This window comes from Streptomyces sp. NBC_01515 (assembly GCF_045040345.1).
Lineage (GTDB): Bacteria > Actinomycetota > Actinomycetes > Streptomycetales > Streptomycetaceae > Streptomyces.
On sequence record NZ_CP109416.1, the window covers coordinates 2507392 to 2564166 of the forward strand.

Consider the following 56775-nt stretch of genomic DNA (forward strand, 5'->3'; position numbering starts at 1 on the left):
GCCGTACATTCTCGGCGTACCAGGCACTGCGCCGCGCGGGCTCCGCCTGCGCTCAGGCCCACTCCCACGGGCGATTCGGCCGCGACGGCACGCTCGTCACGGACGCCGGGCGGGGCTCGGGACCCTCCCCGCCTTCGGCTGAAGTCGCCAAGGGAACCGCACCCTGCACGGAGGACCGGGGCCGACCGTCCCGGGCGAGGGCCTAGGAGCCGCCATGAGCAATGGAGACATATTCCTCGGTGAGGTCATCGGCACCGCGATACTGATCCTCTTCGGCGCCGGCGTGGTCGCCGCCGTCGTACTCAACTACTCGAAGGCCAAGGACGGCGGCTGGATCGTCATCGCGTTCGGCTGGGGCTTCGGCGTCATGGCCGGGGCGTACACCGCAGCGCCGCTGTCCGGCGGGCAGCTCAATCCGGCCGTCACGATCGGCATCGCCATCGACACCGGGAAGTGGGACAAGGTCCCGCTCTACATCGCGGGGCAGATGGTCGGCGCCATGCTCGGCGCGGTGCTGTGCTGGCTGGTCTACTACGCGCAGTTCCAGGCCAACGCCGAGGAGGAGATGGCGCAGCCCACGCTCGGGATCTTCTCCACCACGCCCACGATCCGCAATGTCGTGGCGAACCTGATGACGGAGATCATCGCGACGATCGCGCTGGTCCTGCCGATCCTGGCCTTCGGCCTCACCAAGGGACTCGGTACGTCCGGCACGGCGGTGCTGGTCGTCTCCTTCCTGGTGGTCGGCATCGGTCTGTCGCTCGGCGGTCCCACCGGGTACGCCATCAACCCGGCCCGCGACCTGGGCCCGCGCATCGTCCACGCGCTGCTCCCGATCCCGAACAAGGGCACCTCGGACTGGAGTTACGCGTGGATCCCGGTGGTGGGACCGCTGATCGGCGGGGCGCTCGCCGGAGTCATCTTCAACGCAGCCTTCTGACAGCAGTGTTCGATCAGTCTTCCGAAAGCAGCCCTCCGAAGGACGGGAGCAGTCCTTCGGAGGATCCGAGGGACACGACAAAGGGGTCGTCATGACGGACAGGTTCGTCGCCGCAATCGACCAGGGCACCACCTCCAGCCGCTGCATCGTCTTCAACCAGGACGGCGCGATCGTCGCCGTCGACCAGCGTGAGCACCGCCAGATCTTCCCCAAGCCGGGCTGGGTGGAGCACGACGCCACCGAGATCTGGTCCAAGGTGCAGGCGGTGGTCGCCGGGGCGCTCGCCAAGGCGGGACTGCGCGCCGACCAGCTCAGCGCGCTCGGCATCACCAACCAGCGGGAGACGACGGTCCTTTGGGACCGCGCCACCGGCAAACCCGTACACAACGCGATCGTGTGGCAGGACACCCGCACCGCGGCCCTGTGCAAGCAACTGGGCGGCTCGGACGGGCCGGACCGCTTCCGTGGGCAGACCGGGCTGCCGCTCGCCAGCTACTTCTCCGGCCCCAAGGCGGCCTGGCTGCTCGACAACGTGCCCGGCCTCAGGGACCGCGCCGAACGCGGCGAGATCGCCTTCGGCACGATCGACTCCTGGCTGATCTGGAACCTCACCGGCGGCACCGACGGCGGCAAGCACGTCACCGACGTGACCAACGCCGGGCGCACCATGCTGATGAACCTGGAGACCCTCCAGTGGGACCCGTCCATCCTCTCCGCGATGAACGTCCCCGAGGCGATCCTCCCCGAGATCAAGTCCTCCGCCGAGGTCTACGGCACGGCGGTCGGCCAACTCGCGGGCGTGCCCGTCGCGTCGGCCCTGGGCGACCAGCAGGCCGCCGTGTTCGGGCAGGCCTGCTACGACGTGGGCACCGCGAAGAACACCTACGGCACGGGCAGCTTCCTGCTGCTCAACACCGGCAACCGGCCGGTGCCTTCGAAGAACGGGCTCCTCACGACGATGGGCTACAAGATCGGCAGTGAGGCGCCGGTCTACTGCCTGGAGGGATCAATAGCCATAACGGGCGCGCTCGTTCAGTGGTTCCGCGACCAACTCGGCATCATCCGCAACGCCGACGAGATCGAGACCCTCGCCGCGAGCGTGGACGACAACGGCGGCGCGTACATCGTGCCCGCGTTCTCCGGCCTGTTCGCCCCCTACTGGCGGTCCGACGCGCGCGGGGTCGTCACCGGGCTCACCGGGTACGTCACGAAGGCGCACCTCGCGCGCGCGGTGCTGGAGGCGACGAGCTGGCAGACGCGCGAGGTCGTGGACGCCATGTTCCAGGACTCCGGGGTGCAGATCACCACCCTGAAGGTGGACGGCGGCATGACCAAGAACAACCTCCTGATGCAGCACCAGGCGGACGTCCTCGGGGTGCCGGTCATCCGGCCCAAGGTCTCCGAGACGACCTGCCTGGGCGCCGCCTACGCGGCCGGACTCGCCACCGGTGTCTGGAACGACCTGGATGAACTCAAGTCGCACTGGCAGAAGGACGTCGAGTGGACGCCCTCCATGGAGTCGTCGGTGCGGGACCGCGAGTACCACAACTGGCGCAAGGCGGTGGAGAAGAGCTTCGGCTGGGAGGAGGACGGCGACAACTAGGCACACGCGCGTGGCCGTTGTTCCATCAGGCACGCACGCGCGTGCCGTCGCATCGCACTAGCTGTGGCCCGTACCCCGGTCGGCGGGGGTACGGGCCGCGCCGGTGCCTCAGCTGGTGACGCTCTGGCGGCGCTTCGCGCCGTAGGCCATCGCGTGCTGGACGACCTCGATGAGGACCTCCTTGACCGACGCGCGGTCGCGCGCGTCGCAGAGCATGAGCGGTACGTCCTCGTCGAGGTCGAGGGCCTGGCGTACGGCGTCCACGGGGTAACGGTCGGCGCCTTCAAAGCAGTTGACGCCGACGACGAAGGGTATGGAGCGCCGCTCGAAGTAGTCGAGGCCGGCGAAGCAGTCCTCCAGGCGGCGGGTGTCGGCGAGCACGACGGCGCCCAGGGAGCCCTCGGAGAGCTCGTCCCACATGAACCAGAACCGCTCCTGGCCCGGCGTACCGAACAGGTACAGCACCAGGTCCTCGCGCAGGGTGATGCGCCCGAAGTCCATGGCCACGGTGGTGGTGTGCTTGCCCTCCACCCCGCTGGTGTCGTCGACCGGACGCCCTGCCTCGGTGAGCAGTTCCTCCGTGCGCAGCGGCCTGATCTCGCTGACCGCGCCGACGAGGGTGGTCTTGCCCACGCCGAAGCCGCCGGCCACCAGGATCTTGAGCGTGACGGGCTCGACCGGAGGCTTGCCTCGCTCAGTACGCCCGAAGATCATCGGTCTTTTCTCCTGCTTGATGGGGTAGGGGGCGGTGGCTCGCGCCGCTCACAGGGCCCGGAGGCCGGAGATGACGTCACGCAGAATACTCTCGTCCACCAGTTCGGCAGGGGGTACGGGACGTGACACATGGACGAGTTCGCCGTCCACGAGGTCGCCGATGAGGACCCGTATCACCCCGATGGGCAGGTCGAGTTCGGCGGCGAGTTCGGCGACCGACTGCGGGGCGTCGCGGCAGAGACCGACGATGTCCACGTGCTCCGGGGACAGCGTGTGGTCCGCTTCCGAGTCGTCCTCGTGGGACTCCGCGATCACCACCGCGATGAGGTCGAGGCGGTGCTGGGCCGCACTGGTGGTGCGGCCGCGCGTCATCGCGTACGGCCTGACGACCGGTCCGGCCTCGTCGTCGAACCAGTGGCTTCTTCCCTGACCGTCTCCGCTCATGTCACTTCACTACCCGCCGGAGGACACGTCGGTGCGCGGAGCGGCCCCCAGATGCACACCGACCCGCTTCACGAGCAGTGTCATCTCGTAGGCGACCTGCCCGACGTCCGAGTCGGCGTCCGCGAGGACGGCGAGGCAGCTGCCGTCGCCCGCGGCCGTCACGAACAGGAAGGCCTCGTCGAGTTCGACGACCGTCTGCCGCACGCTGCCCGCCTCGAAGTGACGGCCGACGCCCTTGGCGAGGCTGTGGAAGCCGGAGGCCACGGCGGCCAGGTGTTCGCTGTCCTCGCGGGTCAGGTCCTGGGACACGCCGGTGGCCAGGCCGTCGCCGGAGAGCACGATGGCCTTGCGGATGCTGGCGACGCGCTCGACGAGGTCGTCGAGGAGCCAGTTCAGCCCGCGCTGGTCGGTGCTGTGGCCGGTCGCCTTCGGTGCGGTCATCGACCGTCCCCCTTAGTTCCTTGTGCTGTGCCGCCTCGGGCGTCGTCGCCCTCGGCGTTCTCCTCGCGGCCGCGCTGCCAGCCGCGCTGGAGCGAGGCCATACGGCTGCGCACCTCGTCGGCGTCGCGTTCGGCGACCTCCGCCGGGCTCGCGGCGCGCCGATCGGGGTCCTGTTTCAGCTGCGGGGCCAGATTGGCCTGACGTACGCGTCTGGGCAACGCTCCGGTGCTCGGCGGGGTGTCGGAGTCCGGAGCCCCGGCCGCGAGCTCGGCACGCCGGCTGCGCCTGGGGAGGGCGGGCGTCTCGGGCGTCTCGGGCGGCTCGACGGGGCCGCGTCCCGGGGAAGCGGGAGGCTGTCCGGAGTCGGCGCGACCGCCGGGCACGTCGGTACGGCGCCGTAGCGGCGTCTCACCGCGACGCCGGGCCGGGAGCGGTGCGGGGCCGTCCGTTTCCGGTCCGCCCAGGCTCTGGGCCGTCGAGAGGCCGTCGAAATCGGCCTCTCCGGAGTCCCCCGTTTCGCGTCGGGAGCGCTGCTCGACGACCGGGCGTCCATGGGAGCTGACCAGCTTGGGCGTACGGCGCCGGGGCAGCGGAAGCGGCTCACCGCGGTGGCCGTCCGTGTCGGCCTCGGAGACCTGCTGATGCGCGTCCACGGGGCGGACGGGGGCGAGGTCGTCCCGGTGGGTGGAGGCGCGGCGGGGGCGGAAGATTCCGCCGCGCTCGCCGTCCTCGTCGTCGAGCGTGTTCGGGAAGCCTTCGAGGGCGTCCAGGTCCACCGGGGCTTCCAGTTCGACCGGTCCGTCCAGGAGGGCGGGCGGCAGGCCGGGCAGCTTCACGGGCTGGGAGAGCGCGGAGCGGCGGCTCTCCTCCAGCTCGGCCTCCTTCGTCGGCCGGGGCCGGTCGAGGCGGAAGCCGATGCCGTTGGTGTCGGGGACCTCGTCGCTCAGCAGGGCGTCGGGGATGAACACGACTGCGGTCGTACCCCCGTAAGGGGAAGGCTGGAGCGAGACGCGGACGTTCTGTCGCTGGGCGAGCCGACTGACCACGAACAGGCCGAGGCGGTCGGTGTCGGAGAGTTCGAACTCCGGTGTCTCGGCGAGCCGGAGGTTGGCGTCCAGGAGTGCCTCGGCCGCCATACCGAGGCCGCGGTCGTTGATCTCCAGGGTGAAGCCGTTGGCGACCCGCTCCCCCAGGACCTGGACGGCGGTGTGCGGCGGGGAGAACACCGTGGCGTTCTCCAGGAGTTCGGCCACGAGGTGGGTGAGGTCCGCGACGGCGGGGCCGGTGACGGCTATGCGCGGCAGTCGGCGGACCTCGATGCGCTCGTAGTCCTCGACCTCGGCGACGGCCGCGCGGACGATGTCCATGAGCTGGACCGGCTTGCGCCACTGCCGGGACGGGGCGGCCCCGGAGAGGATCACCAGGCCCTCGGCGTGCCGGCGCATACGGGTCGTCAGGTGGTCGAGGCGGAACAGGTCGGCGAGTTCGTCGGTGTCCTCGGTCCTGCGCTCCATGGTGTCGAGCAGGGTGAGCTGCTTGTGCAGCAGGACCTGGCTGCGCCGGGCGAGGTTGACGAACACGTCGGAGACACCGGACCGCAGTTCGGCCTGCTTGACGGCGGCTTCGACCGCCGCGCGCTGGAGGGTGTTCAGGGCCTGGCCGACGTCGCCGATCTCGTTCCTGTCGTACTCCAGGCGCGGGACCTCGGTCTCCACGTCGACCACTTCGCCGACGGACAGGCGGCGCATCACGCTGGGCAGCCGGACGCCGGAGGCCTCGTGGGCGTCCAGGCGCAGTTGGCGCAGGTCGCGGATGAGACCGCGGCCGATGCGCACCGACAGGAACAGCGAGAACAGGAGGGCGATCAGCCCCAGGACACCGGCGACGGCCGCCTTGAGGATGACCCGCATCGCGACCGGGCGGACGCGGTCCTGGTAGCGGTCGTTGGCCTGGTCGTCGAGGGTGCCGAGCTTGGCCAGCGCCGCGCCGGCCGCGGTGTTCCAGGTCTGCGCGGTGACGTTGCGGGGCGTGCCGGACGTGGTCGAGGCGGCGGCCTGTTCGGCCACGCGCACCGGGGCGCTGGCCGCGTTCTTCCAGAAGCGTTCGAAGTGGCCGCGCTCCGAGGAGGGCAGCAGCGGCAGGTTGACGTCGTACAGCAGGGTGCGCTGGGCGACCAGGTCGGAGACGTCGCGGGTCTCGTCCCGGGTGAGCTCGCCGACGACCAGGGAGGAGCCGAGCAGGGCGTCCTCACGGGAGAGGAACTCCCGCGCGCGGGCGAGGTTCACGAGGGCGCGGTACTGCTTGTCCATCTCGACGTTGTCGACGACGTGGAGGTTGGACAGGAGCACGTAGCAGGGGTCGACCAGGTGGTTGTAGAGCCCGAGGGCCTGCGCACGGTTGACGGTGCCGTCCTCGACGCTGCGCCGCAGGGACTGGAGCCCGTCGAACGCGTCGAGGACCGCGGCGACACGGCTGTCGGTGGCCTGCCCCATCGCGTCGCGCACGTCCGGGTTCTCGGAGTTCTTGCGGATCTTGGCGACGGCCTCGTCGGTCGCGGCGCGGCTGCGTCTGAGATCGGTGAGCCCGTCGGCTGCGCGCGGGTCGGCGAGATAGACGAGCGACTGCCGGCGTTCCTGCTGGATGACGCGGACGGTGTCCTCGGTGGGATAGCCGATCTTCTCGACGACCGACGACACGTTGAACAGGTCCCCGGCGGCCCGGCCGGTGAGGACCGTGGCGAACGCCCAGATCGCGGTCAGGGACACCAGCGGCACGAGAAGGAGCGCCACGATCTTCCGGCGGATGGACTTCCCGCGAAAGCGCATGGCCTCCCCCAGCTGGACCCCCGCCGGCCGGGGGTACACATGTACGTCAACAAACGGCGCGAGCCTACTACTGACACAGAGGTAACTCGAAGAGCTGTCCGGAGGGTGAACCTCCGCAACAGCGACCGGACATGGGGAGTTGTCGGGTCATTGCGGGAGATTGCCGCCCCGATATCCCTGGGATCGTCACACCCATCCGATCGGTCCACTTGGTCAGTTGGCCGGAATTTTTCGTCCGTTGGGAATCTTCGTGGCATGTTGCGCGTCTTTCTCTACGGGACATGGGGGCGGAACCGGCCACACGAGCCGCATCCGCAACCGTGCGGCGTAAAACAGCGCAAGCCGGGCACCCACTGGGGAGTCGGAGTCTTCGGACTCCGGGGCGAGTGGTGTACCGGCGGTGGGGAGGACACGTTGATGGGCACGGCGGAGCGGCAAGAGGCGCTTGAGGACGGCGTGGCGGCGCGGTCGACGGCGCAGCGGCGCCGCGAGGCACCGGATCGCGATATTCCGGCAGACGGTGGTACGACGAGGGGCGGCGGCGAGGCCCGGAGGGACTCGGGCGAGCCCACGGCGGACGAGCCACGTTCGGCTCGCCCGGCAGCGCAACAGCAGGAGTACTACCGGCCGTTGTGGATCGAGGAGCCCGCGCGTCGGCGTCGGCTGCCCGATCCGGTGCGTACGGCGGCCGTGCGGGCGGTGATCATCATCGCCGTGACGCTGATGCAGGCGACGGTGGCCTTCCTGTGCACGCTGGCCGGGTCCTGGCTGGCGTTCCCGATGGTGATCAGCAGTGTGGTCAGCACGGTGGTGGCCACCTGGGGCGCCCTCGACGTCTGGGTGACCCGCCAGACGTGGAACCAGCGCAACGGCGTGGTCTCCGAGCCCAGCAGCACGGCGAGGGCCCTCCGCCGCGAGCGGCGTCGGGCCCAGCGTCAGGCACGGTCCAGCGAGCGTGCCCAGGAGCGGATAGCCCGCAAGAGCGGCGCCGGGCAGCTGTCACACTCCTGAGGCTCACCAACGGACGGGTTGTCTACGGACGGTTCGTCCACGGGCAGTTCTCCTACGGAGCGGTCGGCGCCGGACGCTTGAACATCCGGGTCGCGGTGATCTCGCTGTGCACCGACTCGCCTTCTCCGGCGGGCGCCTGCTGCGGCAGGCCCGGCCGGAGGTGCTCCTCCACGCTGATGTACTTGAGGCCCGCCCTCAGGTCGGCGTCGTTGCGCAGCCGGATCACCAGCGGGAACTCGGCCAGCGCCGTCGTGTCGAACAGGCCGGTGGTGTAAAGGAGTTGGACACCGAGCGCGTCGGACACGGCGCGCTGCAGCTCCAGCAGGTAGGTCGCGTTGGCCCGCCCGATGGGGTTGTCGAGGAAGAGCGTGCCGGCGTGCCGGTGCTTGTCGCGGCCCCGGTCGTTCGAGCGCAGCGCGGCCATCGTGCAGTACAGGGCGATGGCCGCGGTGAGCAGCTGACCACCGGAGAAGACGTCGCCCATCTGCCCGACCGGCACGCGCTCGGCGCGCAGGACGGCGTCCGGCTTGAGGATCTCGACGGCGACGCCCTTGGGTTCAAGGGCGGCGCCGACTCCCCGCAGCAGCAGGGACATTCCGTCGCGTCGCATGTCGGAGTTCTTCTTCACGGCGGCCCGGGTCGCCTCGTCGACGACCACACCGAGCCGCTCGGCGAGTGTGGCCTGGTCGGGCTCCTCGAAGCGGATCCGCAGGAACTCCTGCCCGGACCACTCGCCGAGTCCCTCGGGCAGCCGGGACAGCCGCTGCGCGGACCGCAGGGTCGCCAGCGCCGACTCGACGAGCCCGCGGAGCCGGTCCACGATCGAGTCGCGGTTGCGCTCCAGCTGAGCCAACTCGTCGGTGAGGACCCGGAGTCGGGGAGCGAAGGCGTCGGCCCACTTCTGCGCGTGCTCCGGCAGCGCGGACGCGGGCAGCTCACGGATCTGCTGCCGCGCGGGGGTCCGTACCTGCTCGTAGCGCGTGGAGTTGGCGTGCCGCACGAGCACATCGCTCGCCTCGCGTACGGCGCCCTCGGCGGCGGACAGGTCGGCGGCGCAGCCGCGCAGCGAGCGGCGGGCCTCGGAGGCGGAGTGCCGGGCCTCCTCCACGCTGCCGGGGTACGGCTCGGGCTCCTCCCGCTCCTCGTCCGAGGAGTGCTCGCGCATCAGGTCCCGGAGCATCGCGGCGGTCTCGTCGAAACCGCCGGCCCCGTCCTCGGCCGCGCGGTGGGCGTCGAGGAGTTCGGCGTGCGCCTCGCGGGCCTGGCCCAACGCGTCGGTGCGGGAGCCGAGTTCGGCCGTCGCCGTGCGCAGCAGGGCCTGGGCGTGCTCGGCGTCGCGCGGGACGAGTTCCTCGGCCAGCTCGGTGTGTGCCTCGCCGTCCTCGGGCGCGTGCCGCTCGGCCTCGCCGCGCAGCCGCCCGAGTTGCTCGCTCGCGGTCGACACCCGGGTCTCCAGCAACTGCACCAGCTCCTCGGCACGCGCCGCGGCGGCCTGCCGGGACGGCCCGTCGGAGCCGTCGGGTGACTCCAAAAGCTGCGCCGCGCGCGTGCGGACCTTGTTGCTGAGCCGGTCCAACTCGGCGATCGCCGCGCTCTCGTCGCTCTCCGCCCGCGCCTGCTCGGCCCGCAGATCGGCGCCGACGCCGACCTTCTCGTAGAGCTGCGAAGCGGCCCGGTAGGCCTCGCGGAGGGCGGCCAGCGCAGGCCTGGGGACGTCCGGGTCGTCTTCCGGTACGTCGTCGGGGGCGCCCGCGATCTCGGAGCGCTCGGCGCGCAGCGCACGGGCCGTGCGGCGGGCGTCGTCCGCGGCGCGCTGGGCGGCGCGGCGGTCCTCGTCGGCGGCGCGGGCGCGCTCCAGGCAGGACTGGGCGCGGCCCTCCGACTCGGCCGCCTCGTCGGCGAGTTCACGCAGTTTGACCTGCCAGCCGGCGCGTTCCCGCAGCCGGAAGGCGAGTCCGGCGAGGGCGTCGGCGGCGCGCCGGGCCTTCTGCGCGGCCTCCTGCCGCTCGTCGCGCACCTGCGCGGCCTCGGCTGCGGTCTCGTCGGCCTCGGCCCGTACGGTCCTCGCCTCGGCGAGTTCGGCCTCGGCCTCCTCGGCGAACGCGCGCGTGTCCCTCGCGGCCTGCGCCAGCTCGACCAGCCGCCCGCTCGGACAGCCGGTGCGCCAGGACACGAGCCGCGCCGCCAGCTCCCGGTCCTTGCCGAGCCGCGCGGCGAGCGTACGGATCTCCTCGTCCCGCTGCCCCGCCCGCGCGCGCAGCGCCTGCCGCTCCTCGTCGGCGGCGTGCTCGTCGTGCATGGCCGGGTTCGGCGGTACGAGGAAGACGTCGCTGGTCTGCGCGTCGGGCGCCGGAGTCGGGGCGAGCAAGGCGGCGGCCGTACCGACCGCTACGGCGGACCGGGGCAGCAGGGCCGCGTCGTTGAGGGCCTCGCGGGCACGCGCGTGCGTGTCCGGGTCGGTGATGATCACGCCGTCGACCAGCTCGGGCCGGGCGGCGAGCACGCGCGCGTGGTCGGTGGGGTCGACGGCCTGGGCGAGGTAACGCCAGCCGGGCAGCGCGGGGATGCCGTGCTCACCGAGGTACTCCACGGTGGCCAGCACGTCCGGGCCGGGCGGCAGCAGGCCGCCGTCACCGAGCGCCCCGAGGATCCGGGAGTCGTCGGCGGCGGCGGTGCGCAGGTCGAAGAGGTGCCGCTCGGCGGAGGAGACCCCGTCGTCGAGCAGCTCGCGCAACTCGTCGGCGAAGCGGTCGAGTTCCTCGGGGGTGAGGGGGCCTTCGGCGAGGGGGCGGGCGGGCTTGGCGGTTCCGAGGCGGGCGACCGAGGAGGCGTTGGCGGCGGAACGGCCGCTTCCGGCAAGGCCGTTGGCCGAGACGGTGTCGGCCGAGACACCGGTCCGCGCGCCCGACTCGGCACCGTCACCGGCAGCACCCGAGCGCGCGCCCGCGACGCCTACGTCCCCGGCGTCGCCCTGTCCCGTCGCCGCCCCGTCACCAGTGCGCTCACCGCCCGCACCACGCGGCACCGGCACACCACCACCGCCTGCGGCACCACCGGCACCGGGCAGGCTGAGCAGCTCCGCGAGCCGCTCCTCCCCCGCCAGTCCCTCGGCGAGGCGCCGCTCCGCGTCGTAGGTCCGCTCGGCGGCGGTGGCCGCGTCGGACGCGCGGGCCGCCGTCAACTCCGCGCGGGACTCGGCGGAAGCCGCTTCGCGAGCGTGCTCGGAGGCGCGGCGCGATGCCTCGCGTGCGGTGTCCCAGGAGGCCACGGCGGTCTTCTCGGCGTCGCTCGCGGCGAGGGCCGCGCGGGCCGGGTCGGCGTCGGGGGCGCTGTTGTCGAGCCAGCCCGCGCGCACCGCCTCGGCGGTCTCCTGCTCGACCTCGGACAGGCGCTGGCGCAGATGCCCGACCTCGCTGCGGGCGCGCTGCGCCTCGGTGGCGGCGGAGGTCGCGTCCCGGTGCGAGGTCTCGCCGACCTCCTGGAGCGCGGCGGAGCGTTCCTCGCCCTCGTTGGCGAGGTTCTCGGCGCTCTCGGCGGCCGAGTGCAGGGCCCGTACGAGATCGACGGCGGCCTTGGCGCGGGCGGCGAGCGCCGGTGCGGCGTCCCGTTCGGCCTCGCGGATCGCGACGGCCACGCGCGCGGAGCGGTCGGCGGCGGCGCGGTGCCGTAGGACCGCCTCGGCAGCTTGCCAGGCGGCGTGCAGGGTGCGGGCGTCGGCCAGTTCGCGCTTCTGCGCGGCGGCGGACTTCTCCATGGTGGCGAGCGCCAACGAGGCGTGCCGGTAGGCGAGTTCGGCGGCGATCAGCGCGCTGCGCTCCCGCGCCCCCTCGGCGTGCGTGACGGCGTACGCGGCGGCGGTGACCCGCTGGGCGAGGTCGGCGGCCCGCACCCGCTCCTGGGCGCCCCGCGCGGACAGCCGTCGGGCCAGGGTGCGGGTACGGCGCTCGGCGCCGGCGTGGATGTCACGCGCGCGTGCCCGTGCCTCGGCCGCCTCGACGATCCGGCCGAGCAGATCCACGGAACCCGCCGTGAAGTCCCGTTCGGCGATCAACTCCGCCCGCCGCCCCAGCTTGTTGCCGAAGCCGCCGACCAGGTCGGCGAGGCCGTCGGTGTCCCGGGTGTCGGTGACCGCGCGGAGCAGCAGGTCGGTGAAGTCGGAGTCCTTCTTGACCGCGAAGAGACCGGCGGCCTCGCCCTCGTCGGCGTTCATCTCCCGCTGGTAGCGGAAGAGTTCGGGGTCTAGGCCGAGGTCGCCGAGGTGCTCGATCCAGCGGTCGTGGATCTCCTCCCAGTGCACTTCGAGGTGCGGATACGCCTTGCCCGCCTCGGTGATGGCGTCCCGGAAGCCCTTCATGGTGCGGCGTCGGCCCTGCGCGCCGGACGCGCCCTCGACGGGCGGCCGTACGGAAGTGGCCTCGGCGACGGGGAGGTTGTCCAGGCTGAGCCCCGGCCCGGGCCGGAACGAGTACCAGGCCTCGGCGAACTTCCGCGGGTCGTTGGAGACTTGACGCCCCCGCCACTCGCTGACCTTGCCGACCACCACGCACTCGCCGGTCAGCGTGTGCTGCCACTCCAGGGCGACATGGCCGCAGTCGTCGGCGAGGAGGAACTTGCGCAGCACACCGGAGCTGGCGCCGCCAAGGGTGTTGCGATGTCCCGGCAGCATCACGGAGAAGATCAGCTTGAGCAGGACGGACTTGCCGCCGCCGTTCTCCAGGAAGAGCACGCCGGCGGGCGCGGGGCGCAGAGGCGGGCCGACGGGCTCGTCCGCGAAGAACTCCGCCTGGGTGGGCGCGGGGTCGGGCACGGGCTTGCCCACGCCTCGCAGGTCAAGCACGGTGTCGGCGTAGCGCGCACCGGCGGGCCCGATGGAGTAGAGGCGGACCCGGGACAGCTCGTACATGGCGGACTCTCGTCGTAAGTCTTCGGCAGGTGGGGGGAGTTGAGGAACCTCAGCAGCAGAGGAATCTCAGGAGTGGAACGGCAGCCCGGCGTCGGCCACCAGCTCCAGATCCTCGGTGTCCTCGGCAGGCATCAGGCTCGCGGTGCCGTCGGTGACCGGGACGACGCCCAGCTCCAACAGCTCGGCCATGGCGGCGCTTCCGGCCATGTCACGCACCTGGAGCTGATAACGCGCGGTCGTGCGATAGGTCCCGCCGCTGTCGTCGCCGGTGCGCTGCAGGAACCCGGAGTCGGTGAGAAAGGCAGCGGCCTTACCAACGATCCCGGTGGTCGAACCGGCCAGTCTCCGGGCGTCCTTGGTGGCTCCGGTCGCGCTGCGTCTGACCCAGATCCGCCAGGCGGCCTCCAGCCCGGGCGCGTCGGTGGCCGGGTCGGTGTTCATGCCCTGCTCGTCGGCCCGCTCCTCCAGCCGCCGGCAGGCCTGCCGTACGAAGGCGTCGACCCCGTTGACCGTGACACGCCCGATGTACCCGTCGTCGGCAAGATCCTCGGGCCGCGGAAACGCCATGGCGGCAACGGCAAGATGTGCGAGCCCGTGCAGGAACCGGTCCCCGGAGTCGGCGGCCGTACGACGCGCGTAGTCCCCCATCCGCACGGCGAACACCGAGTCCTCGGCGGCGGTTACGGCCATCCCCGCGCGCGGGGACACCTCCAGCACAACCAGCCCGAGCCCGGCAGCCACAGCATCGGCGAGCCGGGCGAACGGCGGATCCTCGCGGTATCGGCGGAGCAGCTCCGCGTACTCCTGGTCCCGCGCGGGCTGCAACTTCGGCTGCAGCCCGAACGCGACGAGCCGAGCCGCGTCGGCGGCATCGGCGGGCGTAATGACGGCGGTCACCGGCGCGGCGGCAACCTCCGGCTCACTCCATTCGACGGGCTCACTCACGACGACAACTCCCTGAAACTAAAAACGAGGCTGACACCAGGCGCCCCTTCAGGGGCGCGGGGAACTGCGCGACCAGCCACAGCGAGCCCGCACTCAAACAACGACAGAAACATCACGCCGCCTCACTCCGCCCGGCAGCCATCCCCACCGTGTCCAAAAGGGCCATCCCCACAATCAGATCGGCCCCACCGAACTCGGGATCATCCAGCTCGACCCCGTCGTCCACGGCGAACAAGAGCTTCGGCTCCCCCTGCCGATAAGCAGTACCAACAGGCGGACTGGCCGCATGCACGGCCAACAGGGCCACCAGATAAGGCAGTTCAGCATCCTTACGCCGCGCATCCGCCAGCAGTCCCGACAACCGCCGAGGCGCATCCGCAGGCAGATCAAGCAACTCCATGGCCGCAGCCAGTTGCTCCTCACTGAACCGACTGTCATCCGGCGTGGCGATGAGATCCGGCTCGGGCATCTCCGCACCGAGATGCTCCCGCTCGGCGGGCGGGGTGAGCAGTATGTCGACCAGATCCCCCACCCGAACCGACACCGGCGTACGCAACCCGGTCCCGCGAGCGAAGAACGCATCGGTGACCCGGATCGCCTGCTCCAGCGGCAACGGCAGAACGGGCGAGACGAGATGCCCGTAGAGGTCGATCCCCGAGGTGGTCATCGGCGTGGCGAAAGCCTGTCGATCCTGCTCGGCACGGAACAGCGGCCCGGCCTCCATAAGACGCGACTGAAGCTGTGTGTGCCGCCGGATGCAGTCCTTGACGATGTCGACCAACTCGGCCGCGCGCCGCTTCTGTTCGGCATCCTCGGACTCATCACGGGCCTTGCGGATATTGGTCAGGATCGCGTTCTCGTGCCGGTACCGATCGGCAACGTGATCGAGGGCCTCGGCGATCATGTCCGGCACTGCATTGAGCCAGTCCACCGCGCGGACGTTGCGCCGCGTGGCATCCAGCGCACGGCGCAGGGTCTCCGAGTACTGCACGGTCCGATACCGGGCCTGCTCGGCGGCAAGCTGCGCATCGGCAAGCCGCCCCCGGCTGATCAGGACCTCAAGCTTCACCTCAGCGGCGATCTGCGCACTGGTGACGTCGGTATCCAGCGCACCCACGAGCACATTGACGGCCTCGTCGGTCGTCCGGAGGTAGACGCTGCCGCCGTAGCCGGGGACCTCTTCGATCAGCTTGAAGTCGTAGTCGCGGCGCACATACGTGCCGTCCTGGGCGAACGTGCCGTAGACCGTGCGGAAGCCGCGGTCGACGCTGCCGACGTTGATCAGGTTCTCCAGGACCCAGCGGGCCACGCGCTCGTGCTCGACGACGGGGCGCTGCGGAGCCTGGGCGGCGATGCGCGGGATGAGCCTGGCCACTATCTGGTCGTGGTCCGCACCGGTGTCGAAGTCCATGTTGAGGGTGACCAGGTCGATGGCGGCGAGGGCGACCTCCGCCATGCCGTAGACCGAGTACTCGCCGGCGAGATTGGCCTTGCGTGCGTCGAGGTCGTGCAGCGGCGCGGTGCAGGCGAGCGCGCGCAGTCGCCGCGCCAGTCCCTCGTCGGCGGCCGGGCCCGGGGCGGGACGCGGCGCCGCGCTGAACTGGGGCGGAACGCTGTCCGTCGATGCAGGCGAAGTCACGCTGCACAGAGTAGGTCCTCGGTCTGACAACGACCCAAACGACGCAGAAGCGACTACCGCCTCAACCGTGTGTGCGGGCCGGTCGAGCGCCGTGCCGTCCTCAGTCGACCGCCGTGCCGTCCTCGCCGACCCGGTTCCGGTACGCGTCGACGACCCGTTCGAGCGAGTCGTCGAGGTAGACCGCGAGCAGTTTCTCGGCCTCGGCGGAGTCGTTCGCCTGGAGTGCCTGGAGGATCAGGCGGTTGCGCTGGAGATACGGCTCGTGGAGGGCCTTCGGGTCGTCCACGAGGTGGAAGGCGAGCCGGAGTTCGGCGAAGACGCTGCGCATCAGTTCGTCGGTGCGGGCGCTGCCGGCGAGGGCGACGAGTTCCCGGTGGAAGTGGATGTTGGCCGTACCCACGCCTTTCCAGTCATCTTCGACGGACGCCAACTGCCCTTCCGTGACGGCCGAGGCGAGCATTTCGAGGGCGTACGGCGGTTCGCCCAGTCCGCGGACGACGGCGCACTCGACGAGGCGTCGGGTGCGGTAGATGTCCTCGACGTCCTCGACGGACAGGACCCGGACGAAGACGCCCCGGTTCAGCTCGTGGACGAGGAGGCGCTCATGGGTGAGCAGCCGGAACGCCTCTCGGAGTGTGTTGCGCGACACACCGAGCGCCCCGCCGATGCTGTCCTCCGACAGCCGGGTGCCCGGCGGGAAATAGCCGTCCGCGATACGGCTCCTGAGGATGTCCGAGACGCGTTCCGCGGTGCTCGTACGGCCCAGGAGGGCACGGTCGTCGGCCAGTCCCGCCAGTTGCTCTGCCATGCCCGGAATTCAACCGCAGATACAAGAACGAAACAACATGGGTATTGAAGGATCGTTCAACGATCCTCTACCTTTCTCGGCAAGGCGCCACCGCTCACCCCGGCGCCGACGGCTTCCGCACAGCCCTGCTCACTCCCAGCACCCTCCGTCCTCCTTCTGCGAGGTGCCCATGAGCACGACCCCTCCACCTCAGGCCCTGAACACCGGAACACATCCCGACGGGGATGAACTGACCGCCGACGACGGCGCGTTGGCCTGGCTGCGCGCCCTCGGCCCGAACGGCCGCCGCGCCTTCGCCGGCGCGTTCGGCGGCTACGCCCTGGACTCCTACGACTACTTCACGCTGCCGCTGAGCATGGTCGCGCTGGCCGCGTACTTCGGCCTGGACAGCGGCCAGACCGGCCTGTTCACCACGGTCACGCTGGTCGTCTCGGCGGTCGGCGGCGCCGTGGCGGGTGTCTTCGCCGACCGGGTCGGCCGCGTCAAGGCCCTGATGATCACGGTGATCACCTACGCCGTCTTCACGGTGGCCTGCGGCTTCGCGCCCAACTACGAGACCCTGCTGGTGTTCCGCGCCCTCCAGGGCCTCGGTTTCGGCGGTGAGTGGGCGGTCGGCGCGATCCTGGTCGCCGAGTACGCGAGCGCCAAGCACCGCGGCCGTACGCTCGGCGCGGTCCAGAGTTCCTGGGCGGTGGGCTGGGCGCTGGCCGCGGTCGTCTACACGCTGGTCTTCTCGTTCCTCGGCGACGACCTGGCCTGGCGGGTGATGTTCTGGACCGGCGCGCTGCCCGCGCTGCTGGTGCTGTGGGTGCGGCGCCGGGTGCACGACGCCCCGGAGGCGACGGCCGCCCGCGAGCAGAACCCCCAGAAGGGCTCGTTCGCGGCGATCTTCAAGCCGGGCACGGCCGAGTCCCCGGGCCTGCTGCGCACGACGGTCTTCGCGGGTCTGCTCTCCACCGGCGTCCAGGGCGGCTACTACACCCTCGCCACCTGGGTGCCGACCTACCTCAAGACGGAGCGCGGCCTCTCGGTCGTGGGCACCGGCGGCTATCTGACCTTCCTGATCTCCGGCGCCTTCCTGGGCTATCTGACCGGCGGTTACCTCACCGACGTGCTGGGCCGCAAGCGCAACATCTGGCTCTTCGCGCTGCTCTCGGCGATCTGCGTCCTGGCGTACACGCACATCCCCATCGGCTCCAACACCCTTCTCCTGGTGCTCGGTTTCCCGCTCGGGTTCTGCATGTCGGCGATCTTCAGCGGCTTCGGCTCGTATCTGAGCGAGCTGTATCCGACGGCGCTGCGCGGCACGGGGCAGGGCTTCACGTACAACACCGGCCGCGCGGTGGGCGCCGTCTTCCCGACCCTGGTGGGCTTCCTGGCCGACAGTTGGGGTGTGGGCGGAGCGCTCGTCTTCGGGGCCGTCGGTTACGGCATCGCGGCACTGGCGCTCCTCGGACTGCCGGAGACGCGTGGAAAGGAACTGGCGTGAACCGCACGGAGGACCGCCCCCTGACCCTCGTCGACGAGCACGCGCACGCGTGGAGCCCGCGTTCCGCCCGGGCCCGCTTCCGGGCCGGGCTGACGGGCCCTACGGCCGGGGTCGCGGCGGGCCACACCCAGGTCAACCTGATCTCGGTGCCCGCCGACTGGGCCTACGACATGTTGCTGTTCTGCCAGCGCAACCCGAAGCCCTGCCCGGTGCTCGACGTCACGGACGCGGGCTCCTGGGAGACGGTTCTCGCGGACGGCGCGGACCTGCGCACCGATCTGCCGCGCTACCGGGTGTGGCGGGACGGCGAGTTGGCGGACGAGCCGACGGACGTGCGGGCGTACTGGCGCGACGACCTGGTGTCGTTCCTGATCGGCTGCAGCTTCACCTTCGAGTGGTCGCTGAGCGGGGCGGGCGTCCCGATCCGGCACATCGAGCAGGGCCGCAACGTCCCGATGTACGTGACCGGGCGCCCGTGCCGCCCGGCGGGGCGGCTGCACGGCCCGATGGTGGTGTCGATGCGCCCGGTGCCGCCGGAACACCTGGCGACGGCGATCCGGGAGACCGCGCTGCTCCCGGCGGTGCACGGCAGCCCCGTACACTGCGGCGATCCTTCGGGGCTCGGCATCGAGGACCTCGGCCGGCCGGACTTCGGCGATCCGGTGGACGCCGCGCCGGACGACATCCCGGTGTTCTGGGCCTGCGGAGTGACCCCGCAGGCCGCGGTGATGGCGTCCCGCCCGCCGTTCGCGATCACGCACGCGCCGGGCCAGATGTTCGTCACCGACGCCCGCGACGAGCAGTACCGCGTCGTCTGACCCGTCGCCCGACCAGGAGAGATGATGATCGATCTGAACGCCGACCTCGGCGAGGGCTTCGGCCGCTGGCATCTCACCGACGACGAACAGCTGTTGTCCGTCGTCACGAGCGCCAATGTGGCCTGCGGCTTCCACGCCGGGGACCCGGTCACCATGCGACGGGTGTGCGAGCTGGCGGCCGAGCGCGGGGTACGGGTCGGCGCGCAGGTGTCCTACCGGGACCTGGCGGGGTTCGGGCGGCGCGCGATGGACGTGCCGTCCGCCGAGCTGGCGGCCGAAGTGGCGTACCAGATCGGCGCCTTGGAGGTGTTCGCCCGCGCGGCGGGCACGCGCGTGTCGTACGTCAAGCCGCACGGCGCGCTCTACAACCGGATCGTGCACGACCGGGAGCAGGCCGCCGCGGTGATCGAGGGCGTACTCCTGGCCGGCGCCTCGCTGCCCGTGCTCGGGCTGCCCGGCTCGGCCGTGCTCGAACTGGCAGCGAAGGCCGGGCTGCCAGCCGTCACGGAGGCGTTCGCGGACCGCGCCTACACCGACGAGGGCACGCTCGTACCGCGCGGCCGGGACGGCGCGGTGGTCACCGACCCCGAGGCCGTCGTGGAGCGCTCACTGAGCCTGGCCCGCTCCGGGACGGTCGACGCGCTCTCCGGGGCGCGCATCGAGGTACGGGCCCGCTCCCTGTGCCTGCACGGGGACACGCCCGGCGCGGTCGACCTGGCCCGCAGGGTCCGCGCGCGGCTCCTGGAGTCGGGTGTCCGGGTGGAGGCCTTCGTATGAGGGTGCTGCCCGTCGGCGACAGCGCGCTGCTCGTCGAGGTCGCCTCCGGGGAGGAGGCCCAGGCCGTCCACGCGGAGCTGCTGCGCCGCCGCGCGGAGGGCCTGCTCAGCGTCCGCGAGATCGTCCCCGCCGCCCGCACGGTCCTCCTCGACGGCCTCGACGACCCGACCCGCCTGGCCTCCGAACTCACGACCTCCGACGTACCCCCCGCTCCCCCACGCGCGGGTGAGGTGATCGAACTCCCGGTGCGCTACGACGGCCCGGACCTCGCCGACGTCGCCGCACTGTGGGACGTCCCCGAGCGGGAGGTGGCCCGCATCCACGCGGCCACCGAGTTCCGCGTCGCCTTCTGCGGGTTCGCCCCCGGCTTCGGCTACCTCACCGGCCTCCCGGCCCGCTACGACGTCCCCCGCCGGGCCACCCCGCGCACGGCCGTCCACGCCGGTGCCGTGGGCCTGGCGGGCCCGTACACCGGCGTGTATCCGCGTGCCTCGCCCGGCGGCTGGCAGCTGATCGGCACGACGGACGCGGTCCTGTGGGACACCGCTCGCGAACCGGCCGCGCTGCTGTCGCCGGGAACGCGCGTGCGCTTCGTCCCGGTGGCGGACGTATGACGGACCGTGCGGTCGCCGTCGTACGAGCCGGGGCCCTGACCACCGTGCAGGACCTGGGACGGCCCGGACACGCGCACCTGGGGGTGCCGCGTTCCGGGGCGCTCGACGGGCCCGCGGCGGCCCTCGTCAACCGGCTGGTCGGCAATCGGCCCGAGGCCGCCGTCCTGGAGACGACCCTCAACGGCTGTTCCGTACGGCCTCGTTCAACGATCCTCGTGGCCGTCGGGGGCGCCCCCTGCCCGGTCACGGTGGACGGACGGCCGGTCGCCTGGGGAGCACCCGTGCACGTGCCCGCCGGGGCGCTCCTGGACATCGGAACGGCCGTCTCCGGAGTACGCACCTACGTCGCCTTCGCCGGTGGGGTCGGCGTCGAGCCGGTGCTGGGCAGCCGTTCCACGGACCTGATGTCCGGGCTCGGCCCGGCGCCGCTCACGAACGGCGCCATACTGCCGCTGGGTTCCCCGACGATCCGCCACGCGTGCGTGGACGTCGCTCCGCAGCCGGCTCCGCCGACCGAACTCGTCCTGCGGGTGACCCTGGGGCCCCGCGACGACTGGTTCACCCCGGAGGCGGTACGCACGTTCACGTCCCGCGCGTACCGGGTGTCCTCGGCGAGCAACCGCATCGGGCTGCGCACCGAGGGGCCCGCCCTGGAGCGGGCCCTTACCGGTGAACTCCCCAGCGAGGGCATGGTCCTCGGTGCCGTCCAGGTTCCGCCGGACGGCCACCCGGTGGTGTTCCTCGCCGACCATCCGACCACCGGCGGGTATCCGGTGATCGCCGTCGTCCGCCCCTCGGACCTCCCGGCGGCCGCCCAGGCGGTGCCCGGCACCCCGGTCCGTTTCGTGGCCGTACGGCGCCGCTGAGGCCCCTGACGCCCTATGCGGCGTCCGGCTGCTTCTCTCCCACCGAGAGGGCGGCCAGGGCCGCAGACACCGCGTGGGACGCGCTCAGGTCGAGTCGGGCACTCGTGCCCCGCGCGCGGTGGCGCATCTCGTCGGCGGCCAACCTCAGGAGCTGCGGCAGCAGGTCGGTGCAGCGGCGGGCCACCCAGCCGGTGCCCGCGGTCGCCAGCCACAGCAGGCTGGCCGACCTGGTGGGCGCCGGGAACTCGGGCTCGGGCGACGGCGCGGCCCCCGAGGCCACGCCCCCCTCGGTGAGCAACGCGTGGAAACGCAGCGCCAGTTGGCGGTGCCCCCGCTCACCGGGGTGCAGCCGGTCCGCGCTCCAGATCTCGCGCCCCATGATCCACTCGCCCTCCGCCGCGTGCAGATGCACGGCCCCGTAGCGCTCGGAGAGGGCGTGCACCACGGTGTTGACGGCGCGTTGCCGCCGGGCGAGCGGACGGGCCAGCGCGCCCGGGAGGCCGAGCATCGCGCCCGGGTCGGGCAGGCAGGCCGTGAGCAGGACCGCGCCCCGCGCCGTGAAGGCGGCGTAGACCTCGTCGAGGCGGGCGGCCAGGGCCTGGATGTCGAAGGTGCAGCGCAGGGTGTCGTTGACGCCTATGACGACGGACACGACGTCCGGGTTCAGGGCGAGCCCGGCCGGGGTCTGCCGGTCCAGCACGTCCCGCGTCTGCGCCCCGCTGACCGCCAGGTTCGTGAACTCCACGGCCCCTTCGGGCTGTTCGGCCAGTCCGCCGGCGAGCAGCGCGGCCCAACCGCGCCACGCCCCGCCGACGGGATCGCCCACGCCCTCGGTGAGCGAGTCACCGAGGGCGACGAAACGGACCGTTCTCATGCCACGCCTCCGGGCACGAACCGCCGTACCGGAACATCCGCGTCGTGGGCCGCGAGGAACGCGTCGACCGCCGTGTGCCAGCCGAAGCACTCGGCACGCGCTCGTGCGATCTCCCGCCGCTCCACCTCGGAGCGTTCCAGGAGCATGTCCACGGCGTCCGCGAAGGCCCTGCCGTTGTCCGCGGCCGTGGCGCCGGCGGAGCCGATGACCTCGGGCAGTGCGGACGAGGCGCTGGCCACCACGGGCGTGCCGCAGGCCATGGCCTCCAGCGCGGCGAGCCCGAAGGTCTCGGCGGGCCCGGGTGCCAGGCACACGTCGGCGGAGGCCTGGAGCGCGCCGAGCAGCCGCCGGTCGGAGACGTGCCCGAGGAAGGTGACCGGCAACCCCCGCTCCCGCGCCCGCTGTTCGAGCCGGGCCCGCAGCGGCCCGTCCCCGGCAACCACGAGAACCGCCCGCCGCCCGCGTCGCAGTAGCGCCTCCAGGGCGTCGAGCGCCGTGCCGGGCTTCTTCTCCACGGAGAGCCTGGTGCAGGTCACCAGGAGAACCTCGTCCACGCGCGCGTACTCCGCGCGCAGCACCGGGTCCCGCAGCGCCGGACGACGCCCCACCAGGTCGACGCCCAGCGGTGCCCGTACGACGTTGCGGGCGCCGATGCGGACGAACTCCCGCTCGGCGAACTCGGTGGTGCACACCACGCGCGCGTAGGTGTGCGCCGTACGGACGTTGAGGGCGTCGGCGGTACGCCGGGACATGTTCTCCGACAGGCCCCAGGTGCGCAGGACGCCGTCGGCGGTCTCGTGGGACACCATCACGGCGGGGACGCGGGCCCGCCTGGCCCATTTGCCGGTCCAGCGCAGGGTCGTACGGTCGGAGACCTCCAGGCGGTCCGGGGCGAGGTGCTCCAGGAGGTTGGCGACGCGCCGCTTGTCGGCGAGGACGCGGTAGCCGCCGGTGCCGGGCAGCAGCGGGCCGGGCAGGGTGATGACGCGGCCCTGCTCGGTCTCGCGGTCGGTGTGGCGTTCGCCGGGCACGATGAGGACCGGCTCGTGCCCGGCCTCCTTGAAGCCCTTGCCCAGCTCGCGCAGGGCGGTGCGCAGCCCCCCGGAGGAGGGGGCCACGAAGTTGGCGAGCCGCACGATCCGCAGCGAGGCGGTGTTCATGCCGCCACCACCGCCCTGCGCGCGGCGAGGACATCGCCGTAGTGCGCGATCAGTTGGTCGCCGACGGCCGCCCAGGTGCGGCCCTCGACCATGGCCCGCGCGGCGGTGCCGTACTCGGCGCGCAGTGCGGGATCGGCGGCCAGGGTCCGTACGGCGTCCGTCACGGCGGCCTCGTCGCGTGGCGGAAAGAGGAACCCGGTGCGGCCGTGGGCGACCAGGTCGAGCGGGCCGCCGGCGGCGGGCGCGACGACGGGGACGCCGCTGGCCATGGCTTCCTGGACGGTCTGGCAGAAGGTCTCAAAAGGTCCGGTGTGCACGAATATGTCCAACGAGGCGAAGATACGGGCGAGCTCGTCGCCGGTACGCCGCCCGAGGAAGACCGCGCCCGGCAGCGCCTCGTCGAGGTGCGGTCGGCTGGGTCCGTCGCCGACGACCACGACCCGGACGCCCTCGATGCCGCAGGTTCCGGCGAGGAGTTCGATCTGCTTCTCCGGGGCGAGCCGGCCGACGTAGCCGACGAGCAGTTCGCCGTTCGGGGCGAGTTCGCGGCGCAGCGCGTCGTCCCGGTACTCGGGGCGGAAACGCTCGGCGTCGACGCCCCGCGGCCAGAGACGGACCCGGGGCACGCCGTGTGCCTCCAGGTCGCCCAGGGCCGCGCTGGAGGGCGCGAGGGTGCGGTCGGCGGCGGCGTGGACGGAGCGGATGCGCCGCCAGGCGGTGGCCTCGCCCGCACCGACGTACGTACGGGCGTATCCGGCGAGGTCGGTCTGGTAGACGGCGACGGCGGGGATGCCGAGCCGCGCGGCGGCGGCCATGCCGCGGACGCCGAGGATGAAGGGGCTGGCCAGGTGCACGATGTCGGCGCGGTGCTCGGTGATGGCCGCGGCGACGCGTCGGCTGGGGAGGGCGACGCGGACCTGGGGGTAGCCCGGGAGCGGTAGGGAGGGGACACGGATGACGGGGCACGGCGACTCGGCGTCGGGCCCGGGGCCGGCCGAGGTGGCCGGCGCGACGACGAGCGGATGATGACCGCGATCCACGAGGTGCCGGGCGGTCTGGAGCGCGCAGTGGGCCACGCCGTTCACATCGGGGGGAAAGGATTCGGTCACGATGACGACACGCATACCCGTGTTCTCGCCGCGCTGGACGTGCCCGCGTCAACGTCGATCTATGCGAACGGTGAACGTCCCATGAGCGTTGCGCTGCACACCCGAGCAGGTCAGACGGCGTCCATGCGCGTCTGACCCGCGGGTCATCCCACGTTCACACTGCGGGGGCGTCGGGCCCGATCCGGCTCCGTACGGCTGTCTGGACTTCCGCTTCCTCGGCCGGGTCGGCGGCGAGTCTGCGGAGCTGCTCCACGACGCGGGCGTCGGCGGTCTCGGCGTGCCGGGCGGCGATCTCGCGGGTGGTCTCCTCGCAGTCCCAGAGGCACTCGACGGCGAAGCCGGTGGGGTAGGAGGGGTCGGTGGCGGCCAGGGCGCGGGCGGCCCGGCCGCGCAGATGGGACGAGGCAGTCTCCCGGTACACATGGCGCAGGACGGGGGCGGCGCAGACGATGCCGAGGCGTCCGGCGCCGTCGACGAGGGTCCACAGGGTGGGGGCGTCGGGTCCTTCGCCCATGACGGCCTCCCTGAGGGCGCCGAGGACGAGGTCGCTGTCCTGGGCTCCGCCCCGGCAGGCGAGCATGCGTCCTGCGGCGGCGCCGAGCGGGTCGGGCCGACGGGCCCAGCCGCGGGCCCGGTCGACGGCGGCGACGGACCGCATCCGTTCGAAGGCGTCCACGGCGGCTTCCACCACGGGTGCCGGGCCGGTGGCCACCGCGCGTTCGATGAGCGGGAGTGCTTCGGGGTCGTTGCTGTCGGCGAGATAGCGCAGAGCGGTGCAGCGGGCGCCCTCGCCGCCGTCCTTGGCGGCCTCGACGATCTCGGGCCGGTCCTCGGGGCCCGCGACGGCGGTGAGGCAGCGGGCGGCGGGGACGTGCAGCGCGGCTCCGCGTTCGAGGCCCTGTTGGGCCCACTCGAACACCGCCTGCACGCTCCACCCCGGACGGGGCCCGGTAGGTCGCATCTGGCGTTGCCAGAGGTCGAAGCAGCCGGCCTCCTGGGCGGCACGCACGCGCGTGCCGATCGATTCGCGTGGATCCTCGGCCCACAGCCGCCAGGGCCGGGGTTCGAAGGCGTCGCGCACGGCGGTGGCCAGTTCGGCCTCGCCCTCGGGGTCGGCCGGGAAACGCGCCAGCACGGGGGCGGCGAGGGCGCGCAGGCCCGCGTCGTCGTCCCTGAGCGCCAGCTCGTCCAGCGCCCAGGCCCAGTTGCTGCCGGAGGCCGCGTACCTGCGCAGCAGGGCGAGCGCGTCCCGCCTGCCGTAGGAGGCGAGGTGCCCGAGGACGGCGAGCGCGAGGCCCGTGCGTGACTCCTCGGTGTCGAGGACGTCCTCGGTGTCGAAGAGGTGCGCCTCCACGGCGTCCAGGCCGCCGCCCAGATCGAGGTACAGACGGGCGTAGTACAGGGAGCGGTTCTCCACCTGCCAGTCGTGGCGGGGGTCGCGCAGCACACAGTGGTTCAGTGCCGCGAGTGCCTCGGCACGGGGTGCGGTGAGCGCGTGCAGTGTGCCGTCGCCGCGGCCCCGCTGAAGCAGGCCGAGCAGCGTACCGCTGGGCGCTATGACCGGATCGAACATGGGAAACAGCCTCACATCAAGCGTCGACGCAACCGGGGGACGTGCACTACCTGGCCGCGTGACAACACGTCGGGGCGCCCGCCGTTTCCTGCTTGCTGTAGACCATTTTCCTCTGCCTCTCGTAGGTGGCCCATGCGGGCCGCAACTACGGCCCGCGCGGTGCGGCAACACCTGCCCAGCCATCGCGTCCGTAAATCACGACGTCATGATGACCCGGCAGTTCTCGATGCCGCGACCGAAATTTCGGGCGGCGCCGTGCTGCCTTCCCCCGTTTTCCCCCGTTTTCCTTGTCGTACCTGGTCAGACGGCCCGCCTCGACTGCCGACGGGCCGAGCGTCAGTGCGCGCCGAACAGCTCCAGCAGCTCGCCCTTGGCGAACATCCGGGCCGTGTCGACCGCCGACGGGGTGCCCGCGGCCGGATCGGCGCCGGCCTCCAGGAGGACCTCGATCACCTCTTGCTCGCCCTTGAAGACGGCTCCGGCGAGCGGGGTCTGGCCCCGGTCGTTGATCCGGTCGGCCTCGGCGCCGCGTGCCAGGAGGGCCCGTACGGCGTCGGCGTGCCCGTGGTACGCGGCGAGCATCACCAGGGAGTCACCGCGGTCGTTGGTGAGGTTGGCCGGGACGCCCGCGTCCACGTACGCGACCAGCGCCTCGGTCCCGCCCTGGCGGGCCAGATCGAAGATCTTGGTCGCGAACTCCACGACCTCGGGGTCGGGGGCTTCACTCATCGGCCTGACCGCCTCTCACTAGTACGGGTGAATCGCCAGCGTACTGGCTCCACAGACACATGACCGGCCCCCTCCGAGGCAAAGATCACCACTGGGCCCGACACAGGTGAAACCCCTGCTCAGACGGCCCGAAAGCGCTCCGCCATCCGAGGGAAATTCGCCGACATTCACCCACTTGCACCTTTTATCGTATGGATACATCCTGTGATCCTGGAACAACTCATGGTGACTGTCCCCACGAACCAGGAGAGCTCAAATGATCCTGTCCATGTCAGGCGTCGTCCTTCTCGGCATCATCGTCTTCCTCTTCTTCAAGAAGGACGGACTCAAGGCCTCCCACGCCCTGGTGGCCGCACTCTTCGGCTTCTACATGGCCAGCACGGCCATCGCGCCGAGCATCAAGGCCGGCGGCGAGAGCCTGGCGAGCCTCCTCGGCGGAATCAAGTTCTGACGCAACCACCCGTACGGACCTTCAGGAGACAGCAGTGGCCCGGCGCCCCCTCCCCCGCATCCTGAGCAACGGCACCGCCCAGATCGCCCGGAGCCGGGAGCTGGCCCGGACGGCGGCCGACAGCGCCACCGATGTCCTCCATCCAGTGATCACGATCACCAAGGGTCTGCGCCGGCTGGCATCCGCCGGCCGGCGCAGATGGGCCGAGACCCCCAAGGACAAGCGCGGGCCGCTGCTCTTCCTGGTGGCCTCGGTGATCCTGGTCGTGGCCCTGGTCCCGTACGGCCCGCTGCTCGCCGCCATCACCCTGATGGCGGCGGCGGCATGGCACGGCCGCGATCGCACCCCGCCGGCGCCCGAAGGGCCCGACGAGTCCCAGACCCAGCGCCTGCGGCCCCTCTACGAGGCACTGGTGCCCTACTTCTCGACCGCCGAGGACCCGGCTCCCCTGTTCGCCCACGGCGGCGACTGGGAGAAGGCGTTCCCCGCCCACGAGTTCGACGGCGCGGGCCGGATCTCCCATCTGGTCGTCCGCTATCCGGCGTACTTCACCGACGGCGAGGCCGACTCCCGCGCGCGGATCGAGCAGTTGCTCACCGCGAAGTCCGGCCGCGGCCGGGAGTACCACTTCGCGTGGGACGAGGAGGGCAACCAGCTCACGATCGGCGTCCTCGCCCCGCTCCCCACCGACATCGCCGCCCAGCGCTTCGTCACCGCCCCCGGCGAGACCGTCCTGGGCTTCACCGACCCGACCCAGGTCCACCGCACGCTCCCCCTCACCCACGGTGCGGAACAGCGCGACGTCCCGCCGGTCGTCTGGCGCACCGGCATCCGCTCCACCGAGCCGAACCTGCTGGTCATGGGCCAGCCCGGCAGCGGCACCTCCACCCTGCTGCGCTCGATCGCCCTCCAGGCCCTCCAGTACGGCGACGTCCTGATCGTCGAGGGCGGCGGCACCGGCGAGTACGCGTGCCTCACCGGCCGGGACGGCGTCCTCGCCGTCGAGTGCGGGCTGGCCGGCGCCCTGGCCAGCCTGGAGTGGGCCGCCCAGGAGACCGAACGCCGGCTGATCGCGGCCAACCGCGCCCGCCAGTCGGGCCACCCGGCACCGGACGACACCAGGCGCCCCCTGTGGATCATCCTGGACCGCCCGAGCGCCTTCGCCCACGTGGCCACGGCCGACGGCTACGAGGACCCGCAGTCCCTGCTCCAGGTCCCCCTCCGGCACGGCCGCGCGGCCAACGTCACGGTGGTGGTGGCCGACCAGTTCGACAGCGCGGACACCCTCAGCGACGCCGTACGGCAGCACACACGCGCGCGTGTCGTCCTCGGCCCCGCCACCGCCGCCCAGTTGGAGGCGGTCCTGGGCGCTCCCCCGCACACCACGCCGATCGCCCAGGTCCCCCCGGGCCGCGGCTACGCCCGCCTCGGCAGCGGCCCGGTCCACCGCCTCCAGGTCCCGGCGACCCCGGACCCGTACGACGACGCGACGAACGACGCGCACCGCCAGGCGGTCCTGGCCCTGCTCCCGCCGCGCACGACACCGGCGGACGCGGAGGAGACGCTGGCGACGGAAGCGGTGGTGGAGGCCGCCGTGGCGGAGACTTCGTAACAGCGCGGGTGCGGTGCGGGCGGCCGGGAGCCGTCCGCCCGCGCCGGAACCATGCTCCTGGAGACTCGTCTACGCCACGAAGGTGCGTGGCGAGTCGCCGCCGCCGCTAACCCCGTTCTCCACCAGCCGGGCCGCCGCGGCCAGCCGTACCGCCGCCTCCTCGGCCACCGCGCCGCCCACGGTGAACGGCAGCCGCACATACCCCTCGAAGGCGCCGTCGACACCGAAGCGCGGCCCGGACGGCACCCGGACCCCGACGCGCTCCCCCATCTCGGCGAGCCGTGAGCCCGACAGTCCGCCCGTGCGCACCCACAGCGTGAGCCCGCCCTTGGGCACCTCGAACTCCCAGTCGGGCAGCTCCCGCCGTACCGCCGCGACCAGCGCGTCCCGGTTCTCGCGGGCCTGGCCACGACGGATCTCCACCGCCTGTTCCCAACCGCCCGTGCTGAACAGCCAGTTGACGGCGAGCTGCTCCAGCACCGGTGTGCCGAGGTCGGCGTAGGCACGGGCCGAGACCAGGCTGCGGATCACGTCGGGGGCCGCGCGGACCCAGCCGATGCGCATGCCCGCCCAGAAGGCCTTGCTGGCGGAGCCGACGGTGATGACCGTCGAGCCCGCCGGGTCGAAGCCGCAGACGGGGCGCGGCATGTCGACGTCGTCGTCCAGCCACAGCTCGGTCATCGTCTCGTCGGCGACGAGCACCGTGCCTGCCGAGCGGGCCGCGTCCACGAGTTGGCGCCGCTGGTCGTCGTCGGCGAGGGCGCCGGTCGGGTTGTGGAAGTCGGCGACGACGTACGCGAGCCGGGGCGCGGCGTCGCGCAGCACCTGCCGCCAGCGGTCCATGTCCCAGCCGGAGAGCCCGTCGGCCATCGCCACGGGCACCAGCCGGGCACCCGCCTCGCGCATCAGCTGGAGGATGTTGGCGTACGAGGGCGACTCGACGGCGACCCGCTCGCCGCGCCCCGCGAAGAGGTGGCAGATGGCGTCGATGGCGCCCATCGCACCGGTCGTCACCATGATCTGCTCGGGCATGGTCGGGATCCCGCGCAGGGTGTACCGCTCGGCGATCATCGCGCGCAGCGCGGGCAGCCCGGCCGGATAGTCGCCGTGCGTGTGGGCGTACGGCGGCAGTTCCTCCAGGGCGCCGTGCACGGCCCGGGTGAGCCACGGCTCGGGCGCGGGCAGGGCGGCGCAGCCGAGGTCGATCACCGAACCGAGTGCCTCCGGGGGCAACGGCTCCAACCCGCGCGCGGGGAGCGGATTTCCGGCCGGTACGGAGGTCCAGCTGCCGGCCCCGCGCCGCGACTCCAGGAACCCCTCGGTACGCAGCGCCTCGTAGGCGGCGGCGACGGTGGTGCGGCTGACGGACAGCGCGAGGGCCAGCTCCCGCTCGGCGGGCAGCCGGGCGGCCACCGGTACGCGCCCCTCCAGCACGAGCAGCCGGATGCCGTCCGCTAGCGCGCGATACGCGGGCGGTCGGCGCGTGCCGGGTCCGGCCGGCCGGTCCTGCTGGGAGTTGAGCAGCCGGGCGAGCTGCGCGGCGCCCATCGCCGAGGTCCACTGCGCCATGGAAACCAGTCCACCTTCCCGGAATTGGCCATGGATGCCATTCGTTCTCAAGCCACAGAGTGACATGCATCAGGCCACTACCACCATCAGGGGGCACCTCTTGTCCACGCGGAACCGTCTCGGGCGACGGTTGGTCCAGCTGTACGTCGGACTCGCGCTGTACGGCGCCAGCTCGGCGCTCCTGGTGGTGTCGGGCCTGGGCCTGGAGCCCTGGAACGTGCTGCACCAGGGCCTCGCCGAACTCACCGGCCTGACGATCGGCGTCGTCTCGATCATCGTGGGCGCGGCGGTGCTGCTCCTGTGGATCCCGCTGCGTCAGCGCCCGGGGCTGGGCACGGTCTCCAACGTGTTCGTGGTCGGCCTGGCCATGGACGGCACCCTGGCCCTGGTCCCCGACGCGCACGGCCTGGCCCTACGGATTCCCCTGCTGCTGGCGGGCATCGTGCTCAACGGGGCCGCCGCCGGGCTCTACATCTCGGCGAGCTTCGGACCGGGCCCGCGCGACGGGCTGATGACCGGGCTGCACCGGCGCACGGGCCGCTCGATCCGCCTGATCCGGACGGCGATCGAGGTCGCGGTCGTGGCCACCGGCTTCGCGCTCGGCGGCACCGTCGGCATCGGCACCCTGCTCTACGCCCTGGCGATCGGTCCGCTGGCCCAGCTGTTCCTGCGCGTGTTCGGCGCCCCGCCGGCATCCGGCGGCAGCACGGTCGTAGCCACCGGGTCACCGGAACGGGCCATACTGCCCCGGTGACCACGCTCATACGTCATCCGTACCTCGACCACCCCGGCCCGATCCCCTTCGCCCACCGGGGCGGGGCGGCGGACGGCCTGGAGAACACCGTGTTCCAGTTCCGCCGCGCGGTGGAGCTCGGCTACCGGTACATCGAGACCGACGTCCACGCCACGGCGGACGGGAAGCTCGTCGCCTTCCACGACGAGACCCTGGACCGGGTGACCGACGGCGCCGGGCGGATCGCGGACCTGCTCTGGTCGGACGTGAGCCACGCGCGCGTGGCGGGCAAGGAACCGGTGCCCCTCTTCGAGGAGTTGCTGGAGACCTTCCCCGAGGTGCGCTGGAACGTCGACATCAAGGCGGAGCCGGCTCTCCGCCCGCTCCTGGACCTCCTGGAGCGCACAGACTCCTGGAATCGCGTCCTCGTCGGCTCCTTCTCCGAGAAGCGCGTGGTCCGTGCCCAGCACCTGGCAGGCCCGCGCCTGGCCACGTCGTTCGGCACGCGCGGGGTGCTGAATCTGCGGCTGCGGTCCTGGGGCGCACCTCTCCCGGTGCGCCGTTCGGCGGTCGCCGCACAGGTGCCCGAGGAGCAGTCGGGCGTCCCTGTAGTTGACCGGCGTTTCGTGAGCGCCGCCCACGCGCGCGGGGTGCAGGTCCACGTGTGGACCATCAACGAGGCCGATCGCATGCACCGGCTCCTGGACCTGGGAGTCGATGGCATCATGACCGATCACATCGACACACTGCGCGAGGTCATGGTGGAGCGGGGCGTCTGGACCTGAGCCCCCGGGACGACGCGTTCACGGGGAAGCGAGGGCACGGGTGGGTACCGACACCCTGCGGTCACAGCCGGCCGACGAGGCCGACGAGCGGCGGCGCGAGCAGCGCGGCTGGTACTTCTACGACTGGGCCTGCTCCGTCTACTCGACGAGCGTGCTCACCGTGTTCCTCGGCCCCTATCTGACCTCGGTCGCGAAGTCGGCGGCGGACCCGGACGGGTTCGTGCATCCCCTGGGGATACCGATTCGGGCGGGGTCCTTCTTCGCCTACACGGTCTCCGCGTCCGTCATCGTGTCGATCCTGGTGATGCCCCTCGCGGGCGCGGCGGCCGACCGTACGGGCCGCAAGAAGCCCCTCCTGGCGCTCGCCGCCTATGTGGGCGCGACCGCCACCACGGGCCTGTTCTTCCTGGACGGCGACCGCTATCTCCTGGGCGGCTTCCTGCTGATCGTCGCCAACTCCTCCGTGGCCGTCTCGATGGTCGTGTACAACTCCTACCTCCCGCAGATCGCCCCTCCGGAGGAGCGCGACGCGGTCTCCTCCCGCGGTTGGGCCTTCGGCTACGCGGCCGGCTCCCTCGTCCTCGTCCTGAACCTGATCCTCTTCACGGCCCACGACTCCTTCGGACTCTCCGAGTCGATGGCCGTCCGCATCTGTCTCGCCTCGGCCGGGATCTGGTGGGGCGCCTTCACCCTCGTACCGCTGAAACGGCTGCGCGACCGCGGCCGTACGACGTCCGAGGCGCCCACGGCGCAGGGCTGGCGGCAGCTCGCGGCGACCGTCCGGGACATGCGCGGCAAACCGCTCACCCTGTCCTTCCTGTTCGCCTACCTGATCTACAACGACGGCATCCAGACGGTGATCTCCCAGGCGTCCGTGTACGGCTCCGAGGAGCTGGGCCTGAGCCAGTCCGCGCTCATCACGGCCGTCCTGATGGTCCAGGTGCTCGCGGTGGCGGGCGCGCTCGGCATGGGGCGACTCGCCCGGACGTACGGGGCCAAGCGGACGATTCTCGGCTCGCTGGTCGCGTGGACGGTGACGCTGGCCGCCGGGTACTTCCTGCCCGCCGGCGCGCCCGTCTGGTTCTTCGTGCTGGCCGCCGGGATCGGTCTCGTCCTGGGCGGCAGCCAGGCGCTGTCCCGGTCCCTGTTCTCCCATCTGGTGCCGCCCGGGAAAGAGGCCGAGTACTTCTCGGCGTACGAGATGAGCGATCGGGGCATGAGCTGGCTGGGTCCCCTTCTGTTCGGGGTGACCTACCAGCTGACCGGAAGTTATCGGGACGCGATCATCTCCCTGGTGGTCTTCTTCGTGGTGGGATTCGTGCTGCTCGCGCGGGTTCCGGTGGCGCGGGCGATCAGCGACGCGGGGAATCCTCTTCCCGAGAGGATTTAGCGCTGGAGGCGAAAGGGCGGTAGTGTACGCGTTTGGCCTGCCTGGCGTACCGTTACTGCGCGTCAAAGATGACGAATCGCTAGGTGACATCTGCTCATAGATGTGACAAACCGGGTGCTGGTGGGTACAACAAGGGGCGGCTACGACGGCGACGCATGACCCCGTACGGGAATCTTTACCGCCGACCGGACGTTGACCGGATGACGACGACAGCGACACCTGTCCTGTGGGCGACAAGCCCGGGAGGCACGATTCATGAGTGAGCGAGCTCTTCGCGGCACGCGCCTCGTGGTGACCAGCTACGAGACGGACCGCGGTATCGACCTGGCGCCACGCCAGGCCGTGGAGTACGCATGCGAGAAGGGACATCGCTTTGAGATGCCCTTCTCGGTCGAGGCGGAGATTCCGCCGGAGTGGGAGTGCAAGGTCTGCGGGGCCCAGGCACTCCTGGTCGACGGCGACGGCCCTGAGGAAAAGAAGGCCAAGCCCGCGCGTACCCACTGGGACATGCTGATGGAGCGGCGCACCCGCGAGGAACTCGAAGAGGTCCTTGAGGAGCGTCTTGCCGTTCTCCGTTCCGGCGCGATGAATATCGCGGTTCACCCGAGGGACAGCCGCAAGTCGGCCTAGTCCTGAAGGTGCGGAGCGGTTCTACCGCACGAACAAGTACAAGCAAGTAAGCGCGGGCGCCGTACGAACATGTACGGCGCCCGCGCTTTTGCGTGTCCAGGGTCCGGGTGTCCCGGCGTCCGGGTGTCCGGGTGTCCGGGAGGAGCGTCAGCGGGTGAGCGGCGGGCGCGGGCCCTGCGGGGCGTCGTCGGCGGGCTCGTCGCGGATGACCTCGCCCTGGACGACCTTGCCGTCCGGGCGGCGCATACGGGCCTGCTGGAAGGCGTCTCCCAGGGTGCCGGGAGCCGCCTTGCCGAGCTTCCGCTCGACCACGCGCTCCGCGTAGCGTCCCAGGGCCTTCTGGACCGGCGGGATCAGCAGGAGCAGGCCCAGGGCGTCCGAGATCAGACCGGGGATCATCAGCAGCAGGCCGCCCAGCATCATCAGGCCGCTGCCACCGCCGCTGGCCGGGGCGGTGCCCTGCTGCACGGCCTGGCTCAGGTTCTGGAAGGCCCGCCGGCCCGCCCGCTTGATCACCACGGCGCCGAGCACGAACCCGGCGAGCAGCAGCAGGAAGACCGTAAAACCGCTCGACGCGCCCGCGACCACCGTCAGCAGCCAGATCTCCAGCACCAGCCACACGGCGATGCCCAACGGCAGGAACGTACGCAGCCGGGAACGCGGAGGCCGGGCGGCGGAGGAAGGGGTGGGTGCGCCAGTCGTCATACGTCCAGTGTGCCTGGACCCGGCTCAGTGCGGGATAAGCAGACGATCAACGACGCCTGTGAAGTCGTAGGGCTACGGCTGTGACGGCTTTCTCCCGGGGTTCGCGCGGCCGCGGAGTTTGCCGACGCGCTCGCCCACGCCCCACGTCGTGACCCGCCACAGGGCCTCGAAGAGGATGTCGCGGCTCATCTTGGAGTCACCGAGTTCGCGCTCCACGAAGGTGATGGGGACCTCGACGACGTGATAGCCGGCCCGGACCGCGCGGCGGGCCAGGTCGACCTGGAAGCAGTAGCCCTGGGAGGCCACGTCGTCCAGGCCGAGGCCTTCGAGGGTCTCGCGGCGGAAGGCTCGGTAGCCGCCCGTGATGTCGCGCAGCGGCAGGTCGAGGGCCACCCGGGAGTAGAGGCTGCCGCCGCGGGAGATGAACTCGCGGGACTTCGGCCAGTTCACCACCCGGCCGCCGGGCACCCAGCGGGAGCCGAGCACCAGGTCCGCGCCCTTGAGCGCGGTGAGCAGCCGGGGCAGCTCCTCGGGCTGGTGGGAGCCGTCGGCGTCCATCTCGATGAGGACGCCGTAGCCGTTGTCCATGCCCCAGTGGAAGCCCGCCAGGTAGGCGGCGCCGAGGCCTTCCTTGCCCTTGCGGTGCAGCACCTGGACCTGTTCGTCCTCGGCCGCCAGCTCATCGGCCAGCTTGCCCGTGCCGTCGGGGCTGTTGTCGTCCGCCACGAGGACATGAGCCTCGGGGACCGACTGCCGCACCCGACGGACGATGGACTTGATGTTCTCCGCCTCGTTGTAGGTCGGGATGATCACCAAGGCCGTGCCGAGCGGGCCGAACTTCCGCCCCTGGGCCTGTGCCGCGAGGGCTCCGTCGCCGTCGTTCACTGCTGCCCCTTCATGTCCGTACGCAGGCGTCCACCATAGTGGCCGCGGCCAGGCGTGACGCGCCACGTCGTTCGTACGGTGGTGTCGATTCGACAAGAACGGGGTAAGAACGCCCTTTTCGGTATCTACGTGCTGCGGATGGGGGCCCGGCGCCCTTCGGGCCGACCTGGGACCCGCCGGCTGCGGGTCGACCAAGGCCGTTGTCTACTGGACGTCCGGGCCCCACCCGGGTCACACCAGCCGACCGGCCGGAACGTTCCCTCGCCGTGGCGCGGGCGCTGAGCCTGGCTCCCAGTGACGGTGCCCGGTGCGGCACACCGACCCTGACCCAGCGGCGCTTCGGCGATTGCTCGGAGGTTCCCCGGTCGGGCGTCCGGTGGTGGACTCGGACGAACCTACCGGCCCCCTGCGCCCGCCTGTCAACAGCCGTTTGACCTGGCCTTTCTCCCTCAACCGGCTGGTCAGGGCAGAGGATGCGCAGGTCGCGCGACAGGACGGCGGCCGTGGATCGGAGGCGCGCCACCCCGGGAGATCACTCGCCCGGCCGTACGAACACCGTCCGTCCGCCCACGACGGTGCGCAGGCAGACGGGAAGGTCGCCACCCGGCGTCAGGTCGGGCAGTCCGGGTGTGCCGGAGCGCGGGTCGGTCGACCAGCGCGCGACCCGGTCGTCGGGCGCCTGCACGACCAGGGCGTCGGTCCGCCAGACGGCGTAGTCGGCGGGCGCGCCCGGCACCAGAACACCCGCGTCGTCCCGTCCTACGGCCCGCCAGCCGCCCCGCGTATGCGCGGTGAACGCGGCCCGCACGGAGACCCGATGTTCAGCCGTCCGGTGGAACGCGGCGGCACGGACCGTCCCCCACGGGTCGATCGGCGTGACCGGGCTGTCCGAACCGAAGGCGAGCGGCACACCGGCCCGCAGGAGGGCCGCGAAGGGGTTCAGGGCGCGCGCCCGCTCCGCGCCCAGCCGCTGGGCGTACATGCCCTCCTCGCCGCCCCACAGCGCGTCGAAGGCGGGCTGCACGGAAGCGGTCAGACCCAGCTCGGCGAAGGCCGCGATGGTCTCCGGGGTGAGCATCTCGGCATGCTCGACCCGGTGCCGGGCGGCGCGGACGCGGCCCAGGCCGACCTTCTCCGCGGCTGCCCGGACGCCGTCGACCACCGAGGTCACCGCGGCGTCCCCGATGGCGTGGAAGCCCGCCTGGAGGCCCGCCTCGGTACAGGCGACGACATGGGCGGCGACGGCGTCCGCGTCGAGATACGCGATCCCGGCGTGCCCGGCATCGGCGTACGGCTCGTGCAGGCACGCGGTGTGCGACCCGAGAGCACCGTCCACGAAGAGGTCACCCGCCGCTCCTACGGCGCCCAGCTCCCGCGCCTTCTCGACGTCCTGCTCGGCCCAGTAGCCGACGACGCGCGGACCGAGCTCCTCGGCGGCGAGCCGCAGCAGGCCCGTGAAGTCGTCCTCGGAGGAGATCTCGGGTCCTGCGCACTCGTGGACCGAACCGACGCCCAGGGAGGCGGCATGGGCCAGGGCGGTGCGTTGGGCCTCGACGCGCTGCTCCGGCGTGATGGCGGCGAGCGCGGTGGCGCGGACGGCGTGGTGGGCGTCGGCGGTGAGGGGGCCGTCCGGCGCGTCGAAGCCGGGGAGGAGGTCGAGCAGGGCCGTGGTGACGACCGCGGAGTGGACGTCGATGCGCGAGAGGTAGAGCGGGCGTCCGCCGGTCGCCGTGTCGAGTTCGGCGCGGGTGGGCGGGCGGCCCCCGGGCCAGCGGGCGGCGTCCCAGCCGTGGCCGAGCAGGACGCGGTCGGCCGGGCGGGCGGCGGCGAAGTCCCGGAGGAGGGACAGGGCCGCCTCCAGCGAGGGCGCGTCGGACAGGTCGAGGCCGGTGAGCGCGAGGCCGGTGGCGGTGGTGTGGACGTGTGCGTCGGTGAACGCCGGGGTGACCAGCCCGCCGTCCAGGTCGACCACCTCGTCGACGCCGTCCGCGAACGCGTCGGCGGCGCCCTCGGAGCCGACCCAGGCGACCTGGCCGCGCTCCACGACCATCGCGGTCGCGAACGGGTCGGCGGGACTGTGGACTTCGCCGCGGCGGAGCAGGACGGTCGACGGCTCGGGGGTGCGCTCACTCATGGGGAACAGTCTCGCGCCTCACCGGCACCGCCCCGAACGCAGGTCCGTCAGATGCGGGGCGGGCGGGCCTCGTACGGCGTCGAGAGCACCACGGTGGTCCGGGTCGAGACGCCGGCCAGGCCGCGCAGCCGGGCCAGCAGCTCCTCCAGTTCGTGCGGGGTGGAGACCCGCACCTTGAGGATGTAGTTCTCGTCGCCCGCGACGCTGTGGCAGGCCTCGATCTCGGGGACGTCGGAGAGGCGGTCCGCGATGTCGTCGGGGGCACTGGGGTCGAACGGTTTCACCGAGATGAAGGCGGTCATGGGCAGGCCCACCGCCTCCGGGTCGACGACCGCGGCGTACCCGCGGATGACGCCCCGCTGCTCCAGCCGGCGCACCCGCTGGTGCACGGCCGACGTGGACAGGCCCGTGGCCTTGCCCAGGTCTGTGTAGCTCATCCGCCCGTCCTTGACGAGCAGCTGCACGATTTGTCGGTCCAGCTCCTCCATGACGCAAGAACCTACAGTGCGGCTGATCTCCTCCGATACCTCTGCGGCGCAGGTCATACCCGGTTCGTGATGTGGCGGAGAGCGACCCGTGTGGCGGCCGGGGACAAAGCCGCCGCCTCGGGCATCTGCGAGCGGCATGTGACGAACGCCACAGGCCCCGGACGGTCTCCGTGATGGTCTCGTGATTACCGCGGAGACGGGACGGGAAGTGCTTGCTGTGGTCGAGGCCGCAGCGCCTTCACGGCCCAGCCCAGTAGGGGGAGAACCCATGCAGAGTCTTAAGCGCCCTGGACGCACCGCGCCCAAGCGGCCGCAGCTCGTCGTCGACTCCGAGCCGGAGGGCGTCGAATCCGACGATTTCGACGCCGAAGAGCTCGACGCGTACGACACCTTCGAGATGTACCGGGTGATCTGCCCGGACTGCGTGCAGCCCATCGCGCTCCTCGCCGACGAGGAGGTCCTGCCGGAGCACGCGCTGTGTGCGTCGCCGTGGAACCCGTTCGGGCTGACGGTCTGCGCCGGTACGGGTCGTGAGGCGTCCGACGCCCGGTCCGCCGACGAGACCGCGGAGCCCCAGGAGCAGGACACCGCGCTGCTGTTGACGCTCCCTCAGGGCCTCGACTGGCGGACGCAGCCCTTCTCGCACGTCGGCGGCCCCAGCTCGCGCCCGATGCGGGTGCCCGTCATGCGCCCCGCCGCCTGAACGCTCTCGCTCAACCCCAGTAGCTGCCCTGCACCATGGCCCGCAGGCTGTCGTGGTGCAGGATCAGTGTGTCCGGGTCCGCCGGGACGGTCACCTCGCCGAAGTGCGCCTGCCGGTAGGCGATGCGCAGCATCACGATCGCGTGCCGCAGGGCCGCGTACAGGGTGTAGAAGTCCATGTCGCGCGGGGTGTGACCGGTGAGTTCGGCGTACCGGGCCTCCACCCGGTCCCGGCGGAAGAACTCCGGCAGGCCCGGCTGACCGAAGGCGACCGTCAGGTCCTGGAAGAAGCGGTGCAGATAGACGGTCCAGCCGAGGTCCACCTCGCGCGGGGCCGGGGCCGCCATCTCCCAGTCGAGGACGGCGACGGGGTCGAACCCGTCGTAGACGACGTTCCCGATGCGCGCGTCACCCCAGTTGAGGACCGGTTCGCCCGGGTCGGCAGGCCAGAGTTCCGTGAGCCGGTCGAAGGCGCTCTCGATGAGGGGTGAACGGGCGAGCCCGTCAACCACCCATGCGTAGTAGGCGCGTTGGGATGCGACGTGGCGGTGCAGGGCGTCGCCGTCGCCCGGGAGCGCGAGGAACTCGACGTCGGACAGCGGGACTTGGTCATGCAGGCGGGCGATGAGCGCGACGGAGGCGCCCTCCAGGTGTTCTCGCTCCGCGTCGGTCGCCGCGTGCAGCCAATTGCCCTCGTACGTATAGGGCATGACGTCCGGCGGCACCCGTCCCTCGGCACGCTCCATGACGAAGAACGGCGCACCGAGCGGGCCCGGGTCCTCCTCCAGCCAACGCACTTCGGGTACCGGCAGATCGGTCCGGTCGGCGACCAGGCGCATCGTGCGGAACTGGCGCGGCATGTCGTAGACCGGGAAGACGGTGTACGCCGCCGGATCGGCCGCGAGTCTCAACGCGCAGGCGCGGAGCGGGGGTTCGGGGTGTTCGATGTCGAAGAGCAGCGTCTCGCTGGACATGCCGTTCGACGCGGGGACCCTGACATCGACGGCCTTGGCGCCGGGCAGACGGCTGCCGAGCCAGGCGGTGAGGCGCTGGGCGAGTTCCTCGGGGTCTCGGGTGGTCGTGCGGGGGCGGGGTGCCGTCGCCATGTCTCAACTCCCTTGCGGTACTGCCGAGTCGAAGCCGATAGAACCGACGCCCGCGACACCGGAAAAACGGCACTCGCACCACACCGTCAGGCGACGGGCGAGTTCCCCCAGGGCACGAGTGGTCATGCACGGGCGGGGTGCCGTCGCCATGCCTCAACTCCCCTGCAGTGCTGCCGAGTCGAAGCCGATAGAACGGATGGGCGCGGGCACCGGAAAAGCGGGATTGACACCACACCGTCGGACGACAGACGAGTTCCCCCGGGGCACGGGTGGTCATGCGCGGGCGGGGTGCCGTCGCCATGTCTCGACTCCCCTACGGGGCAACCGAGTCGAAGCCGGTGAAGCCGGTCGGGTCGTGGCGGCCGAAGGAGCCGTGTTCGAAGATGCCGTGTCCGGTCCGGCCGTCGAGGCGGAAGCGGGCCGCGTGGTCGGTGACGCCGTAGGCGGCGAGCGGGGTGGGCTGGGTGAGGTCGTAGGTGCGGCTGTCGGTCCAGGCCCGGCCGCGCCAGGTGCCGTGTTGCCAGTCGTCGGCGGGTGGGTAGCCGGCGCCGATCGCGAGGGACGAGGAGGTCAGGATCTCGACGTCGAGTTCCTGGGGTTTGCGTGCGTCGCCGAGGTGGATCAGGGCGCGCTCGGGGTGGCGGGTGCCGGAGCGGTAGGTGATCTCGGCCTGGGGCCAGCCGAGTTGGCGGTCGCGGCGGCCGGGGCGGACGACGGTCGCCTCGTTCAGGGTGCGGTAGCCGTCGGCGTCCTCCTGGACGATGACCATCAGGAAGCGGTCCTCGAAGCGGACCGGGCACCAGATCCAGTGGAAGCCCTCGGTGGGGTGGTCCTCGGCGAGCCGGCCGCCTTCCTCCCCCGGGATCGGCCGCACGCCCCAACTCCGGTCGCGGGTACCGGTCCAGCCGCCGGAGGAGACCCGGAACTCCTCTCCGCCCGCGCGGATCACGCCCTCCACGCCGCCCGCCTGGACGAAGCGGCGCCCTTCGAGGGTGAGCCGGTCGCCGCGGTACTGGACGTGGTGGGGTTCCCAGAGGGCGGGGAACTCCGCTGTCCAAGTGAGGTCGTAGGAGAGGGAGTTGTCCTCGCAGCGGAGGCGGAGGCGGTGCAGTGGCTCCTCCACCTCGATACGCAGCGGGCCGACGGCCAGGTGCATGCGGTCGTCGCCGAGGGCGTCCGAGGCGCGGACCGCGTGGAGTTCGTCGCCGGTGCGGAGGGTCGCGTAGGCGTCGATCACCCCGACGTTGGGGTAGACGCCGAGGCCGAGGATGAGCAGGGCGCGGCCCTCGTGGTCGAACACGTGGAAGATGCAGCGGTCGTAGGCGTTCCGGTCGCCGGTCGCGACGTGCTTCATCGACAGGGGGACCTGGTGCACGGGGTACTCGTCGAGGGGCACGGGACGGTCGTCTGCCACGGCTAACCTCCCCTGGGGACAGTGGAGGTGACGGTACGTCAGGTCACGTGCGGTCGCCATAGCCGTGACCTGTACGCCGGTGAACTCACGCTCGATTACCGACACCGGTGACTTGTCGACATGCCCTTCCGTTGCCTTGGTATGACCCCCACTTATGCGCCGACCGGGCGTCAGCACCGGATCTTCGTCCCCGTACCGGCAGAATCGGTTCCGCCGGCGCCGCCGCAGCCCCAGGACCCGCCCATCTACCTTGATCTGATGCGGAGTTGGGCCGACCGGGGCCGCACCCTGCCGGGGCGGCACGACCCGGAGTGGGTGCGGCTGGCGGCGCCGCCGCTGAGGTCTGCCCGCTGGATCAGGGCGGAGGGGATCGACGGCGTCTGATCGGCGACGGCGCCCTCCCGCACGAGGCTGTCCAGGCCGGGGTCGGCGGCAGCCTGCGACTCGGACCGCAGGCGCCTGCCACGCTCCCCCGCGTCGATGACCAGTGGGCCGAGCAGGCCGAAGAAGGACGTGGTCAAGGTGCGGGAGCCGGGCGCCACGTCAGCGGCCCGAGGCCTCCGAACAGACCCCGGCGTCAGCCCGCTCGGTGGGCTTCCGGGCCCGCCAAGTGGCGGGCGATGACCATCCGTTGGATCTGGTTCGTGCCCTCGACGATCTGCAGGACCTTGGCCTCGCGCATGTAGCGCTCGACCGGGAAGTCGGCGGTGTAGCCGTAGCCGCCGAGGATCTGGACGGCGTCGATGGTGGCCTTCATCGCGGTGTCGGTGCAGTGGAGTTTGGCCATGGCGGCCTGTTTGGCGAACGGGCGGCCCGCGTCGCGCAGCCGGGCCGCCGCGAGGTAGAGGGCGCGGCCCGCCTCGATCTGGGTGGCCATGTCGGCGAGCATGAAGCGCAGGCCCTGGAAGTCGGAGATCGGGCGTCCGAACTGCTGCCGGCCGCTCGCGTAGGCCACCGCTTCGTCAAGTGCCGCCTGGGCCACGCCGATCGCGCAGGCCGCGATGCCGAGCCGGCCGGAGTCCAGCGCGGACAGGGCGATCGCGAAGCCCTGGCCCTCCTCGCCGAGGCGGCGCTCGTCGGGGACGCGGACGCCGTCGAAGTGGACCTGGGCGGTGGGCGAGCCCTTCATGCCCATCTTCTTCTCCGGTGTCGCGCCGCTCAGTCCGGCCGCGTCGCCGGGCACCAGGAAGGCGCTGATCCCGCGTGGGCCGTCCTCGCCGGTGCGGGCCATGACCGTGTAGAAGTCGGCGATGCCGCCGTGCGTGATCCAGGCCTTGGTGCCGTCGATCACCCAGTCCTCGCCGTCGCGTACCGCCTTCGTACGCAGGGAGGCCGCGTCGGAGCCGGAGGAGGGTTCGGAGAGGCAGTAGGCGCCGAGGAGGCCGCCGCCGAGCATCGCGGGCAGGTGCTCGACCTGCTGCTGCTTGGTGCCGTAGTTGGCCAGCGCGTGGCAGGAGAGGGAGTGGACGCTGACGCCGAGGCCGACCGTGAGGCGGGTCGCCGCGAGCTCTTCGAGGACCTGGAGGTAGACCTCGTACGGCTGGTCGCCGCCGCCGTACTCGGAGTCGTACGGGAGGCCGAGCAGTCCCGAGCGGGAGAGCAGGGTGAAGACCTCGCGCGGGAAGATTCCGGCGTCCTCCTCCTCGGCCGCCCTCGGGGCGATCTCGCGCTGCGCGATGTCACGGGCCAGCGAGATCAGATCCCGGGCCTCGTCCGTGGGCAGTTGCCGGTCCACCGGCTGCGGGGCGCGGTCGGGCATGGCGACGCTCTCCTCCCTGTCGGGCACATCGGCGGGCGTACGCCTGGGGTCGAGGCGACGTGGCCGGGTACCGCACGGATGCGGCCGCTGCTCCTGCTCCCGGGTCTCGGAAGCGGCTGACCAGCGGCTCTGCGCTGTGAGTATGCCCGATCGAAGGTCCCGCGTCACCAGTTAACGACCGCTTACTTCAAGAATAGCCCGGTCGTCCCGAACCGGCCGGAACCGCGGATTCAGCCGTCCCGGCGGGCGGGCGGCGGCGCCGGGTGGGCGGGGTCCAGTTCCTCGATGGCGCGCAGGGTGCCGCCGAGGGTCTTCACGAGGATTTCGCGCATCGTCTCGCGGGAAAGGTCGGAGGTGCTGATCCACTCAAGGGTCGCGCCCTCGACGCTGCACACCCAGCCGAACAGGCCCATGCGGGCGATCCGGGAGATGTCGGTACGGCCGTACGCACCGTCGGCGATGGTCGCGACGATCGCCGCGCGCACCCCGTCCCGGATGGCGTGCACCTCGGTGTCGAAGCCGACGCCGCCGCTCACGATCGTGCGGTACGCGGCCTGGTTGTGCTCGGCCCAGCGCAGATAGCTGTCCATCGTCCGCTGTACGCGGTCGAGTTGGGGCAGGTCGAGACCGCTCGCCGCGAAGGTCACCAGGTCGGCGACCGAGTCGTTGATGATCGCCAGGTAGTAGCCGCGCTTGGACTGGAAGTAGTAGTAGATCAGCCCTTTGGCGACATGCGCCTGCCGCGCGATGTCATCCATGGACAGCGCGTCGTAGGACGTGTCGGCGAACAACTTCCGGCCGATGGTGATGAGTTCGGCGCGGCGCGCCAAGGAACGCTCGGTACCGCGTGCCCTGGGACGTGGGACGTCACGCTGCTGACTGATTTCCAATTTCGACTCTGACTCTCCAACTGGGCTGGGTCAACCGCAGTATGGCAGGTCGCGTATGTGTCAGGTCACAGCAGGCCGATTTGGGTCACAAGCATCGCGATCACCACGACAAGGGTCCAGCCCATGAGGTGCTCGGCGATCTTCGGACCGTCGCCCTTGGGGCCGCCGGTGCGGGTACGGGTGCGGGCGGCGCTGGCTGAGTGTGCGGTCATGGTGGCTCACAGAGGTCGGATGTGCGGTGGACTCCCCCGTTTCGTCCACCTTGCCATCCGTGTCGGGTTTTGCGCCGGAGACCTTGGTCACAGGGACCTCGGTCTCCGGCACGGGGTCAGCGCACGCCCACCGCCGCGAGGGCCTTGAGCTGGCGGGCGGTCGGGTGCGCGGGGAAGTAGAGGTAACAGACGCCGCCGGTACCGGAGGAGAGGTTTCCGGAAGCGTTGTACCGCTTGGTGCGCAGCCAGATGTTCTCCCACTCGCGCCGGTTGTAGACGCGGCGGACGGCCGGATCGGTGGCCGAGTTGGGGTCGTTGGCGATCACGTCGCCGTCGGCGGTGAAGCCGATCACGGTCATCAGGTGGCCGGAGGTGCCGTAGCCCGCGCCGGTCAGTTCGCTGCTGAGGAACGACTGGGACGTTATGGCCGGGATGCCCGCCGCGATCAGCGTCTCCAGGTCGCCGAGCGAGCCGAGCCGGGTGACCACGCCCTGGAGGCCCTTGTACGTCGCCGCGTAGGCGGCGTTGAACGGCCAGTTGCCGCAGCCCTCGTACTGGTAGTCGTAGGTGAAGCGGGCCGCGTTGTCGACCTGCGGGTCGGCGAACGCCGGGTCCACCCAGGCGAGTTGCTCCGGGGTGAGGCGGCCGCCCCAGTACTCGATGATCATCTGCGAGGAGGTGGGGCTGCACCAGGCCTCGCCACCGTTGTCGTACTCCGGGTACTGGCCGACGTGGATCTCCTGCGAGTACCGCGGGACGATCAACTCCTGTGCCAGACCGGGAGTTGACGCCGGGACGGTGAAGCGGTCCGGGATGTCGGAGCCCATCGCGCCGAGCCGCCACACGGTGGGGGTGAGCTTGGTGCCGGGTGTGCGGTAGAGGGTCAGGCGGAGTCGGTACGACGCGAGGCGCAGCCCTGTCGTGGCGTCGTCGATCGCGAAGGTGTCCGTCCAGATGGTGGACTTGCCGTCCGTCTGGTCGTCGACGGAGGTCCGCTTGATGTCCTGGTCGCCGGCCGCCCAGCGGCCCATCACGTACCAGGGGGTGTCCGTGCCGTCGGAGTACGTGCCGTGCAGCTCGATCTGGATCCAGGTGCCGGCCGGGGTGTGCGCGTTCCAGGAGGCGATGGTCTCCGTCGCCGGGACGGAGAGCTTGTGGACGGGGGACGTCCAGGTCCCGTACTCCCAGGCCGCCGTCTTCTGGGTGTGCGGGTCCGTGTAGTCGACGCTGCCGAGGGCGGCGCCGATCTCCAGACCCGGTCGGGAGCCCGCGACGGCGCGGGTGCCCCGGGCGGCGCCGCGGCGCCAGTCGGCGTACGTGGTCCAGGCGTGGTTGTCGACCGGGCGTGACGGGGCGCGGTCGGGGTCGGCGGTGTCGGCGGCGCTCGCGGTGGCGGCGACCGCCGGGCCCGTGCCGCTCACCACGGCGGCGGCGACCGCGGCGGCCAGGACGGTTCTGCGGGACGGATGTTCGGCTCTGCTCATGGGCGGAAGACCCCCGGGTTTTCCGAGTCGGGACAGATCCAGTCGGGACAGATCCAATGGACGACTGTGCGCCCACTATGAACACACACGGCACTCCGCTGCCAGCACTTCGAACCTCGCCACACCCACCAATATTGGTATCGACCAGTGGTATGAGCTGGGGCGGGAGCCACCGCTCCCTAGACTGTCCCGGCGACCTGCGGCATCACCCGCCCCACGACCTCCCGGGACCAGCCATGCACGACCTCGCCCACCGTCTGAGCAAGCTGCCCCCGTCCTGCGGCCCGGTCCGGCTCGTCGGTGTCGACGGGCACGCGGGGTCCGGGAAGTCCACGTTCGCCGGGCAGTTGGCCGAGGCGCTGGGCGGCGCCCCCGTCCTGCACCTGGACGACCTCGCCACCCACGACGAACTGTTCGGCTGGACCGGGCGGCTGCTGAGCCAGGTGATCACCCCGCTCGGCCGCGGCGAGACCGCCCACTACGCCCCCTACGACTGGCACGCCCGCCACTTCGCGGCGCCCCGCGCACTGCCGCCCGCGCCCGTGGTCCTCGTCGAGGGCGTCGGCGCCGGACGCCGCGCGGTGCGCCCGTTCCTCGCGGGGCTGCTGTGGATGGAGCTGCCCCGGGAGGAGTCATGGGCGCGGGGCCGGTCGCGGGACGGAACGGAGCAGCGGGACTTCTGGGACGGATGGGTCGAGGCGGAACACGAACACTTCGCCAAAGACCCTTCGCGCCCCCACGCGGACTTCCTGGTACGGCAGTTGAGAACGGGGTACGAGGTGCTGGCGGGGCCTTCAGGGGCGGTTGGACCGGACCATGGGGTCACCCACGGTGACGGACCGCCCGCAGTGTGCTGAACTTGTGAAGACCCTTCCGCTCGAACTTGCTTGAGTGCCTCAACTCGGCTTGACCCAGGGGCCGTACAGGTCTTACGTTCTGAATGTGCGGCCGGTTCGAAGCCGCCCAGAGTCGCGAAGCCCCCGGTTGTTCCCCCGTGATCGGGGGCTTCGTTCTGCTCCCAGCACGTTTTCCGGCCGTTACGAGCCGTGATTTGCTCACCCTGGGTCACCGTCCTGAGTGCGCCCCATCTGCTCCCACCTCGTCAAACGGCCTGTGCGGCACCCTTCGATGGGCGACTGCCCCGCAGGTACGATGCCCAGGGTGCGACCGACGGACGGCTGCTTCGCGCACCACGGCAACTCCCGTCCACGGCACAGCGGTTCGACCCAGACTGCCGACGGGCGCCGGCCCGGCGGCGAATCAACGGGGGCACGGTTTGTGGGGGGACGTGATGGACTTCGGCACGCAGGGCCCCGAGGCCCCGGCCGACCTCGCGTGGCTGCGAGGCGTGGACGCCTACACGATGGGCGCCTATCCGCAGGCGGAGGAGGAGTTCCGCACCGCGGTACGGATGGATCCCGGGATGGCCGACGGCTGGCTCGGACTGCACGCGCTGCGCGTCGACACGACGACCGCGCTGCTGCGGATGTACCGGCACCGGGAACGTTTCGGGGAACAGCGCACCAGGCACCGCCGTACGCTCAACTCCTGGTACTGGCTGGGCTGGTGGGTCCAGCCCGTGCTGGAGAGCCCGCGTGATCTGCTGCTCGCGCACGCCTCGCACTGGCTGGACGGCCGTCATGTGCCGGAGCTGGACCGGGCGTTGGCGGGACTCCCGCCCGTGGACACCGACCACCAGGTCCGCTTCCTGCACGCGTGCCGGGCCTATCTGGTCAAGGACTGGGAGCAGCTGGTCCGGCACACGGATCCGCTGATCAACGATCAACTCCTGGGCATCGAGGCCGGGTTGTTCGGCGGCATGGCCCGGGTGCGGCTGGAGATGTACGGCCAGGGCGAGCCGCTGCTGTCCTCGGCGCTGATGCGCTGTCGCAGCGAACAGCCGCAGCGCAAGGAGTTGCGGTACTGGCTGGCGCGGGCCCACGAGGGCACCGGGCGCAGCGCCGCCGCGCTCCCCCTGTACCGGGCGGTGCACCGCGTCGACCCCGCGTTCATGGACACCTCGGCGCGGCTCGCCGCGATCACCGACTCCGACGGGTACGACGGGTCCGAGGACGTGACCGACCTCGCGGCGATCACGCTCTCCGGCGGGCAGGACGCGCTGGAGGGGCCGGACGGGCTCGATCCGCTGTTCGGCGCGGAGGGGCGGGATCTGAAGCTGTCGGAGCCCGGTCTGCCGCCGACCGGGCCGTCGCCCTCCGCGGGTGACTCGGTGCGGGAGAAGACCGCGAATCCGGTGCTGCCGCTGCCCACGGGGCCCACCGATCCCGTCTTACTGGAGGAGGCGCTCAACGAGCTGGAGCGCATGGTGGGGCTGGAGCCGGTCAAGCGCCAGGTCAAGGCGCTGTCCGCCCAGTTGAACATGGCACGGCTGCGGGCCGGGCAGGGGCTGCCGGTCCAGCCGCCGAAACGGCACTTCGTCTTCTCCGGGCCCTCGGGTACCGGCAAGACCACCGTGGCGCGCATTCTCGGGCGGGTCTTCTACGCCCTCGGGCTGCTCGGCGGGGACCACCTCGTCGAGGCGCAGCGGGCGGACCTGGTCGGTGAGTATCTCGGTCAAACGGCCGTGAAGGCCAACGAGTTGATCGACTCGGCTATCGGTGGCGTCCTCTTCGTCGACGAGGCGTACTCGCTCTCCAACTCCGGTTACGGCAAGGGCGATGCGTACGGCGACGAGGCCTTGCAGGTGCTGTTGAAGCGGGCCGAGGACAATCGCGACCACCTCGTGGTGATCCTGGCGGGCTATCCGGAGGGCATGGACCGGCTGCTGGCCGCGAACCCCGGGCTGTCGTCCCGCTTCACGACTCGCGTCGACTTTCCTTCGTACCGGCCGCTTGAACTCACGTCCATCGGTGAGGTGTTGGCGGCGGAGAACGGTGACGTGTGGGACGAGGAGGCGCTGGACGAGCTGCGGTCCATCGCCGGGCACGTGGTCGACCAGGGATGGATCGACGAGCTGGGGAACGGGCGGTTCTTGCGGACGCTGTACGAGAAGAGCTGTGCGTACCGGGATCTGCGGTTGTCCGTGTATCCCGGGATGTTGTCGCGGGACGACCTGTCGACCCTGCGGTTGCCGGATCTGATGCAGGCGTATGGAGAGGTGTTGTCGGGGCGGGGGCCGGGTTCCGCCGGGATGTGAACTGCGGTACGCGAGTGGTCGGTTGGGTCTGTCTCTTCGTGGCTGCGGGTGCGGGTGCGGGTGCGTCGTGGCTGGTCGCGCCCGCGCGGCGGAGCCGCACATCGACACGGCCCCGCGCCCCTTGGGCGGGCACGGGGCACCGGTGTCCGTCAGGCGACGTCGGCCCCGGCCTGCCTCACACCGTGAACTCGCGTATCACCGTGTTGCGGAACACCGCGCTGCCGCCGATCGTGAACAGGGCGAGCCGGGTGTCCAGCAGGTACGGGAACACCTGGCTGGTGTGCACGTAGCGGCCGTCGCCGACGAACATCTCCACCGACGTGCGGTCGACCAGGATGCGCAGCTTCACCGTGCCGGCGGACGGGTCGAACGGGGTGTGGCTCTCCTGCCACTTGCCGGACGTGTCGGCGTTCACCGTGTTCCGTCGGTTGAGGAAGGCGTAGTCGGCGTAGATCCCGGCGTCGATGTGCCGACCGCCGTCCGGTGAGCGCCTCAACTGGAGTCCGGCGCCGGTGAGTTGGGACCAGGAGATCTCGGTCGTCACCTCGTAGGAGATACCGGTGTAGTCGAGCACCTTCGTGCCGTCCACCGTCACGTCGCCCAGGTTCACGGTGCGGGAGACGTGCGAGTCGAGGCCGTCGACGGGCCGGGAGGCGAGGTAGTAGGTGGTGTCGGACGCCCTCTCCAGGGTGATCTCGCGGACGACGGAGTCGGTGCCGTTGAAGCCGTCGCAGTCGATGGTGGGGGTGGTGGCGGCGTAGTCCCAGTTGTTCACCCAGCCGAGCGCGTACCGGGCGCCGGCGTCCACCGCGCCGCTCGCGTCCCGCTTCTCGAAGGTGACGGCGGCGTACCAGTCCCAGCCGTGGTCGAGCCACTGCGGGTCGCTCGCGTCGGCGGTGAACGCGCTGCCGTCGAAGGAACCCGTCCAGTAGGCGTACGTGTTGGGCAGCCCCGCGCTCTTCCCGTTGGCGCTCGCGCCGAGCACCCATTTCACGGTGCCGTCGGCGGCGGTGACGCGGAACAGGTCGGGGCACTCCAGGACGCCGATGCCGTCGTGGACGAAACCGTTCGCGTACGTCCAGGACTTGAGGTCGTCGGAGTGGTAAAAGCCGATCTTGTCGTTCTCGGCGAGGGCCATCACCCAGCGGCCCCGGTCCTCGTCGCGGATCACCTTGGGGTCGCGGAAGTCGGCGACGCCGGGGTTGGGCAGGACGGGGTCGGTGCCGTGGTTGGCGAAGGTGAGACCGCCGTCGGTCGAGTAGTACAGGAACTGCGCCTGGGAGTCGGTGCCGTCGCCGGGGGACATGGTGACGATGACGACGACCGCGCCCGCGCCGAATCCGGCCGTGTCGCCGGTGTCGACCACCGCCGAACCCGACCAGACATCGCCGTTGGGCGTGGTGTCCTTGGGCACGGCGACCCCGCGGTCGGTGAAGGAGACCAGGTCCCCGGTGGTGGCCAGGCGCCACGCGGTGCCGACGGCACCGGTGAAGTAGTCGGCGTTGTAGAGGTAGTAGTAGTGGTACTCGCCGTCGATCCAGACCGGCCGCTGCGGGTCGTTCTTCCACTGGTCGGGGACCGTGAAGTGGTACGCGGCGCGGTAACTCGCCCCGCACGCCGCGGAGTTGGTCCCCGACTCGGGCTTCGAAGCGGCCGCGGCCCTTCCGGCCGGCAGCAGTGCGACGGCGGTGCCCGCCGCCGATCCCGCGAACAGTGATCTCCTGGAAAACCCCGACGCTCCGGGCATGACACATCGTTCCTCTCATGGCGGCTCCTGCGAACGAGGACTGTAGACCTAACTCGATAAAGGTCAAGAGGCCTAACTCGTTAAAGGTCAAGCGTTCCCGACCCTTGACAGGCCTGCCGCCCAGTTCTCATCATCTGGGCATCAACCCTGAACTAACACGAGTTAGGCCCGTTGGATGACTGACTCGCACCTCCCCCGCCGCACCCTGCTGCGGTACGGCGCCTACGGGGCCGGAGCAGCCGCCCTGGCCGGGACCGCCGCGAGCTGGGACCGGCTCACCGGAGCCGACATCCCCGGCCGGGACGACGGCTCCCTCGTCGTCGCCACCCTCGGCTCCGCCTTCGACCCGGCCACCGTCGACGCCCTCACCAAGGGCTTCCACCGGCTCCACCCCGACATCCCGCTGCGGGTGAACGCGGTGCAGGCCGTCGACTGGTCGGACTTCTTCGCGAAGATCCTCACCCAGATCGCCGCGGGCACCGCTCCCGACCTGGTGTATGTGGCCACCGAGGGCGTGCAGTTGTTCGCCCGGCGGCTCGGCGTGTCCCTGGACCGCTGGGTGCGGCGGGACGCGGCGGAACTGCGCGAGTACTTCGCCGACGTCCACCCCTCGCTGGTGGAGTCGATGATGTACGAGGGCAACCTCTACCAACTGCCCATGGAGTTCAACGCCGCCGACATGTACCTCAACAAGCAGGTGCTGAAGCGGGCGGGCGCTGAGTTCCCGGCGGCCGACTGGAGCCGCGACGAATTCACCGCGCTGCTGCGGCAGTTGAAGCGTGGCGGCGGCTCGCACTTCACGCCGTACTTCTGGACCAACCGGCTGTGGGGCGGCGTGGTGCCCTGGCTCTTCGCGAACGGCACCAACCTGCTGAAGGAGTCGAAGGCGCCCGGCGGCTCCTGGCTGTGGGACGCCTTCTACCCGGCCGCGGACCGGCAGGGGCGCGGTGGGGGCTTCCGCTGGACGACCCCGCAGGCCACCACCGACCGGGTCGAGGAGGCGTACGACTATCTCGCCTCCCTCGTCCAGGAGAACCTGTGCACCCGGCCCGAGGGCGGCAACGGCAGCAATCTGGTCGGCGTGTTCTCCACCGGCCGCGTCGGTGTCACTCCGGCGGGCGGCTTCTGGGCGGGCGGCCTGCAACAGGCCGGCATGCGGGCCGCGGACTACGACGTGCAGTACTTCCCGCGTTGGCGCACCCAGCGCCACCAGTTCGGCGCGGCGGGCTACGCGCTGCTGCGTACCTCGAAGAAGCAGGAAGCCGCCTGGGAGTTCATCAAGTACGCGGCCCGCAAGGACACCATGACCCGGCTGTTCCGGACCAACCAGACCACCCCGGCCCGGCGTTCGATGCTGAACGCCGCCCGCTACGCCGCGAGCGGCCCGGCGCACTGGCGGGTCTTCTACGACACCCTCGACCGGTTTCCCGACACCGGCCCGATCCCCGCGCCGCCGCAGGTCGCCGAGGTGACCGACGTGCTGCTCAAGTACACCGGCACGGCGCTCGCCTCGCCGCGTGCGGTGGGTCCCGCGCTGCGCCGGATGCAGGGCGCCCTGGAGCAGGCCATGGAGCGTGCGGTATGACGAACACCCAGGTCCCGAACTCCCAGGTTCCGCCCGTACGTTCGCGGCCCGCCGCGCCACCCGCCGCCGCCGTACGGCCGTCCGTCCGTGACCGCGGCTCCCGGCTGCTGGCCGCGCTGTTCCTGGCGCCCACGGTCGTCGGCATCGTCGTCTTCACGGTCGTGCCGATCATCGGGTCCGTGGTGCTGAGCCTGTTCCACTGGAACGTGATCGACCCGCCCCGTTTCGCCGGCGGCGCCAACTACCGTACGACCTTCACGGATTCGACCGTCCTGGTCTCCTTCCGCAACACGCTCCTCTTCATGGTTCTCGCGGTCACGCTGCAACTGCTGATCGCGCTGGCGCTGGCACTCGCACTGAACGGGCGGATGCCGGGGTGGCTGCGGTCGGCGTTCCGTTCGGCGTTCTTCTTCCCCCTGGTACTGTCCGCCGCGTCCATCTCGGTGGTGATGAAGTACCTGTTCAACCAGGACTTCGGGGTGGTGAACTGGCTGATCGGCCTGGTCGGCGTCGCGCCCGTGCCCTGGCTGACCTCGGAGCACGCGGCGATGGCCACGGTGGTCCTGGTCTACGTCTGGCAGCAGTTCGGTTTCTCGTTCCTGCTGTTCATCGGCGGCCTGAACAACATCCCCAAGGAGATCCACGAGGCCGCCGCCCTCGACGGCGCGACCGGCCTGCGCAAGCACCTCGGCATCACGCTGCCGCTGCTGTCGCCGACGCTGCTCGTCGCGTCGGTGGTCGGCATCATCAACGCCCTTCAGGTCTTCGAGCAGCCCTACGTCCTCACCGACGGCGGCCCCGGCGACGCCACCCGCACCGTCGTGATGGTGATCTACGAAAGGGCCTTCGAGCAGCTCGACTTCGGCGAGGCATCCGCGGTGGGCGTGCTGCTCTTCGCGCTGATCATGGCGGTCACCGCCGTCCAGTTCCGGCTCAGCCGGCGTTTCGTCCACTACCAGTGAGCCGGTGAGCCGCATGAGCCAAGCAACCCCGAACCTGAGCCGCCTGCGTTATTCACTCACCCCCTGGGCGCGGATCGCCGCCCTGACGGTGTGCGCCCTGCTGACACTGGGCCCGGTCATCTGGACCGTCGCCACCTCGCTGCGCACTCCGGCCCAGTCCTTCGACCTGCCCCCGCAGGTCATCCCGACGCACCCGACGACCGCGGCCTACCGCGGGGTCTTCCAGCAGATCGACGTGTGGCTGCTCGCCCTGAACTCCACGCTGGTGACGGCGCTGGTCGCCGTCGGCCAGATGATCACGGCGGGCCTGGCCGGATACGCCTTCGCGCGCCTGGAGTTCCGTTTCAAGAGGCCGCTCTTCGGCCTGGTCCTGGCGACCATGATGGTGCCGTTGCAGGTCACCATCGTGCCGGTGTTCCTGGTGCTGAAGACGATGGGCCTCACCGACACGCTCCTCGGCCTGATCATCCCGGCCTTCCCGACGGCCTTCGGCACGTTCCTGATGCGCCAGTACTTCCTCGGCATGCCGAAGGACCTGGGCGAGGCGGCCATGCTGGACGGCGCGGGGACCTGGCGGATCTTCCGCTCGGTGTACGCGCCGCTGGCCACACCCGGCCTGGCGATCGTCGGCGTGCTGGCCTTCAACTACCACTGGAACGAGTTCTTCCGCCCGCTGATCCTGGAGACCTCCAGCCAGAACTACACGCTTCCGCTGGGTCTGGTCTCCCTGCAGGGCAACCTCGGCACCGGGTCCATCTCGGTGGTCCTGGCCGGGGTCGTGCTCTCGATGCTCCCCGCCGTCGCCGTGTTCGCCGTCGGCCAGCGCCCTCTCCGCGAGGGCATCACGTCCGCAGGAGTCAACCGTTGAGCCATGACCCCAACGCGCCGCGTTTCAGGGTCCGTCCGCCCGCCGGCTGGATCAACGACCCCAATGGGCCGTTCCGTTGGCGGGACCGCTACCACCTCTTCTACCAGCACAACCCCGACGCACCGGTGCACGCGAACGTCCACTGGGGTCATGCCTCCAGCACCGACCTCGCGCACTGGGAGCACCACTCGATCGCGCTCACCCCGACACCCGGCGGCCCCGACGAGGCCGGCTGCTGGTCGGGCTGCGTGACCGACGACGACGGCACACCGACCGCCGTATACACGGGAGTTGACCATGCCCACGCCGGACTCGGCACCATCTGCCTGGCGCGGGCGGCGGACCCGGACGACGAGTTGCTGACCGAGTGGAAGCCGCTGCCGACACCGGTGGTGGCGGGGCCGCCGCCGGGACTGGACGTGGTGATGTTCCGCGACCCGTTCGTCTTCCACCACGCGGACCGGCGCTGGGCCCTCGTCGGGGCCGGGCACGCCGACGGCACGCCGTCGGTCCTGCTCTACGACTGCGACGACCTGGCCGACTGGCGGTTCGCCGGAGTGCTGCTGGACGGCAACGACCCGGTGGCCGCAGGCGTGTTCGGCGACAAGTCGGTGGGCTGGGAGTGCCCGCACCTGTACCGGACGGCGGGCGGCGAGCACGTGCTCCTGGTGTCCCTGTGGGACGGGGATCCCTGCTCCACCGGATACCTGACGGGTCGTCTGGAGGCGGACAGTCAGGGCAGGTTGAGATTCGCCCCGCGCACCGGCGGCCGGCTCGACCAGGGGCGGGACTTCTACGCTCCCGCCGTGCTCCAGGAACCGGACCGCGCACTGCTCTGGGGCTGGTCGTGGGAGGCCCGCCCGCAGGAGGAGCTGGACAGGGCCGGATGGGCAGGCGTCCTCACCGCGCCACGGGTCGTCGACGTCCACCCCGACGGTTCCCTGCGGGTGAGTCCGGCCCCGGAACTCGAACTGCTGCGCCCGGCCGAGCCGTTCGTCACCGCGCCGGGCCGGCTTCCGCTCCCGGACGCCTACGACCTGACGGTCACGGCATGCGAACCGACCACGGTGACCCTGCTCCGGGACGCGGCGGGCCGGGAGCTGACGGTCCGGGCGGACCCCGCCTCGGGAACCGTCGTCCTCGACCGCGGCGCCTGGCCCCGGACCGGCAGGGAAGGCTCCGCCCCGATCACCGTGCACGTGCCGAAGGCACCGGAACTCGCGCTCCGGCTGCTCATCGACGGCTCGCTCCTCGAACTCTTCGTCGCGGACCGCGCCATGGTCACCGAGCGCGTCTACCGACGCCCGGGCGACATCGCCGAGCTGGTCGTCGACGGGCCGGGGGCTCGGGTCACGGGGTGGGCGCAGGATCCAGGGAGGCGCGGCTGACCACGGGGCAGGGCAGGCGGGGAACGGTCGCCCAGGTCACCGGCCGGGCGGCCGGACCGACGGAGGCGCGGCTGCCCAGAGTGCAGGCCACACGCGGACCAGGCGCCCGGGGCACCGGATGGGCGCCGCACCCCATGAGGGCACGACTGACCACACACGGGTCGGGCGCCCGGGCCACCGGGTGGGGGCTGGACCTACGGAGGAGCGGCTGCCCACGGGCCAGGGCAGGCACGGGCCGGGTCATCGGGTGGGTACCGGACCCACCGAGTCGCGACTGAGCACGGGCCGTGCGCCCAGATCACCGGGTCGGCGCGGGACCCACCGAGGCACGGCCAACCACAGGGCAGGGTAGGCGGCGGACGGTCGCGGGCGGTGTCTGGCCGGCTTCGATGGCGTCCAGGAGCAGTCGGGCCGCCGCCTCGCCCATCGCCCGGTGCGGGAGCGCGATCGAGGTGAGCGGCGGGGTGAGGAACGCGGCCATGTGCTCCTGGTCGTCGTAGCCGACCACCGACAGCTCGGCGGGCACGTCGATCCCGAGCCGGGTCGCGGCGTGCAGGACACCCGCCGCGACCCGGTCGTTGTAGCACAGGACGCCGGTGGGGCGGCGGCCCGGTTCGGCCCCGTCGAGCAGGCGCAGTGCCCCCGCGTATCCCGCGGAGATCTCCCCGCCGCCGCGCACGATCCACTCCGCGGGCACGGTGACGCCCTCGGCGCGCAGCGCCTCCCGGATACCGCGGGTACGTTCCGCCGAGGCGATGTCGTCCAGACCGCCGATCACGGCGAGCCGGCGGTGGCCCGCACCGAGCAGCAGCCGGGCCGCGGTACGGCCACCGGCCCGCTCGGCGGGGACCACGGCGGGCAGGGAGTCGTCCTCGGGCAGGCAGTTGGCCAGCACGGAGTGGGTGCGGCGCAGGCCCTCGGGGACGCGGACCCGGCGCAATGACATGGCCGCGTAGATGATGCCGTCCACGCGCCGGTCGAGCAGTTCCGCGACGGCCGCGTCCTCCTTGACCGGGTCGCCGCCGGAGTCGACGGTGAGGACGAGATGGTCCCTGTCCCAGGCGGTCTCCATGGCGCCGCGCAGCAGCCGGCCGGCGAACGGCGAGGACGCGATCTCGTCGGTGACCAGCCCGATCACGGCCGTACGGCGACGGCGCAGCCCCCGCGCCACCGGGTCGGGCCGGTAGCCCAGCTGGGTCGCGGCCTGCCGGATGCGTTCCTGGGTGGCGGCCGAGAGGTTGCCGTCGGCCCGGCCGTTGAACACGAAGGACACCGCGGTGTGCGACACACCGGCGAGCCGGGCGACGTCCCGCGACGTCGGGCGCCCGGTGCCCGTGCTCCTGCTCTCCTCGGCACCGCCCACGCCGCCCGCCGCCCTCGCCCAGCCCGTCCCAGTCGATCACCGCCCACCCTATCGGCGGGAAGCGCCACGGCACACAGGAGACGCTCGGGGCACGGCGGCGCGGGCGCCCGCCACGATCACCGGATTCTTCCCCGCGGACGGACGCGAAAGCCGGCGGCAGCAGGGCGCCCTGGCACTCGGTGGGGATCGCTCCCCCGAACTGCCAAAAGGCCCTGCTGCCGCCGGCTTCAGATCTCAGCCGGCCACCGCCTGCTTCAGTTCCACCGTGCGGGGCTGTGGCGGCACCTCTCGGTGGGCCGGGTCCGTCACCTCGCCGACCAGGAGTTCCAGGACGTCCTCCATGGCAACCAGGCCGAGTATCTTGCCGGACGCGCCGGCCACCTGGGCCAGGTGGGTCGCCGCCCGGCGCATCACCGTCAGGGCGTCGTCCAGGGGGAGTTCGGCCCGGAGCGTGGTCATGGGGCGCCAGATCTG

At 71.6% G+C, this 56775-nt stretch carries 49 protein-coding genes (1 of these 49 only partly in view); 21 read left to right on the forward strand and 28 right to left on the reverse strand.

Translation table 11 applies throughout. The features are described from left to right. Positions 1 to 214: 214 nt before the first annotated feature. Positions 215 to 940 (forward strand): MIP/aquaporin family protein, encoded by a 726-nt coding sequence (locus OG407_RS10975; RefSeq protein WP_403598277.1) that lies wholly within the window; start codon positions 215 to 217, stop codon positions 938 to 940. Between the two features lie 91 nt (positions 941 to 1031). Then, positions 1032 to 2543 carry a glycerol kinase GlpK gene (glpK, locus tag OG407_RS10980; RefSeq protein WP_405857302.1) on the forward strand — a complete coding sequence of 504 codons (1512 nt, stop codon included), beginning with the start codon at positions 1032 to 1034 and terminating at the stop codon, positions 2541 to 2543. 108 nt (positions 2544 to 2651) lie between these two features. On the opposite strand, the gene OG407_RS10985 is transcribed toward glpK, so the two are convergent. The 4 genes from OG407_RS10985 to OG407_RS11000 are packed head-to-tail and all read right to left on the reverse strand — an operon-like array spanning position 2652 to position 6967. After that, positions 2652 to 3257: a GTP-binding protein gene (locus OG407_RS10985; RefSeq protein ID WP_403598271.1), complete on the reverse strand. Its 606-nt coding sequence runs from the start codon at positions 3255 to 3257 to the stop codon at positions 2652 to 2654. 48 nt (positions 3258 to 3305) lie between these two features. Then, a complete protein-coding gene (locus OG407_RS10990; protein ID WP_327405522.1) occupies positions 3306 to 3701 on the reverse strand; it encodes a DUF742 domain-containing protein in 396 nt (131 codons plus the stop codon). Positions 3702 to 3710: 9 nt separating this feature from the next. Beyond that, positions 3711 to 4142 (reverse strand): roadblock/LC7 domain-containing protein, encoded by a 432-nt coding sequence (locus OG407_RS10995; RefSeq protein ID WP_033282376.1) that lies wholly within the window; start codon positions 4140 to 4142, stop codon positions 3711 to 3713. Further along, positions 4139 to 6967 (reverse strand): nitrate- and nitrite sensing domain-containing protein, encoded by a 2829-nt coding sequence (locus tag OG407_RS11000; RefSeq protein WP_405857304.1) that lies wholly within the window; start codon positions 6965 to 6967, stop codon positions 4139 to 4141. The genes OG407_RS10995 and OG407_RS11000 overlap by 4 nt, the downstream gene beginning before the upstream one ends. Before the next feature lie 417 nt (positions 6968 to 7384). On the opposite strand from OG407_RS11000, the gene OG407_RS11005 reads away from it, so the two are divergent. Next, positions 7385 to 7978, forward strand: a complete 594-nt coding sequence (locus tag OG407_RS11005) for a hypothetical protein (protein ID WP_405857306.1) — start codon at positions 7385 to 7387, stop codon at positions 7976 to 7978. A gap of 52 nt (positions 7979 to 8030) precedes the next feature. Here OG407_RS11005 and OG407_RS11010 read toward each other — a convergent pair whose 3' ends face one another. From OG407_RS11010 to OG407_RS11025, 4 genes are all read right to left on the reverse strand, one after another. Further along, entirely contained in the window at positions 8031 to 12881 is a 4851-nt protein-coding gene (locus tag OG407_RS11010; RefSeq protein WP_405857308.1) for a hypothetical protein, read from the reverse strand. A 66-nt stretch (positions 12882 to 12947) separates the two neighbouring features. Beyond that, positions 12948 to 13826 (reverse strand): hypothetical protein, encoded by an 879-nt coding sequence (locus tag OG407_RS11015; protein WP_405857310.1) that lies wholly within the window; start codon positions 13824 to 13826, stop codon positions 12948 to 12950. Between the two features lie 112 nt (positions 13827 to 13938). Then, positions 13939 to 15465 carry a hypothetical protein gene (locus OG407_RS11020; RefSeq protein WP_405857312.1) on the reverse strand — a complete coding sequence of 509 codons (1527 nt, stop codon included), beginning with the start codon at positions 15463 to 15465 and terminating at the stop codon, positions 13939 to 13941. A gap of 100 nt (positions 15466 to 15565) precedes the next feature. After that, the gene (locus tag OG407_RS11025) at positions 15566 to 16273 is read right to left on the reverse strand and encodes a GntR family transcriptional regulator (RefSeq protein ID WP_403598252.1); all 708 of its coding nucleotides are present in this window, start codon (positions 16271 to 16273) and stop codon (positions 15566 to 15568) included. Positions 16274 to 16442: 169 nt separating this feature from the next. Here OG407_RS11025 and OG407_RS11030 point away from each other — a divergent pair, with 169 nt between their 5' ends. From OG407_RS11030 to OG407_RS11050, 5 genes are read left to right on the forward strand one after another with little or no spacing between them, the layout of a single operon-like run. Then, positions 16443 to 17762: an MFS transporter gene (locus tag OG407_RS11030; protein WP_403598249.1), complete on the forward strand. Its 1320-nt coding sequence runs from the start codon at positions 16443 to 16445 to the stop codon at positions 17760 to 17762. Then, positions 17759 to 18580 carry a putative hydro-lyase gene (locus OG407_RS11035; RefSeq protein WP_405857314.1) on the forward strand — a complete coding sequence of 274 codons (822 nt, stop codon included), beginning with the start codon at positions 17759 to 17761 and terminating at the stop codon, positions 18578 to 18580. Before OG407_RS11030 ends, OG407_RS11035 begins: the two co-directional genes overlap by 4 nt. A 24-nt stretch (positions 18581 to 18604) precedes the next feature. Next, positions 18605 to 19357: a LamB/YcsF family protein gene (locus OG407_RS11040; protein ID WP_405868360.1), complete on the forward strand. Its 753-nt coding sequence runs from the start codon at positions 18605 to 18607 to the stop codon at positions 19355 to 19357. Then, a complete protein-coding gene (locus tag OG407_RS11045) occupies positions 19354 to 19971 on the forward strand; it encodes an allophanate hydrolase subunit 1 (RefSeq protein ID WP_405857316.1) in 618 nt (205 codons plus the stop codon). Before OG407_RS11040 ends, OG407_RS11045 begins: the two co-directional genes overlap by 4 nt. Then, positions 19968 to 20837, forward strand: coding sequence for a biotin-dependent carboxyltransferase family protein (locus OG407_RS11050; protein ID WP_405857318.1), 870 nt, complete (start codon positions 19968 to 19970; stop codon positions 20835 to 20837). The genes OG407_RS11045 and OG407_RS11050 overlap by 4 nt, the downstream gene beginning before the upstream one ends. 13 nt (positions 20838 to 20850) lie before the next feature. On the opposite strand, the gene OG407_RS11055 is transcribed toward OG407_RS11050, so the two are convergent. The 5 genes from OG407_RS11055 to OG407_RS11075 all read right to left on the reverse strand — a co-directional run bounded on the left by OG407_RS11055 (position 20851) and on the right by OG407_RS11075 (position 26282). After that, a complete protein-coding gene (locus OG407_RS11055; RefSeq protein WP_405857320.1) occupies positions 20851 to 21711 on the reverse strand; it encodes an SGNH/GDSL hydrolase family protein in 861 nt (286 codons plus the stop codon). Continuing rightward, positions 21708 to 22871, reverse strand: a complete 1164-nt coding sequence (locus tag OG407_RS11060; protein ID WP_405857322.1) for a glycosyltransferase — start codon at positions 22869 to 22871, stop codon at positions 21708 to 21710. The genes OG407_RS11055 and OG407_RS11060 overlap by 4 nt, the downstream gene beginning before the upstream one ends. Next, entirely contained in the window at positions 22868 to 23995 is a 1128-nt protein-coding gene (locus tag OG407_RS11065; protein WP_405857324.1) for a glycosyltransferase family 4 protein, read from the reverse strand. Before OG407_RS11065 ends, OG407_RS11060 begins: the two co-directional genes overlap by 4 nt. 139 nt (positions 23996 to 24134) lie before the next feature. After that, entirely contained in the window at positions 24135 to 25553 is a 1419-nt protein-coding gene (locus OG407_RS11070; protein WP_405857326.1) for a HEAT repeat domain-containing protein, read from the reverse strand. Between the two features lie 336 nt (positions 25554 to 25889). Beyond that, on the reverse strand, positions 25890 to 26282 hold the full coding sequence (locus tag OG407_RS11075; protein WP_327405506.1) for an ankyrin repeat domain-containing protein: 393 nt from the start codon (positions 26280 to 26282) through the stop codon (positions 25890 to 25892). 256 nt (positions 26283 to 26538) lie between these two features. On the opposite strand from OG407_RS11075, the gene OG407_RS11080 reads away from it, so the two are divergent. Both OG407_RS11080 and OG407_RS11085 read left to right on the forward strand, forming a co-directional pair. Then, positions 26539 to 26733: a hypothetical protein gene (locus OG407_RS11080; protein WP_019059657.1), complete on the forward strand. Its 195-nt coding sequence runs from the start codon at positions 26539 to 26541 to the stop codon at positions 26731 to 26733. Positions 26734 to 26767: 34 nt separating this feature from the next. Then, the gene (locus OG407_RS11085) at positions 26768 to 28345 is read left to right on the forward strand and encodes a hypothetical protein (protein ID WP_405857328.1); all 1578 of its coding nucleotides are present in this window, start codon (positions 26768 to 26770) and stop codon (positions 28343 to 28345) included. 69 nt (positions 28346 to 28414) lie between these two features. On the opposite strand, the gene OG407_RS11090 is transcribed toward OG407_RS11085, so the two are convergent. Next, positions 28415 to 29914: a PLP-dependent aminotransferase family protein gene (locus OG407_RS11090; RefSeq protein WP_405857329.1), complete on the reverse strand. Its 1500-nt coding sequence runs from the start codon at positions 29912 to 29914 to the stop codon at positions 28415 to 28417. A gap of 64 nt (positions 29915 to 29978) precedes the next feature. Between OG407_RS11090 and OG407_RS11095 the strand changes: the two genes are divergently transcribed. From OG407_RS11095 to OG407_RS11110, 4 genes are all read left to right on the forward strand, one after another. Further along, on the forward strand, positions 29979 to 30668 hold the full coding sequence (locus tag OG407_RS11095; RefSeq protein WP_405857331.1) for a YitT family protein: 690 nt from the start codon (positions 29979 to 29981) through the stop codon (positions 30666 to 30668). Next, on the forward strand, positions 30665 to 31432 hold the full coding sequence (locus OG407_RS11100; RefSeq protein WP_405857333.1) for a glycerophosphodiester phosphodiesterase: 768 nt from the start codon (positions 30665 to 30667) through the stop codon (positions 31430 to 31432). The genes OG407_RS11095 and OG407_RS11100 overlap by 4 nt, the downstream gene beginning before the upstream one ends. Before the next feature lie 40 nt (positions 31433 to 31472). Beyond that, positions 31473 to 32822: an MFS transporter gene (locus OG407_RS11105; protein ID WP_405857335.1), complete on the forward strand. Its 1350-nt coding sequence runs from the start codon at positions 31473 to 31475 to the stop codon at positions 32820 to 32822. Positions 32823 to 33077: 255 nt separating this feature from the next. Next, positions 33078 to 33452 (forward strand): RNA polymerase-binding protein RbpA, encoded by a 375-nt coding sequence (locus OG407_RS11110; RefSeq protein WP_003977404.1) that lies wholly within the window; start codon positions 33078 to 33080, stop codon positions 33450 to 33452. Positions 33453 to 33599: 147 nt separating this feature from the next. Here OG407_RS11110 and fxsA read toward each other — a convergent pair whose 3' ends face one another. The 4 genes from fxsA to OG407_RS11130 form a co-directional block, all read right to left on the reverse strand. Next, on the reverse strand, positions 33600 to 34157 hold the full coding sequence (fxsA, locus tag OG407_RS11115; RefSeq protein WP_405857337.1) for an FxsA family membrane protein: 558 nt from the start codon (positions 34155 to 34157) through the stop codon (positions 33600 to 33602). A 72-nt stretch (positions 34158 to 34229) separates the two neighbouring features. Further along, positions 34230 to 35042, reverse strand: a complete 813-nt coding sequence (locus tag OG407_RS11120) for a polyprenol monophosphomannose synthase (protein ID WP_403598207.1) — start codon at positions 35040 to 35042, stop codon at positions 34230 to 34232. A gap of 532 nt (positions 35043 to 35574) precedes the next feature. Further along, the gene (locus OG407_RS11125; RefSeq protein ID WP_405857339.1) at positions 35575 to 37176 is read right to left on the reverse strand and encodes an amidohydrolase; all 1602 of its coding nucleotides are present in this window, start codon (positions 37174 to 37176) and stop codon (positions 35575 to 35577) included. A gap of 47 nt (positions 37177 to 37223) precedes the next feature. Beyond that, positions 37224 to 37664 carry an Lrp/AsnC family transcriptional regulator gene (locus OG407_RS11130; protein ID WP_026150833.1) on the reverse strand — a complete coding sequence of 147 codons (441 nt, stop codon included), beginning with the start codon at positions 37662 to 37664 and terminating at the stop codon, positions 37224 to 37226. Between the two features lie 268 nt (positions 37665 to 37932). Here OG407_RS11130 and OG407_RS11135 point away from each other — a divergent pair, with 268 nt between their 5' ends. Next, complete coding sequence (locus OG407_RS11135; RefSeq protein WP_327405497.1) at positions 37933 to 38367, forward strand: hypothetical protein; 435 nt, start codon at positions 37933 to 37935, stop codon at positions 38365 to 38367. A gap of 10 nt (positions 38368 to 38377) precedes the next feature. Here the strand turns inward: OG407_RS11135 and OG407_RS11140 are convergent, their stop codons facing one another. From OG407_RS11140 to OG407_RS11170, 7 genes are all read right to left on the reverse strand, one after another. Next, positions 38378 to 39472, reverse strand: coding sequence for a phosphotransferase family protein (locus OG407_RS11140; RefSeq protein ID WP_405857341.1), 1095 nt, complete (start codon positions 39470 to 39472; stop codon positions 38378 to 38380). Positions 39473 to 39785: 313 nt separating this feature from the next. Continuing rightward, positions 39786 to 40886, reverse strand: coding sequence for a hypothetical protein (locus OG407_RS11145; protein WP_405857343.1), 1101 nt, complete (start codon positions 40884 to 40886; stop codon positions 39786 to 39788). Positions 40887 to 41131: 245 nt separating this feature from the next. Continuing rightward, entirely contained in the window at positions 41132 to 41407 is a 276-nt protein-coding gene (locus OG407_RS11150; RefSeq protein WP_405857345.1) for a hypothetical protein, read from the reverse strand. Positions 41408 to 41463: 56 nt separating this feature from the next. Beyond that, on the reverse strand, positions 41464 to 42645 hold the full coding sequence (locus tag OG407_RS11155; RefSeq protein WP_405857347.1) for an acyl-CoA dehydrogenase family protein: 1182 nt from the start codon (positions 42643 to 42645) through the stop codon (positions 41464 to 41466). 230 nt (positions 42646 to 42875) lie between these two features. Continuing rightward, on the reverse strand, positions 42876 to 43535 hold the full coding sequence (locus OG407_RS11160; protein ID WP_405857349.1) for a TetR/AcrR family transcriptional regulator: 660 nt from the start codon (positions 43533 to 43535) through the stop codon (positions 42876 to 42878). Positions 43536 to 43600: 65 nt separating this feature from the next. Beyond that, positions 43601 to 43747, reverse strand: coding sequence for an SCO1431 family membrane protein (locus OG407_RS11165; RefSeq protein WP_405857351.1), 147 nt, complete (start codon positions 43745 to 43747; stop codon positions 43601 to 43603). A 116-nt stretch (positions 43748 to 43863) separates the two neighbouring features. Next, on the reverse strand, positions 43864 to 45231 hold the full coding sequence (locus OG407_RS11170) for a peptidase C39 family protein (RefSeq protein ID WP_405857353.1): 1368 nt from the start codon (positions 45229 to 45231) through the stop codon (positions 43864 to 43866). A gap of 236 nt (positions 45232 to 45467) precedes the next feature. On the opposite strand from OG407_RS11170, the gene OG407_RS11175 reads away from it, so the two are divergent. Both OG407_RS11175 and OG407_RS11180 read left to right on the forward strand, forming a co-directional pair. Then, the gene (locus OG407_RS11175) at positions 45468 to 46088 is read left to right on the forward strand and encodes a uridine kinase (protein WP_405857355.1); all 621 of its coding nucleotides are present in this window, start codon (positions 45468 to 45470) and stop codon (positions 46086 to 46088) included. Positions 46089 to 46522: 434 nt separating this feature from the next. Further along, on the forward strand, positions 46523 to 48388 hold the full coding sequence (locus tag OG407_RS11180) for an AAA family ATPase (protein ID WP_405857357.1): 1866 nt from the start codon (positions 46523 to 46525) through the stop codon (positions 48386 to 48388). A gap of 175 nt (positions 48389 to 48563) precedes the next feature. Here the strand turns inward: OG407_RS11180 and OG407_RS11185 are convergent, their stop codons facing one another. Continuing rightward, on the reverse strand, positions 48564 to 50135 hold the full coding sequence (locus OG407_RS11185; protein WP_405857359.1) for a glycoside hydrolase family 32 protein: 1572 nt from the start codon (positions 50133 to 50135) through the stop codon (positions 48564 to 48566). A 175-nt stretch (positions 50136 to 50310) separates the two neighbouring features. Here OG407_RS11185 and OG407_RS11190 point away from each other — a divergent pair, with 175 nt between their 5' ends. From OG407_RS11190 to OG407_RS11205, 4 genes are read left to right on the forward strand one after another with little or no spacing between them, the layout of a single operon-like run. Beyond that, complete coding sequence (locus tag OG407_RS11190) at positions 50311 to 51720, forward strand: extracellular solute-binding protein (protein ID WP_405857361.1); 1410 nt, start codon at positions 50311 to 50313, stop codon at positions 51718 to 51720. Further along, positions 51717 to 52682 (forward strand): carbohydrate ABC transporter permease, encoded by a 966-nt coding sequence (locus tag OG407_RS11195; RefSeq protein WP_405857363.1) that lies wholly within the window; start codon positions 51717 to 51719, stop codon positions 52680 to 52682. The genes OG407_RS11190 and OG407_RS11195 overlap by 4 nt, the downstream gene beginning before the upstream one ends. Before the next feature lie 13 nt (positions 52683 to 52695). Beyond that, entirely contained in the window at positions 52696 to 53550 is an 855-nt protein-coding gene (locus OG407_RS11200; protein ID WP_405857365.1) for a carbohydrate ABC transporter permease, read from the forward strand. Further along, positions 53547 to 54938 (forward strand): glycoside hydrolase family 32 protein, encoded by a 1392-nt coding sequence (locus OG407_RS11205; RefSeq protein ID WP_405857367.1) that lies wholly within the window; start codon positions 53547 to 53549, stop codon positions 54936 to 54938. The genes OG407_RS11200 and OG407_RS11205 overlap by 4 nt, the downstream gene beginning before the upstream one ends. Before the next feature lie 298 nt (positions 54939 to 55236). Here OG407_RS11205 and OG407_RS11210 read toward each other — a convergent pair whose 3' ends face one another. Beyond that, positions 55237 to 56301 carry a LacI family DNA-binding transcriptional regulator gene (locus OG407_RS11210; protein ID WP_405857369.1) on the reverse strand — a complete coding sequence of 355 codons (1065 nt, stop codon included), beginning with the start codon at positions 56299 to 56301 and terminating at the stop codon, positions 55237 to 55239. A gap of 234 nt (positions 56302 to 56535) precedes the next feature. Next, positions 56536 to 56775, reverse strand: the 3' end of a protein-coding gene (locus OG407_RS11215; RefSeq protein ID WP_403598159.1) for a hemolysin family protein. It continues 831 nt past the right edge of the window; the window shows 240 of its 1071 coding nt (coding positions 832–1071); the start codon falls outside the window, past its right edge; it ends in the stop codon at positions 56536 to 56538.

Excerpts from the sequence above, each read along its gene's own strand:
- OG407_RS10975 (WP_403598277.1), top strand. The coding sequence starts at position 215 with ATGAGCAATGGAGACATATTCCTCGGTGAGGTCATCGGCACCGCGATA.
- glpK (WP_405857302.1), top strand. The coding sequence starts at position 1,032 with ATGACGGACAGGTTCGTCGCCGCAATCGACCAGGGCACCACCTCCAGC.
- OG407_RS10985 (WP_403598271.1), bottom strand. The coding sequence starts at position 3,257 with ATGATCTTCGGGCGTACTGAGCGAGGCAAGCCTCCGGTCGAGCCCGTC.
- OG407_RS10990 (WP_327405522.1), bottom strand. The coding sequence starts at position 3,701 with ATGAGCGGAGACGGTCAGGGAAGAAGCCACTGGTTCGACGACGAGGCC.
- OG407_RS10995 (WP_033282376.1), bottom strand. The coding sequence starts at position 4,142 with ATGACCGCACCGAAGGCGACCGGCCACAGCACCGACCAGCGCGGGCTG.
- OG407_RS11000 (WP_405857304.1), bottom strand. The coding sequence starts at position 6,967 with ATGCGCTTTCGCGGGAAGTCCATCCGCCGGAAGATCGTGGCGCTCCTT.
- OG407_RS11005 (WP_405857306.1), top strand. The coding sequence starts at position 7,385 with ATGGGCACGGCGGAGCGGCAAGAGGCGCTTGAGGACGGCGTGGCGGCG.
- OG407_RS11010 (WP_405857308.1), bottom strand. The coding sequence starts at position 12,881 with ATGTACGAGCTGTCCCGGGTCCGCCTCTACTCCATCGGGCCCGCCGGT.
- OG407_RS11025 (WP_403598252.1), bottom strand. The coding sequence starts at position 16,273 with ATGGCAGAGCAACTGGCGGGACTGGCCGACGACCGTGCCCTCCTGGGC.
- OG407_RS11030 (WP_403598249.1), top strand. The coding sequence starts at position 16,443 with ATGAGCACGACCCCTCCACCTCAGGCCCTGAACACCGGAACACATCCC.
- OG407_RS11040 (WP_405868360.1), top strand. The coding sequence starts at position 18,605 with ATGATCGATCTGAACGCCGACCTCGGCGAGGGCTTCGGCCGCTGGCAT.
- OG407_RS11045 (WP_405857316.1), top strand. The coding sequence starts at position 19,354 with ATGAGGGTGCTGCCCGTCGGCGACAGCGCGCTGCTCGTCGAGGTCGCC.
- OG407_RS11050 (WP_405857318.1), top strand. The coding sequence starts at position 19,968 with ATGACGGACCGTGCGGTCGCCGTCGTACGAGCCGGGGCCCTGACCACC.
- OG407_RS11055 (WP_405857320.1), bottom strand. The coding sequence starts at position 21,711 with ATGAGAACGGTCCGTTTCGTCGCCCTCGGTGACTCGCTCACCGAGGGC.
- OG407_RS11060 (WP_405857322.1), bottom strand. The coding sequence starts at position 22,871 with ATGAACACCGCCTCGCTGCGGATCGTGCGGCTCGCCAACTTCGTGGCC.
- OG407_RS11065 (WP_405857324.1), bottom strand. The coding sequence starts at position 23,995 with ATGCGTGTCGTCATCGTGACCGAATCCTTTCCCCCCGATGTGAACGGC.
- OG407_RS11070 (WP_405857326.1), bottom strand. The coding sequence starts at position 25,553 with ATGTTCGATCCGGTCATAGCGCCCAGCGGTACGCTGCTCGGCCTGCTT.
- OG407_RS11075 (WP_327405506.1), bottom strand. The coding sequence starts at position 26,282 with ATGAGTGAAGCCCCCGACCCCGAGGTCGTGGAGTTCGCGACCAAGATC.
- OG407_RS11080 (WP_019059657.1), top strand. The coding sequence starts at position 26,539 with ATGATCCTGTCCATGTCAGGCGTCGTCCTTCTCGGCATCATCGTCTTC.
- OG407_RS11090 (WP_405857329.1), bottom strand. The coding sequence starts at position 29,914 with ATGGCGCAGTGGACCTCGGCGATGGGCGCCGCGCAGCTCGCCCGGCTG.
- OG407_RS11095 (WP_405857331.1), top strand. The coding sequence starts at position 29,979 with ATGCATCAGGCCACTACCACCATCAGGGGGCACCTCTTGTCCACGCGG.
- OG407_RS11110 (WP_003977404.1), top strand. The coding sequence starts at position 33,078 with ATGAGTGAGCGAGCTCTTCGCGGCACGCGCCTCGTGGTGACCAGCTAC.
- fxsA (WP_405857337.1), bottom strand. The coding sequence starts at position 34,157 with ATGACGACTGGCGCACCCACCCCTTCCTCCGCCGCCCGGCCTCCGCGT.
- OG407_RS11125 (WP_405857339.1), bottom strand. The coding sequence starts at position 37,176 with ATGAGTGAGCGCACCCCCGAGCCGTCGACCGTCCTGCTCCGCCGCGGC.
- OG407_RS11130 (WP_026150833.1), bottom strand. The coding sequence starts at position 37,664 with ATGGAGGAGCTGGACCGACAAATCGTGCAGCTGCTCGTCAAGGACGGG.
- OG407_RS11135 (WP_327405497.1), top strand. The coding sequence starts at position 37,933 with ATGCAGAGTCTTAAGCGCCCTGGACGCACCGCGCCCAAGCGGCCGCAG.
- OG407_RS11140 (WP_405857341.1), bottom strand. The coding sequence starts at position 39,472 with ATGGCGACGGCACCCCGCCCCCGCACGACCACCCGAGACCCCGAGGAA.
- OG407_RS11155 (WP_405857347.1), bottom strand. The coding sequence starts at position 42,645 with ATGCCCGACCGCGCCCCGCAGCCGGTGGACCGGCAACTGCCCACGGAC.
- OG407_RS11165 (WP_405857351.1), bottom strand. The coding sequence starts at position 43,747 with ATGACCGCACACTCAGCCAGCGCCGCCCGCACCCGTACCCGCACCGGC.
- OG407_RS11170 (WP_405857353.1), bottom strand. The coding sequence starts at position 45,231 with ATGAGCAGAGCCGAACATCCGTCCCGCAGAACCGTCCTGGCCGCCGCG.
- OG407_RS11175 (WP_405857355.1), top strand. The coding sequence starts at position 45,468 with ATGCACGACCTCGCCCACCGTCTGAGCAAGCTGCCCCCGTCCTGCGGC.
- OG407_RS11180 (WP_405857357.1), top strand. The coding sequence starts at position 46,523 with ATGGACTTCGGCACGCAGGGCCCCGAGGCCCCGGCCGACCTCGCGTGG.
- OG407_RS11185 (WP_405857359.1), bottom strand. The coding sequence starts at position 50,135 with ATGCCCGGAGCGTCGGGGTTTTCCAGGAGATCACTGTTCGCGGGATCG.
- OG407_RS11190 (WP_405857361.1), top strand. The coding sequence starts at position 50,311 with ATGACTGACTCGCACCTCCCCCGCCGCACCCTGCTGCGGTACGGCGCC.
- OG407_RS11195 (WP_405857363.1), top strand. The coding sequence starts at position 51,717 with ATGACGAACACCCAGGTCCCGAACTCCCAGGTTCCGCCCGTACGTTCG.
- OG407_RS11200 (WP_405857365.1), top strand. The coding sequence starts at position 52,696 with ATGAGCCAAGCAACCCCGAACCTGAGCCGCCTGCGTTATTCACTCACC.